The following is a 57,671-nucleotide window of genomic DNA, read 5'->3' as shown; positions in this document are numbered from 1 at the left end:
TCGGCGCTGTCGCAGGTCGGGCCAGCGATGACCACTTCTTCCATCTCGCCTTTCTTCTCGGTCCAGATCGGGAACTTGATGGCTTCGTCCATGGTTTCGATCAGGCCGGAGAACTTGCCCACATCCGTGTACACCCAGCGCTCGACGGCGGTACGGGACTTGCGCGCCACCAGCACCACTTCGCTGACCAGGATACCGGCGTTGGCGATCAACGAACGGCCTGGTTCCAGGATGATTTCCGGCAGGTCGTCCCCGAAGTCTTCCTTGAGGAAGCGGATGATTTCTTCAGCGTAGGTTTCCAGGCTGTTGGTGCGGGTGATGTAGTTGGCCGGGAAGCCGCCGCCCATGTTGATCAGCTTCAGGTGGATGCCGTCTTCTTCTTTGAGGCGTTCGAAGATCACCTTGACCTTGGCGATGGCCGCGTCCCACACGCTGATGTCGCGCTGTTGCGAGCCGACGTGGAACGAGATGCCGTAAGGCACCAGGCCCAGGTCGCGGGCGAGGATCAGCAGGTCCATGGCCATGTCGGTCTGGCAGCCGAATTTGCGCGACAACGGCCAGTCAGCAGTGGTCGAGCCTTCGGTGAGGATACGCACATACACTTTCGAACCCGGCGCGGCCTTGGCGATGTTGCGCAGGTCGGCTTCGGAGTCGGTAGAGAACAGGCGCACGCCCTTCTCATAGAAGTAGCGGATGTCCTTGGATTTCTTGATGGTGTTGCCGTAGCTGATACGGTCGGCGCTGACGCCGCGGTCCATGACCTTGTCCAGCTCGTAGATCGAAGCGATGTCGAAGCTCGAACCCTTGTCTTTCAACAGGTCGATGATCTCGACGGCCGGGTTGGCCTTGACCGCGTAATACACCTTGGCGAATTCGAAACCGGCGCGCAGGTCATCGTAGGCCTGGCTGATCATCGCGGTGTCGATCACCACGAACGGGGTTTCTTGCTTGTCGGCGAACGCCTTCATTTTGTCAAAAGTGGCGCGCGCGAAATAATCTTCGACGTTGATCGACATGCTGGGAACTCCTAAGGGCAAACTAATTTGATCAATGGGTGCAAATGAACGTCCTCCGTATCCCCACTTTGGTTCGCCTACTTCCCAAGGCATGTCGCCGAAAGCAAAAAGGCCATGGGATCAACCGCTTCCCTTGGCCTTGCTGTCTCGTCGTCAGTACTTGAGCCGGATGGATCGTTTCCAGCATGGACGTTCGGCGCGAACTTTAGGGCTTGGCGGGCGTGGGATCAACTAAAAATGTCGCGTTTTTGCACGCGTTCGTCGCGCGGCCGCGTGCAGCTACTTATGTAACCGACCGGTGTGACGGATTGATGTTCCCCGGATGGGGCCAATCAGGTGGATTTGCGGTGTATTCATCGCAGGCAAGCCAGCTCCCACAGGGGAATGCATTCCAACATAAGAATGCAGTTCAAATGTGGGAGCTGGCTTGCCTGCGATAGCGGCGGATCAGACCAGCGCGATCTCGGCTGGAGACACGATACTGGTCTTGCCCCCACGCGATTTGCCAGAGCTCAGGTACTCGGCAATCGACTCCTGGGTCACCTCACCCAAGAACACCCGCTCCGCATCCATCACCGGCAGCCACGAACGGTTGAACTCGTACATGCGCGACAGCAGGATGCGCAAATGCTCGTCATACGCTGCCGTGGCGTTGAACTCGCGCAGGTACTGGCCGCAGGTGCCGGCCTGGCGGTGCAGGTCGCGACGGCGTACGTAGCCCAGCGCCTTGTTCTCCGAACAGGTGACCACCACATAGCGGCGGTCGTGCTCGTCCATCAATTCCAGCGCATCGGCCACGGGTGTTTCCGGGCTCACCGACGGGGCGTTGTCCGCCGCGTCTTCGGCTTTTACCAGCAGCAGGCGCTTGAGGGTGCTGTCCTGGCCCACGAAATTGCTGACGAACTCGTCGGCCGGGTGCGCCAGCAGCGTGTCCGGGTGGTCGATCTGCAGCAGCTTGCCGGCGCGGAAGATGGCGATCTTGTCACCCAGCTTGATGGCTTCGTCGATGTCGTGGCTGACCATGATCACGGTCTTGTTCAGCGCGCGCTGCATCTCGAAGAATTCGTTCTGGATCATCTCGCGGTTGATCGGGTCGACCGCGCCGAACGGCTCGTCCATCAGTAGCAGCGGCGCATCCGCCGCCAGGGCGCGGATCACACCGATGCGCTGTTGCTGGCCACCGGACAGTTCACGCGGATAGCGATGCAGGTACTGCTTGGGCTCCAGCTTGATCATGCTCATCAACTCGCGGGCGCGGTCGTGGCATTTTTGCTTGTCCCACCCGAGCAGCTTGGGCACCACCACGATGTTCTCTTCGATGGTCATGTTGGGGAACAGGCCGATCTGCTGGATCACGTAGCCGATGTTGCGACGCAGGGTCACCTCGTCGAGGTCGGTGGTGTCTTCGCCGTTGATCAGGATCTTGCCCGAGGAGGGCTTGATCAGTCGGTTGATCATTTTCAGCGTGGTGCTCTTGCCGCAGCCCGAGGGCCCCAGGAACACGCAAATCTCGCCTTCGTTGACGGTCAGGCTCACATCGTTGACGGCGGTGACCGTCTTGCCGTTGCTTTGAAAAGTCTTGGACAGGTTTTGAAGTTCGATCATTTGAGCAATCCTTTTGGAGTCAGCGAGCGTTGCAGCCATTGCAGAAGCAGGTCGGCGAAGATGGCCAGGAGACTGACCAGCACGGCGCCGACGATCAGCATCGACATATCGCTGCGGCTGATGGAAGCCAGAATAAGTACACCCAGGCCACCGGCACCGATGGTGGCGGCGATGGTCATCACACCGATATTCATCACCACGGCGGTACGCACGCCAGCGAGAATCACCGGCACCGCAATCGGCAGTTCGACCATGCGCAGGCGCTGGCCGAAGGTCATGCCGATGCCGCGTGCGGCTTCGCGAATGCCTGGCTCAACGCCGGTGAGGGCCAGGTAGGTGTTACGCATGATTGGCAGCAGGGAGTAAAGGAACACGGCGGTGATCGCCGGCATTGGCCCCAGGCCCTGGCCGAACTTGGAGTAGAACGGCAGCAGCAGGCCGAACAGCGCGATGGATGGCACGGTCAGCAACACTGTGGCGCTGGCTTGCAACGGGCCGGCCAGGGGCGGGAAGCGCGTCATCAGAATGCCCAAGGGCACGCCGATGAAGATCGCGAGGATCACGGCGATGCCGACCAGGGTAATGTGCTGCCAGGTCAGGTGCAGGACCTGGGCCCAATCAAGATGGGAAAAGGCGTTCAAAAATTCCATGTCTTCTCCTTTTTAGTTGATTGGATGTTGGCGCAGGAAATCGGCGGCAACGGCGGACGGGCTTTCATGGTCGACGTCGACCCGTGCATTGAGCTGACGCATGGTTTCATCGTCGAACAGGTTGGCCAAAGGCTTGAGTTCGGCGGCCAGCTGCGGGTGTTTGTCGAGGTATTCCTGGCGGATCACCGGGGCTGCGGTGTAGTCGGGGAAGTAGTGCTTGTCGTCTTCGAGCAGCTTCAACTTGAACGCGTTCAGGCGGCCGTCGGTGGTATAGACCAGTCCGGCAAACACCTGGCCATTACGCAGGGCGGTGTAGACCAGGCCCGCGTCCATTTGCCGGGTGTTGTTGCGCGTCAGGTTCATGTCGTACAGCTTGACCATGCCCGCCAGGCCGTCGGAGCGGTTGGCGAACTCGGTGTCCAGGGCGACCAGGCGGTGCTCTTTGGTGTCTTCGGCCATGGCTTTGGTGAGATCGCTGATGCTGTTGATCTCGGGATGTTCCTCAGCAACTTTCTCCGGCAGCGCCAGTGCGTAGGTGTTGCTGAAACGCGACGGCGACAGCCAGACCAAGCCTTTTTTCGCATCGAGTTCTTTGACCCGAGCGTAGGACTGTTCGCTGTCGAGTTTCTCGTCGATATGGTTGTAGGCCACCAGCGACACGCCGGTGTATTCCCAGATCAGGTCCAGTTGCCCGCTTTCCTGGGCACTGCGCGCCAGGTTGCTGCCCAGGCCGCCGGTCACACGGGCGTCGTAGCCCTTGGTGCGCAGGTACTGGGAGGTGATTTCGGCGAGCAGGGTCTGCTCGGTGAACACCCGGGCGCCAATGCGGATCACGGGTTTTTCAGCGGCTTGCGCAATACCTGCAAACAGCAGGGCGCAGCCTAATATCAAGCTCAGTTTTTTCATGTGATTTCCTTTACCGGGCCTTAAGACGGGCGCAACCCGCGTTCCAGCCAGAGGCGGCTGGCCATGGTCACCAGGCCATCAAGCAGCAATGCCAGCAGCGCGGTACACGCGGCGCCGAGCAACAGTTGCGGCTGGTTGTTCAGGGCGATGCCAGGGAAAATCAGGCTGCCCAGGCTGTTGGCGCCAATCAGGAACGCCAGCGGTGCGGTACCGACGTTGATCGCCAGGGCCACGCGTACACCGCCGATGATGATCGGCACGGCGTTGGGCAGCTCCACGCGAAACAGTACCTGGCGCGGGGTCATGCCGATGCCGGTGGCGGCTTCCTTGAGGGAGCCCTGAACGTTTTTCAGGCCTTCGTAGGTGTTGCGCACGATGGGCAGGAGCGAGGCAAGGAACAGCGCGAAGATGGCCGGGCCGCTGCCGATGCCGAGGACGCCGAGGGCGATGGCCAGTACGGCCAGGGGAGGGACGGTGTTGCCGATGTTGAAGATCTGCATGAAACGTTCTGCGCGCCCGACCATGTTGGGTCGGCTGAGCAGGATACCGGCGGGGATGCCCACAATCAGGGCCGCCAGCATGGAGACTAAAACCAGAATCAGATGAGCTTGCAGGTAAAACAACAAATCGTCGCGGTACAGTTCGATCGTGTTGATGCCGATCCAGTGGACCAGCAGGGCCAGGAGAGCGACGACAACCACTGCTCCTATCAGCCCTTTGCCATAGCGAATAGCCACAGGCGGACTCCTTTTTTTCTTTTGTCGGCGAACACATTTCCGAGCGGCAATGCCATTCCTGGCTGCCTCTGATGAGTTCGCGAAAAGCAGCTCGCCGATACTGGCTATGCAGTATGCGATCGAGCCATAAGCGCAGCCTCGTCAGGCTAACTTGCTGATTTTTCAGCCCCTGTTCCGAGTGCGGTAGCAGGGGAGTGGACGTCTCGACCTTTTAAAAGGTTCCACACTTGGGCGCATTTAGCCACCCCCAATGGGCTCAACGGTGGTCCGTACCCTCGCGTTTGCGCTATACTCGCCGCCCTTTTTTGACTCACCTGCCAGGCGATTTCCCATGACCCACCAGGCCGCCGAAGTCGCGAAACGCCGCACTTTCGCCATTATTTCCCACCCCGATGCCGGTAAAACCACCATCACCGAAAAGCTGTTGCTGATGGGCAAGGCGATCGCGGTAGCCGGCACGGTGAAATCGCGCAAATCCGACCGCCATGCCACCTCCGACTGGATGGAAATGGAAAAGCAACGGGGTATTTCCATTACCACGTCGGTCATGCAGTTCCCCTATCGCGAGCACATGATCAACCTGCTCGACACCCCTGGGCACGAAGACTTCTCCGAAGATACCTACCGCACCCTCACCGCGGTGGACTCGGCGCTGATGGTCCTCGACGGCGGTAAAGGCGTCGAGCCACGTACCATCGCGCTGATGGACGTGTGCCGTCTGCGTGACACGCCGATTGTCAGTTTCATCAACAAACTCGACCGCGATATCCGCGACCCCATCGAGCTGCTGGATGAAATCGAAGCCGTCCTGAAGATCAAGGCCGCGCCGATCACCTGGCCGATTGGTTGCTACCGCGACTTCAAGGGCGTGTACCACCTGGCCGACGACTACATCATTGTCTACACCGCCGGCCACGGTCATGAACGCACCGAAACCAAGATCATTGAAAAGCTCGACTCCGACGAAGCCCGCGCCCACTTGGGTGACGAGTACGACCGTTTCGTCGACCAGCTGGAACTGGTGCAGGGCGCCTGCCATGAGTTCAACCAGCAAGAGTTCCTCGACGGTCAGTTGACCCCGGTGTTCTTCGGTACCGCCCTGGGCAACTTCGGCGTCGACCACGTACTGGACGCCGTCGTGGACTGGGCGCCGCGCCCGCTGGCCCGCGTCGCCAACGAGCGCACCGTGGAGCCGGTGGAAGAGAAGTTCACCGGCTTCGTGTTCAAGATCCAGGCGAACATGGACCCCAAGCACCGCGACCGTATCGCCTTCATGCGTATCTGCTCCGGCCGCTACGAAAAAGGCATGAAGATGCGCCATGTGCGCACCGGCAAGGACGTACGCATTGGCGATGCCCTGACGTTCTTCTCCTCCGAGCGTGAACAGCTCGAAGAAGCCTACGCCGGCGACATCATCGGTTTGCATAACCACGGCACCATCCAGATCGGCGACACCTTCACCGAAGGCGAAGCGCTGGGCTTCACCGGTATCCCGCACTTCGCCCCGGAATTGTTCCGCCGCGTGCGCCTGCGTGATCCGCTCAAATCCAAGCAACTGCGCCAGGGCTTGCAGCAATTGGCCGAAGAGGGCGCCACCCAGGTGTTCTTCCCCGAGCGCAGCAACGACATCATCCTCGGCGCGGTGGGTGTGCTGCAGTTCGACGTGGTCGCCAGCCGCTTGAAAGAGGAATACAAGGTGGAGTGCTCCTACGAGCCGATCACCGTGTATTCGGCGCGCTGGATCGATTGCAGCGATAAGAAGAAGTTGGAAGAGTTCTCCAACAAGGCCGTGGAAAACCTGGCGATCGACGGCGGTGGTCACCTGACTTACCTGGCCCCGACCCGGGTCAACCTGGCGCTGATGGAAGAGCGTTGGCCGGATGTGAAATTCCGCGCGACCCGCGAACACCACTAAGGTCTGGGCGGGTGAAAGAGGGGCGAAGCTGTGATGGCTTCGCCCCTTTTTATTGGCTTCAACTACCCTGGGTCTGGTCTCTATAAGGTTGGAAATTGGCGATAACCCTGCATTGGGTCTAGCTTTCACACAGTGACTGTGAAGGAGAGCACCGTGCGAAATGTTCGATTCGCCATCCATCTGGTGTTGCTGGCAAGCCTGGGAGCGACGACCTTTCCGACTTTTGCCGATACCGGCGCGCCCCAATGGAAAGACACCGGTCCGGTCAGCAAGAAAAAGGCCAATGAGGTCAACTCCGGCAGTTGGCAGCCCCAGGTCCAACCGGCGCCCAAGGAGGATCAGGAGAACCCCTATAACGAAGGGGAAGCCAGTGAAACCTATGACGACGGCGAGACCTGAAGCCTGGCGTAAATCCAGAATCGCGACTAGCGTCAACGCGGGTGGCGGCAAGTTATTGCCGGCAGAGTTCATCTATTGACTGGACGGAATCGACCATGGGTATTGTTCAACGCGTAGTGCTATTGATGAAGGTGCTGGTGCTGTTGTGGTTGGGGATGTCGACGGCCTGGGCGCACGCCCCGGTGCATGGCCCAGAGATGGTGGCGAGTAGCCAGATTTCGGACTTGCAGTTGGCCAAGTCCGAAGCGGAGCCAGGCGATCAAGGCCAGGGTGGCAGCGAAGACGATGACGACTCGACCACCGACGAGCCTGACAGCGACGACGCAGACGAAGGCGATAGCCAGACGTAGGCTCGCCAAGGGGAAGCGTTCCAAACAATCAATGCCTTGGAAGAAACCTCCAAGGCATTTTTATTGGCCGCCCTTTTCTTCAGAACGAAGTGGTCACCGACGCGAAGTAAGCACGGCCCGGCTCATTGTAAGTCTGCGCGCCCGCATCCTCGGCGTTGCCTTTGCGCGACAGGCGCTTGTCCAGCAGGTTGTTGATGCCCACCCGCACGCTCAGGTTTTTGCTGAACTCATAGCCGCTGCTCAGGCCCATCAACCCGTACGGGTCGACGTCCCGCTGGGCGCTGCGATCGTAACTGCTGGCGCTGCGTGAGTTGAGCGTCGGTGCTTCTTGTTTGCCGTAATAGGTGCCGCTGACCTGGAATGACAGCTTGTCAGTGGCTTGCCAGTCCAGCGTGGTGTTAACGGTGTACTTGGGGATGATGCTCAAGGGCTCGCCGGTGTCTTTGTCCTTGGAGTCGATCATATAGGTCAGGTTGGTGTTCAAGTCCAAATCATCGCGCAGGCTGACGAACAGGTTGCCTTCAACGCCCTGTACCAAGGCTGGGCCGCTGTTTTCCCACTCCAATACACGTCGGCCGTTGCCCAGACGGAACGCCGCCTCGTTACTGGCGTTGATCTTGTTCTTGTAGTCATTACGGAAATACGTCGCACTGGTGCGCCAGGTGCCCTTGTCGAAAGCCAGGCCGATTTCCTTGTTGACACTGATTTCCGGCTTCAGGTCCCGGTTGCCCACCAGGTAGCAACCGCCCGTGTTGGCTTCGCTGGCGTTGCAGCCATTACCACGGCTGTAGAGCAAATAGTTCGGGTTGGACTGGTACAGGTTAGGGGTTTTGTAGGCGCGGGCAATGCCGCCCTTGATGCTCAGTTCGTCGGTCAACTGGTGCGAGGCATTGAAGCTGGGGCTCCAGTTGCCGCCGTATTCCTCATGATCGTCGAAGCGCAAGCCAGGCGTGATCACGGTTTTGCTGCCCAACTCGATGTTGTTCTCGGCAAACAAGGCGTAGCTCGAGGCGGTGGTCTTGGTGCTGTTGCGGCTGACGCCCGGGATGGCGGGTACGCCGCCGGTGCCCGGGTCATAGCTTTGCGGGCGCAACGAGCCTGGGTCGTTCATCGACTCGTAGAGGTATTCGCTGCCCAGGGTCAGCACCTGTTCGGCACCGACGCTCAGGGGCAGGTTGACCTGCGCAGTGGCCCGGGTATTACGCAAGCGCGATTCGAAACGACCAGCGCTGGCGGAGGGCGCGCCTTCGCCGGAACCGGCCAGGCCTTCGTTTAGACGTTCGTTGCGATTCAGGTCGTGGGTCAACGAGGCCAGGGTCGAACCCCAATCGAATTCGCCGCGGTGCGTGGCTGAAAAGCTGCTGCGCTGAATCACACTGGTTTCCTTGCCCACCAGGCTTTCCACGAATGCGCCACCGCCGTTGAGCATGGTGTCGCCGGCGAAAATATTGCCCTGGCGGCTGTAGCTGGCCTCCAGGTCGAGGGTTTGCTCAGGAGTGAACTGCCAGCTCAGCAAGCCATTCACGTCTTTATTGCGCACGCCTTCGCGGCCGGCCACCAGCGAGTCCGAGGTCGCCTGCGCTGCGCGGTTGATGTCGGCGTCATCGGCATCGGTCTTGTTCAGGCCGCCATAGACGCGGAACGCCAGGGTGTCGGTCAACGGGCCGCTGAGGTTGAAGTTGGTGCGCTTGCTTGCCCCTTCGGCATCGTTTTCGGGGAAGGCGGTGTAGGCGGTCAGCGAGCCGTGCAGTTGGTCGGTGGGGCGTTTGGTGATGATGTTGATCACCCCGCCCATGGCGCCGGAGCCATAACGGGCAGCAGCCGGGCCGCGCAGGATTTCAATGCGTTCGACTTCTTCGGCCGGTACCCAGTTGGTTTCGCCACGGGTATCACGGTCGCCACTCCAGCCATAACGCACGGCATTGCGCGAGGTCGACGGTTTGCCATCGATCAGAATCAGGGTGTTTTCCGGGCCCATGCCCCGCAGGTCGATCTGACGGTTATTGCCACGGCTGCCGCTGGAACTGTTGCCGGTCAGGTTCACGCCCGGCTCGCGACGGATGATCTCAGACAGGTCGTTGGTGGGCGGGCGCTTCTTGATGTCTTCGGCAGTGATGATCGACACGCCGGGCGCTTGCTTGAGTTCTTCGGCGGCGGTGCCCAGCACGTGCGTCTCGCCCAGCACCAGGGCTTGGGGGGTGCCGTCCACAGGCAGGTCTGTCGCTTCGATCGGCACCTTGTCGCGTTCTTTTTCCACACTCTGCGCCAGCAGCGCGGGGGACGAAAGGGTAGCGATAAACGCCAACGATAGATGGCTGAGCCTGAATTGAGACGACATGTCCACAAAGTCCTTTAGGAGGGGCGATTGAACGAGAGTCGTCTGAATTTTTTCGTGCATCCAGCGCTCTCCATGCGCCGTAATGGTATTGATTCTCAAACAGAAGTAAATTGCATTTACAATCTATACACTTTCCTTAAGGCTCTGGCTCAATGTTTTCAAGGCTGTCGGCTGTGAAGGGCGAGGTTAAATCGGTATGTTCTTTGTTACAAACGCGCAAAAAAAAGCCCCTCCGGCCAGACTGATGCGCAATCTGGCGGGAAGGGCGATGGAACTCATTGAAACCGCGGCCCCTGTAGGAGCGAGCTTGCTCGCGAAGAACGTATGAACACCGCGTTAAACCAGACTACCCGCGTTATCGTTGACGTCTTTCGCGAGCAAGCTCGCTCCTACAGGAGGAGGTTGTGTTGCTTCAGGCCACGAATTGCTCCGCGTAGTGGCAAGCCACCTGCCGGTTATCCAAAGGACGCAACAGCGGCTCTTCACTGCTGCAACGCGCCGTCGCATACGGGCAACGCTTGTGGAACGCGCAGCCAGGCGGCGGGTTCAGTGGGTTGGGCAGTTCGCCGACGATCTTGATCTTCGGCTTGCTCGGGTCTGGGTGAATGGTCGGCGTGGCCGACAGCAGCGCCTGGGTGTAGGGGTGCAGCGGGCGGGCGTAGATGTCTTCCTTGGGGCCCACTTCCACTGGGCGGCCGAGGTACATCACCATCACATCGTCAGCCACGTGCTGCACCACCGCCAGGTTGTGGGAGATGAACACGTAGGCGGTGTTGAATTCCTGCTGCAAATCCATGAACAGGTTGAGCACCTGCGCCTGGATAGACACGTCCAGCGCCGAGGTCGGTTCGTCCGCCACCAGCACTTTGGGTTGCAGCATCATGGCGCGGGCCAACGCGATGCGCTGGCGCTGGCCGCCGGAGAACATGTGCGGGTAGCGCTGATAATGCTCAGGGCGCAGGCCCACTTGCTTCATCATCGCCTGCACTTTCTCGCGGCGTTCGGCGGCGGACAGGTTGGTGTTGATCAGCAGCGGTTCGGCCAGTTGATCACCGACTTTCTGGCGTGGGTTCAGCGAGGCATAGGGGCTCTGGAACACCATCTGCACGTCTTTGCGCAATTGCTTGCGCTGGGCCTTGTCGGCGCCGGCCACTTCTTGCCCGGCAATTTTCAACGAGCCCGACGAGGGCTCTTCAATCAGCGTGAGGGCGCGGGCCAGGGTGGATTTGCCACAGCCCGACTCGCCTACCACGGCGAGGGTTTTGCCGGCTTCCAGCTCAAAAGACACACCATTGAGGGCTCGCACGGTGGCATGACCCTTGAACAGGCCGCGGGACACTTCGTAGTGACGGGTGAGGTCGCGGGCGGTAAGTACGACGGCCATTACGCCACCTCCTGGTTCAGCGGGTAGAAGCAGCGGGCAAGGCTGTGGCTTTTCGGATCAAGGCCCGGCCGCTGGGCGCGGCAGGAGTCCTGCACGTACGGGCAGCGTGGCGACAGCAGGCAACCCTGCGGACGATCGTAGCGGCCGGGCACGATGCCCGGCAACGTGGCCAGGCGCGTTGCGCCGAGGCTGTGCTCGGGAATGGCCTTGAGCAACGCTTCGCTGTACGGGTGTGCCGGAATGTCGAACAGCTGCGGCACCTGGCCGACTTCCACCGCCTGGCCTGCGTACATCACGCACACGCGCTGGGCGGTTTCGGCAACCACCGCGAGGTCGTGAGTGATCAGCACCAGGCCCATGTTCTGCTCTTTTTGCAGGGCCAGCAGCAGTTCCATGATCTGCGCCTGGATGGTCACGTCCAACGCAGTGGTCGGTTCATCGGCGATCAGCAACTTGGGCTCACCGGCAATCGCCATGGCGATTGCCACGCGTTGGCTCATACCACCGGACAATTGATGCGGGTAGGCATCCATTCGGCTGGCAGCGCCTGGGATCTCGACCTTTTCCAGCAGCTCGATGGCGCGTTTGCGTGCTTGTTTGCCGGACATTTTCAAATGCAGGCGCAGCACTTCCTCGATCTGGAAACCCACGGTGTAGCTGGGGTTCAACGCGGTCATCGGGTCCTGGAACACCATCGCCAGGTCTTTGCCGACAATCTGGCGGCGCTGGCGGTTGCTCAACTTGAGCATGTCCTTGCCGTCGAAGTTCAGCGCATCGGCGGTGACGATGCCGGGATGCTCGATCAGGCCCATCAGCGCCATCATGGTCACGGATTTACCCGAACCCGACTCGCCAACGATCGCCAGGACTTCGCCTTTGTCGACGGAAATGTCGAGGCCATCGACCACCGGCACGGCGGTCTTGTCGCCGAAGCGCACGTTGAGATTCTTGATTTCTAACAGTGACATGGGAATCTCCTCAGGCGGCGTTCTTGAGTTTCGGGTCCAGCGCATCGCGCAGGCCGTCACCCATCAAGTTGATTGCCAGCACGCTGAGCAAAATGGTCAAGCCAGGCAGGCTCACGACCCACCAGGCGCGTTCGATGTAATCTCGGGCCGAAGCCAGCATGGTGCCCCACTCAGGGGTTGGCGGTTGTACGCCAAGGCCGAGGAAGCCCAGGGCCGCGGCATCGAGAATCGCCGAGGAAAAGCTCAAGGTCGCTTGTACGATCAGCGGCGCCATGCAGTTAGGCAGCACGGTGATGAACATCAGGCGTGGCAGGCCGGCGCCAGCGAGGCGGGCGGCAGTCACGTAGTCGCGGTTCAGTTCGCCCATCACGGCGGCGCGGGTCAGGCGCACATAGGATGGCAACGACACGATGGCGATGGCGATCACGGTGTTGATCAGGCCAGGGCCGAGGATGGCGACAATCGCCACGGCCAGCAGCAGCGATGGCAGGGCCAGCATGATGTCCATCAGACGCATGATGGTTGGGCCGAGCAAGCGCGGGAAGAACCCGGCGAACAGGCCCAGCAGGATACCCGGGATCAGCGACATCACCACCGACGACAAACCGATCAGCAACGATAGACGCGAGCCCTGGATCAGGCGCGAGAGCAAGTCACGGCCCAGTTCGTCGGTGCCCAGCAGAAATTGCATTTGCCCGCCCTCCAACCACGCCGGTGGTGTGAGCAGGAAGTCACGGTATTGCTCGCTGGGGTTATGCGGTGCAACCCACGGGGCGAAGATCGCGCAGAACACGATCAGCAACATGAACAGCAGGCCGGCGACCGCGCCTTTGTTCTTGGAGAAGGCTTGCCAGAATTCTTTGTACGGGGACGGGTACAGCAGGCTCTGATCGACTGCTGACACTTGAGTAGGTGTGGTCATGGTCATGATCTCAGCGCTGGTGACGGATGCGTGGGTTGGCGAAGCCGTAGAGGATATCCACCACGAAGTTCACCAGGATCACCAGGCAGGCGATCAGCAGAATGCCGTTCTGCACCACCGGGTAGTCCCGCGCGCCAATGGCTTCGATCAGCCATTTGCCGATGCCGGGCCACGAGAAGATGGTTTCGGTCAGTACCGCACCGGCCAGCAGCGTGCCGACTTGCAGGCCGACCACGGTGAGCACCGGGATCAGTGCGTTACGCAGGCCGTGCACGAACACCACGCGGGCTGGCGACAGGCCCTTGGCCTTGGCGGTACGGATGTAGTCCTCACGCAGCACTTCGAGCATCGACGAACGGGTCATGCGCGCGATCACCGCCAGCGGGATGGTGCCGAGCACGATGGCCGGCAGGATCAGGTGGTGCAATGCATCCCAGAACGCGTCCGGCTCGTCGGCCAGCAGGGTGTCGATCAGCATGAAGCCGGTGCGCGGCTCGATGTCATAGAGCAGGTCGATACGCCCGGATACCGGGGTCCAGCCCAGGCTTACCGAGAAGAACATGATCAGGATCAGGCCCCACCAGAAGATCGGCATCGAATACCCCGCCAGGGAGATGCCCATCACCCCATGGTCGAACAGGGATCCTCGCTTGAGTGCCGCGATCACCCCGGCCAACAGGCCCAGGATACCGGCGAACAACAGCGCGGCCATGGACAGCTCCAGGGTCGCGGGGAAGAGAGCGGTGAATTCGGTCCACACGCTGGTGCGTGTGCGCAGCGATTCGCCAAGGTCGCCCTGGGCGAGCTTGCCGACATAGTCCAGGTATTGCGCATACAGCGGCTTGTTAAGGCCAAGGCGCTCCATTGCCTGTGCGTGCATTTCGGGGTCAACCCGTCGCTCGCCCATCATGACTTCTACGGGGTCGCCTGGAATCATGCGAATCAACGCAAAGGTCAGCAACGTGATGCCGAAGAACGTGGGGATCAATAACCCCAGTCGGCGGGCAATAAAACTAAACATCTTGGTGTGTACCTCAATCAGCCGGTTAGGCAGGTCCGGCACCGTCAGTGTCGACGGTGCCGAGCGTTTTTCTTATTTACTTCACCTGGGTGGTGGCGAAGTTATTCGTACCCAGAGGGCTTTGGATGAAGCCTTCTACGTTCTTGCGCATGGCGGTGAACAGTTTCGGGTAAGCCATGGGAAGCCATGGCTGGTCCTTCTCGAAGACATCTTGTGCTTGTTCATAGAGCGCGGCCCGTAAGGCCGGTTCCTTTTCCGCACGAGCTTTGTCGATCAAGTCCTGAAACTCTTTGTTACACCAGCGCGCGTAGTTTTCGCCGTTTTTCGCCGCATCGCAACTCAGGTTCGGGGTGAGGAAGTTATCCGGGTCGCCGTTATCACCGACCCAGCCTGCCGACACCATGTCGTGCTCGCCGTTTTTAGCGCGTTTGAGCATTTCGCCCCATTCCATGACTTTGATATTGACCTTCAGGCCAACCTGCGCCAGATCCGCCTGCATACGCTGGGCGCCGAGCATCGGGTTAGGGTTTGTCGGGCCGCCGCCGTTACGGGTGAACAGCGTGAACTCGGTGCCTTCCGGCACGCCGGCTTCCTTGAGCAGGGCGCGCGCCTTATCCAGGTCGCGCGGTGGGTTTTTCAGCTTTTCACTGAAACCCAGCAAGGTCGGCGGATACGGGCCGGTGCCCACGACTGCATTGCCTTTGCCGAACAGCGCTTCGGTATAACCGGCCTTGTCGAACGCGATGTTGATCGCGTGACGTACTCGGGCATCGCTCATGTATTTGCGAGTGGTGTTCAATGCGGTGTAGCTGGTGGTCATCGCCGCCAGTTCATCGACCTTCAGGTTCGGGTCTTTCTTGATGCTTGGAATGTCATCCGGCTTGGGGAACAACGCGATCTGACATTCGTTGGCCTTGAGCTTTTGCAGGCGCACGTTGTTATCGGTGGTGATCGCCAGAATCAGCGGGTCGACCGCCGGCTTGCCGCGGAAGTAGTCCGGGTTGGCCTTGAAGCGCGCCTGGGCATCTTTCTGATAACGATTGAAGACGAATGGGCCAGTGCCGATAGGCTTGGCGTTGAGGTCTTCAGTTTTACCGGACTTGAGCAACTGGTCGGCGTATTCCTTCGAGTGGATTGAAGAGAATGCCATACCCAGGTCGGCCAGAAACGGAGCTTCCGGACGGGTCAAGGTAAAGACGACGGTGTGATCGTCGGTCTTTTCTACGCTCTTGAGCAGTTCCTTGAACCCCATGCTTTCGAAGTACGGGTAGCCCACGAGGGACTTGTTATGCCACGGGTGATTCGGGTCCAGCTGGCGCTGGAAGCTCCAAAGCACATCATCGGCATTCAGGTTGCGCGTGGGTTTGAAATAGTCGGTGGTGTGGAACTTGATGTCGTCACGCAGATGGAAGGTGTAGGTCAGGCCATCGGCGCTGATTTCCGGCAGGTCTTTGGCCAGGGCAGGGACCACTTCAGTGGTGCCGGGCTTGAAGTCCACCAGGCGGTTGAACATGGTTTCAGCGGCGGCGTCAGCAGTCACAGCAGTGGTGTACAGGACCGGGTCGAAACCTTCCGGGCTGGCTTCGGTGCAGACCACCAGCGGTTTGGCCGAAACGCCGATCGCCACGCTCAACAGCGCAGCGGCCATGGCGGCTTGTAGTGGGAGCATTTTCATTCAGAGCCCTCTGCAATCGATGGAGCCAGAAAAGCGTAGGCGGCGGGCTCGTCCTGAGCTCGCCGCCTGCCTGGCGCTAATTAAAGGATGTTGAACGGGATGGTGGTGACCAGACGGAACTCTTTGATGCTGCCGTCGGACTGGAACTCGCTGCCACGGTGCTCAACATAGGTTGCGCGCACGGTGGTGGCTTTGAGTGGGCCGCTCTGCAGCGCGTAAGAGGCGCCTACACCGTATTCCTGGTGCTTCTCGCCGTCCTGGGACTGGATGCCGTCATAAGCAAACTTGGCCCGGCCATTGTTGCCGGTGTAGTGGGTACCGTCGATGCCCCAGCCGCGTGCCGAGTAAGCGTTGAACTTCAGGCCGGGTACGCCGTATTCAGCCATGTTGATGGCATAGGCGATCTGGAAGGATTTCTCGTTCGGGCCGTTGAAGTCAGACGTCAGGGAGTTGGCCAGGTAGATACCGTTGGTTTCGTGCAGGTAGTCGAAGTACTCGTTACCGTTCACTTGCTGGTAGCCGAAGGTCAGGCTGTGTGCCTGGTGAGTCAGGCCCAGGGAGAGGGAGAAGGTATCGTTGTCGATTTCCCCCATTTCTTTTTTGCCTTCATCGACAGTCTTGTAGTAGTTGAAGCCGGTGGTCAGGCCCAACTGCTGCGCGTCACCCAGCTCGTGGGTGGCGCCGAAGTAGTACTGGTTCCAGAAGTCCTTCACGTTGGCGGCGAAGAAGCTGGTTTTCAGGCTTTTCAGCGGCTGGTAGTTCACACCCAGGGTCGACACTTTGTCGGTTTCTGCGCCATTGCCGTATTCGCTACGGAATTTCGACAGGCTCTGCTCGCTACGTGGCGAAACGCGGTCGAACACGCCGCCCTGGAACGACAGGTTGCTGAATTCTTCGCTGTTAAAGCTCACACCCTGGAAGCTCGAAGGCAGAGCACGGTTGCCGATGGTGTCGACGATGCCGCTGCTGAAGTTCTGGCGACCGGCGGTCAGTGTGGTGTTGGACACGCGGAATTGCACGTTGGCCAGGCCCAGTTTGCTCCACTGGTCTACGGCGTCACCGTTGGAGTCGGCCAGGGTACGGTTGGAGCCGCCTTTGATATCACGCTTGCTGCGATCCAGCACCAGGGCGTTGTACACCGCCACTTCAGTCTTGACCCCTACGGTGCCCTGGGTGAAACCCGAGCTGGCGTTGAGGATGGTGCCCTGCACCCAGTTGGTACGGTTGCGATCGGTCAGGGTCTGGCCGTGCTTCTGGTACGAGAAGGTGCCCCCACGGTATTTGCTTTCATGGGAGTACCAGTTACGCGTGGTGCCGCCCAGGCTGAAATCTTCGATAAAGCCTTTGGCCTCGCTTTGGGCGCTGGTGCCGGCCAGGGTGGTAGGAACGAAGTCCTGGCTTTGCGTTTCAGCGTAGGCGGTGGCCGTGATGCTGCTGATGGCCAAGGCCAGAAGCGCTTTGCTGCTCAGTTTCATGGGTGAAGCTCCTTTGGTTCTCTTTTTTAATGCCGGTCTTTTTGGGTGATCCGGCTATTGGGTGTGGAACTCGTTCAAGCTATTGCAAACGTTTGGCGTAGGAAATTTCCCAACAAAAGCCTGCACGTTTGCCGGGGAGCGTATTTCGCTCCCCGCCATCCGGTTATTTTCTTATGGGTTGATGCTGACGCCCGAGAACACGTTGCGGCCGAAGGGGCTTACCTTGAAGCCCTCGACTTTGGCGCTTAACGGCTGGTTGACCGTCGAGTGGGCGATGGGCGTGATCGGCACCTGCTGCTTGAGCAATTGCTGCGCCTGTTTGTACAGAACAGTCCTTTGTTCGCGGTCGGTCACGACCTTGGCTTGCTTGATCAGCTTGTCGTACGCCGGGTCGCACCACATGGAGTAGTTGTTCCCGCCGATGGCGTCGCAGCTGTAGAGGGTGCCGAGCCAGTTGTCCGGGTCACCGTTGTCGCCGGTCCAACCGATCAGGCTGACATCGTGCTCACCGTTCTTGGTGCGCTTGATGTACTCACCCCATTCATAGCTGACGATCTTGACCTTGAGGCCGATCTTGGCCCAGTCGTTCTGCAGCATTTCCGCCATCAGCTTGGCGTTGGGGTTGTACGGGCGTTGCACTGGCATGGCCCACAGGGTGATCTCGGTGCCTTCCTTGACCCCGGCGGCCTTGAGCAACTGCTTGGCTTTTTCCGGGTCGTAGGTGGCGTCCTTGATGCTGTCGTCGTAGGACCACTGCGTCGGCGGCATGGCGTTGACCGCCAGTTGCCCGGCGCCCTGGTACACAGCATTGAGGATGCTCTGCTTGTTCACCGCCATGTCCAGCGCCTGGCGTACTTCAAGCTGATCGAATGGCTTGTGGCGCACGTTGTAGGAGATATAGCCCAGGTTAAAGCCCGGCTTGGTCAGCAGTTGCAGGTTCGGGTCGGCCTTGAGGGCCTCGACATCGGCAGGGCGTGGATGCAAGGTCACCTGGCATTCGCCGGCCTTGAGCTTCTGTACGCGTACCGAGGCGTCGGTGTTGATGGCGAAGATCAGTTGGTCCAGCTTGACGCGGCTCGGGTCCCAGTACTGCTTGTTGCCCACGTAGCGGATCTGCGAGTCTTTCTGATAGCGCTGGAACACGAACGGGCCAGTGCCAATCGGCTTCTGGTTGATGTCGCTGGGCCGGCCTTGCTTGAGCAACTGCTCGGCGTATTCCGCCGAAAGGATCGCGGCAAAGCTCATGGCGATGTTCTGCACGAACGCGGCGTCGACCGTGTTCAGCGTCATCACCACGGTGTACGGGTCGGTTTTCTCGACCTTGGCGATGTTCTTGTTCAGGCTCATCCCGTTGAAGTACGGAAACTCGGTGGGGTAGGCCTTGCGGAACGGGTGTTCGGGGTCAAGCATGCGGTTGAAGGTGAACAGCACGTCGTCGGCGTTGAAGTCCCGTGTCGGCTTGAATTCCTTGTTGCTGTGGAACTTCACCCCTTCACGTAGGTGGAAGGTGTAGGTCAGGCCATCCGGGGAAATATCCCACTTGGTTGCAAGCCCAGGGACGACGTCGGTCGCGCCTTTTTCGAACTCCACCAAACGGTTATACAAAGGTTCCGCCGCATCGTTGTCGGTCGCGGTGGTGTATTGCGCAGTGTCAAACCCTGCCGGGCTGCCTTCGGAGCAGAACACCAGGCTCTTTTTCTCGGCGGCTTGGCCCATGGTGGCCATGGCCAGCAGGCTGGTGGCAAACAGAGCGGATACAACGGTGGTATGGCGCATGACGATCCCGGTCCTTGTTTGTAGTTATCAACAGCGAGCCTTCCTGCTGGCTTACAGCTAGGCAGACATCACTGATCCCACACACAGCAAGTGCCCTTCCCAGAGTGATGCCTCTGCTGTCCTACGACCTTATGGGGCGCTGACCTTGCAGTAAATGCGTCAATTCTGACTGACCTTGTAGGCAACGGAGGCACGGGTCGCAGTTCATTGCTGTAAGACGGCAACGCTCGCAAACGTAGTCTGTTTCCTAAGGTCCAGGCGGATGGAATAACGGCGACGTTATGAAACGTCGCCGTTATTGAACCTTACTTGCCGCTGACGCTAACGCCGTAGAAGGAGTTCAAGCCAAACGGGCTGATCTTGAAATCCTGCACGGTATTACGCATGGGTTGATACACCGTCGAGTGCGCGATAGGTGTCATCGGGACTGCATCTTTGAGGATATGTTGCGCCTGCTTATACAGCTCGGTGCGTTTGGCGACATCCGATGTGGCCTTGGCTTCTTTAACGATGCCGTCGAATTTCTTGTCGCACCATTTGGAGAAGTTGTTGCCCGACAGCGAGTCGCAGCCGAACAGCACGTTCAGCCAGTTGTCCGGGTCACCATTGTCGCCGCTCCAGCCAATGATCATGGCCTGGTTCTCGCCGCCTTTGGAGCGCTTGATGTACTCGCCCCACTCGTAGCTGACGATGTTGACCTTCAGGCCGATCTGTTTCCAGTCGTTCTGCAGCATCTCGGCCATCAATTTGGCGTTGGGGTTGTAGGGGCGCTGGACCGGCATGGCCCACAGGGTGATCTCGGTGCCTTCCTTGACGCCAGCGGCCTTGAGCAATTCCTTGGCCTTGGCAGGATCGTACTTGGCATCCTTGATGGTGGTGTCATAGGACCACTGGGTCGGCGGCATGGCGTTGACTGCCAGTTGGCCGGCACCCTGGTACACGGAGTCGATGATCTGCTGCTTGTTCACCGACATGTCCAGGGCTTCACGGACGCGCAGGTCAGCCAGCGGGTTCGCGGCGGTCTGGCCCTTGAGTACTGGCATGACGTTATAGGCGATGTAGCCCAGGTTGAAACCGGCCTGGTGCGGCAGTTTCAGGTCCTTGTCCTCACCCAGCGCCTTGAGGTCGGCCGGACGTGGGAACAGGGTGATCTGGCATTCGTTTTTCTTGAGCTTCTGGATACGCACCGACGGGTCGGTGGTGATAGCGAAGATCAGGTTATCGATCTTCACGTCTTCAGGTTTCCAGTAGTCCTTGTTGCCGGTGTAGCGAATGTTCGAGTCTTTCTGGTAGCTCTTGAACACGAACGGGCCAGTGCCGACCGGCTTCTGGTTGATGTCGGCAGGCTTGCCTTCCTTCAACAACTGCGCAGCGTATTCGGCGGACTGGATCGAGGCGAAGCTCATGGCCAGGTTCTGGATGAACGCGGCGTCCACGGTGCCAAGGGTGAACTTGACGGTGTGGTCATCGATTTTTTCGATGTTCTTGATGTTGGTGTCCATCCCCATGTCCGTGAAGTACGGGAACTCGGTGGGGTAGGCCTTACGGAATGGATCGTCTTTATTGATCATCCGGTTGAAGGTAAACAGTACGTCGTCAGCCGAAAATTCACGAGTTGGCTTGAAGTACGGGGTGGTATGGAACTTGACGCCTTCGCGAAGGTGGAAGGTGTACGTCAGGCCATCCGGGGACACGTCCCAGCTAGTGGCCAGGCCAGGAACGACGGCGGTGCCGCCACGTTCGAACTGGCTCAGGCGGTTGAACATGGTTTCGGCCGAGGCATCGAAGTCTGTTCCGGTGGTGTACTGGCCTGGATCAAAACCGGCCGGGCTCCCTTCGGAGCAGAACACCAGGTTAGTTGCCGCAAGGGCTACGGGGGCTGCGGCCATAAGGCCAGCGCTCACTAATAACGGAAGGACTGCGTGTTTAAGCATGTTGGCCTCATGATTTGTTGTCATTTTTGGTGGTGAGGGCGACCTCGTGAGTCGGCCTGCGGATACTAATGCAGGCGCCATACCCAATGCAAGATGTAGAGCGGTTGCAAAGGGAAAACTGTGGTACGAACGTACAGGAATGTCGCAATTATGAAAGTTTCGACACAAAAGTGCCTGTTTGGAGGGTTTTTTCGGTGCAAATGGCGCACCAAAAAAGCCCAGCCGAGGCGTCTAGCGCACTCGGTTGGGGCGCGGCTGTTACTTATCTAGACCCACACCGTAGAACGGCGTTAGCCCAAACGGGCTGATCTTGAAGTCACGCACTTGCTTGCGCATAGGCTGGAAAACCGTCGAGTTCGCAATAGGCGTTATAGGTACTTGTTCCTTAAGGATTTTCTGTGCCTGCTGATACCACTTGATGCGCTGCTCGCGGTCGCTGCTGACCTTGGCTTGCTGCACCAGCTTGTCATACGCCGGGTTACACCATTTGGCGTAGTTGCTGCCCTTGACCGCAGCACAACTGTAGAGCACGCCCAGCCAGTTATCGGGGTCGCCGTTGTCGCCGGTCCAGCCATAAATCATTGCATCGTGTTCGCCATTTTTGGCGCGCTTGATGTATTCGCCCCACTCATAGCTGACGATGTTGGCCTTGATGCCGACCTTGGCCCAATCCTGTTGAATCATTTGTGCAGACATCCGCGCATTCGGATTTGAGGCGCGTTGTACGGTCATTGCCCACAGGTTGATGGTGGTACCTGGTGCAACCCCTGCTTCTTTTAGTAGCAACCTTGCCTTGGTCGGGTCGTAGGGGGCGTCCTGGATTTTCGGGTCATAAGACCACTGCGCGGGAGGTAGTGCGTTCTGCGCCAATTGCCCGGCGCCCTGGTACACGGCCTTGATGATTGCGGGCTTGTCGATGGCCATGTCCAGTGCCTGGCGAACCTTGAGTTGATCCAGCGGCGGGTGAGTCACGTTATAGGCCAGGAAGCCCAGGTTGAAGCCCGCTTGTTGCAGTACGCGCAGGTTGGGGTCTTGCTTCATCACCTCGATATCGGCGGGGCGCGGGTAACCGCTGACCTGGCATTCGCCCGCCTTGAGTTTCTGCAGGCGCGCGGCGGCGTCCGGGGTGATGGCGAACACCAGGTTATCGAGCTTCACGTCCTCGGGATTCCAATACTGTTTATTGGCCACATAACGGATCTGCGAGTCTTTCTGGTAGCGCTTGAACACAAACGGCCCGGTGCCGACCGGTTGCTGGTTGATCTGCTCCGCCTTGCCTTGTTTCAACAACTGGGTGGCGTATTCGGCCGATTGCACAGAGGCGAAGCTCATGGCCAGGTTTTGCACGAACGAAGCATCGACCGTGTTCAGGTTGAACCGCACGCTGCGCTCGTCGAGTTTTTCGACGTTCTTGATCGTGGTGTTCAAGCCCATGTCGGTGAAGTAGGGCGACTCTGAGGGGTAGGCCTTGCGAAACGGGCTGTCGGCATCGAGCAGGCGATTAAAAGTGAACAGCACGTCATCGGCGTTGAAGTCACGAGTCGGGGTGAAGAAGTCGGTGGTATGGAACTTGACGCCTTCACGCAGGTGAAAGGTGTAGGTCAGGCCATCCTTGGAAACATCCCAACTGGTGGCCAGGCCAGGTTCGACTTCGGTACCGCCGCGCTTGAACTGGGTCAGGCGGTTGAACACGGTTTCGGCGGACGCATCGAAATCGGTGCCGCTGGTGTATTGGCTGGGGTCGAAGCCGGCGGGGCTGGCTTCGGAGCAGTAGACCAGGGTGGTGGCTGCCTGGGTCATTGGTATAAAGGCCAATAGGCCGGCAGCAAGGAGGAGCGGTTTCAAGGCGATTCTTTCCATGGGTACCCCAGGAGTGGCACAAGACGGCGGTTACCGAGGTTACCGCCGCCGTGGTTTTTCTGGTAGTCACGACCTATTTCAGGTTTGCAGTCACCGTTGTGCTTAAGGTAAAGGGCGCATTTTTATCGATGATGTAAGGGTTTGCACTCTCCTCCAGTTGGTTGCTTTCTTCAATCCGCAAGGTTCTCTTGGCACTGATCTCGACATTCGGAATTTGCGCAGCCTCTTTATCCAAGTCGAGCAGCATCATTTTTGCCTCAAATTTGACTTGGGTTTGACTCATCGCCGGGTCGTAAATGATTGTGTAGTGTGTGTCCTTGCCTTTGAAGCCGATATGACCCTGCAGTTGGTTATACAGCTCCACTGACGTCGGGGCGACACTACCCTGGTGAGCGATTTCGGATATTCGCGAGCGTAGGGCCGAGTCGGGGATCGCTTCCTCAAATTGCTTCAGGCGCTTGTTTAATGTTTCATCATTCGCGCTTCCCGTTGCATCCAACTCGACAGTGGTGTAACTGCCGTCAGGTTGCTTTATTTGGACGGTGTAGCGGTCACGGTTCAGGTCTTTTAGAAAGATTGGCGAGTAGTCCGTCGAACTGTATTCATTGGGCTGTGCTCTTTCGTCCGGGAAAACCTCAAAGTTCTTCTCTTCGGTCGTCGAGGTCACCGTAAGCTTTCGTTTAATGACGCCCTGCTCTTCAACGTTATTGATCGATTGCTCATAGTGAGCAGTACTATCGCTTTTGAAGATTTCGTCAAATTTGTCAGCGCCAGTTGTTTTTGGGTTACCCAGAACTTCGAAACCATCTGAAATTTTGGGAGGTGTTTTCAGGTCGTTAGTTGGCGTGGGCAACGGCGTACGGTCCCATGGCCACTTGCCGCCGACGGTACCGCGTCGGCTCCATACTCCCGCTTCATCAGGGTTTGCAATAATTGCGCTACTTACTAGCTTCGATGGATCCTTGGGGTCCCGCACACGTAACACGTAGTTTATCCCGTCGCCAGCATCAGGCTTTTCGGCCACGAAATATTTCCGCCCGTTGAACTCAATGTCTCGCATTCCCGGAAAGGATGAAATCTCTGGAACTGCTAACACTTGCGGTATGGTTTTGGGCGCGACGGAGGGCGTATCAGGATTGCTTGTCGGCTTGGGAAGGCGCGGCAGTTCTTTTTCTGCGGGCAGTGCAAAAGGGTCTTCCGGCACAGCACTGGCACCGTAGGAAAACACTGTATTGAGTAAGCCATCGAACGCTTTGGAGGCGCCCTCATCCCGCTCTGTCACGGTGTCGCCAGACGAGGTTTTTTCTGCCCCTAGCACCACCTCGGTCAACCCGGCCGCCACCGCTGCGGCGGCTACGGGCGCGGCGATGGGCGCGAGTTTGACCAGCAGGCCGGCGGCTACGGTGATGTCGTTCAGCCACGTATCGCGAATCACCTCGCTGTCGGACTTGATGACTACATCGGCGTCACTGTTCATCCGTTCTTTGGCGGCCGTCGCCAATGTGGAAAAAACGTCGTCTTTAATGGCAGCGTGGCTGCGGTCAATCGCTGACCCCTTCAACTCACCACTGGCCATTTTCGCCAAGAGGGTGTCCAGGCCATCCTTCTTTTCGCCCACATGGGTGAACCACAGAATGGGCATCAGTACTTTTGCCGCGCGCTCAGCAAAGCTCTTGGTCTGGTCCTGGCGATAGATCATCGGGAAGTGAGCCGCCAGTGCTTCGCGTTTTGCAGGGTCCTTGGCTTGCTCGAGCAGCCACTGATCCAGCTTCTCAATAGAATCAAAGCGCAAGAATGCGGGTTCGGCGCCCGGTATATAGAGCACTTGCCGGCCACCGTCCGCAGCGCTGAATCTCACTATATCGCTGGACGTAACCCCGTGGAGGCTCAGGGCATGCGCTTGAACGTTGCCGTTTGCCGGTGCTTTGGCCTTGAGTTGTTCCACGGTGATCGGGGCGTTTTCATCGAGCGTAAGGTTGGACACAGCACCCATCACCAAACGGTAGTCGTCACGGGTGAACTGGTGCTCGGGCGCTTGCAAGGAACGTTCAAGAGGGGGTCTGCTCTCGGCGCTTTTCAATTGCTTGCGGGCCTGGAAGATGAATTCACCTTTGATCGTCGTCTCATACTCGTCGTTATGCGTGCTCCAGAAGTGGTCAATCTTCTGGGTCATTTGGGTCTGAAAGTCGGTTTTCCAGCTTTCATGCATCACTTGGGACGGCTTGAGGTCGATTTGATTGTGTTTGCCGTAGCCGCCTTTTTCGCTTTGCCCAGCAGGCTGGGTATACAGCCCCGCTTCCAGGTCCAGGTTGCCGGGCACCCAGTCGTGCTCGGAGAAGTTCTTCAGCAAGGCGTCGGGCAAGCGCAGCGAAGACCAGGGTTCTTGAAAGGTGTGTTCCCAGCCGGTCGCAGTGTCTGCGCTTTCGCCACCTTTGAAACGGTTCAAGTACACGGTGTCGGAGTCGATAGGTTTGCCCGTGAGTTTGAGCAGCAGGTCATCCGCCCACTTTTTGGCCTCTGCCCGCGTATTGGGCAGGTTGTCGGCGACGTCAACGGCCAGGCGCTTGTAAGCCAAGGCTTGTGGTGCGGTGCTGTAGTAGTTGGCGGCGTTGTGTTTTTGCACCTGCAGCGCCTGTGGCGAGCGGCTGCTGGCAGGGCGCAGGCGGTCATCGGCGGGGATAGGATCGAAGGTGTCTTTGTGTTCCAGGTGCCTTATTTGTGTTCGAGCCTGTGACAGCTTTTGGGGAAGGGGCACACCTTCAAAGTTGGCCACCACTTTTGCGCTGACCTTGATGGAGTCCTTGCCCAGCCTCACACGTAAATCACCGTTATTTCCAGGGGCGATAACTTTTGCGGCGTCCTGCAATGGTCCTGAAATTTGTCCCCAGCCTGATGAATCCGAGAGATGGAAGGTTTTAGCTTTGCCCTCGACCATGGCGGACAAGGTACCTGTAGACGGGTTGATTGAAAGCAAGGTGTCCGGGGCGAAGTGTTGTTCCTGCAGCCAGCCTTGTACCACGGCGTTTTCCAAATGCATGCGATACAGCCCAAGCCACTGGCCCAGAGTGCTCTGGGGCGGCACGGTTATAAGCCCGGCATTGCCGTGTAACACCTTACGTTGTGCGGCCTCGAGATAGGCCTTGAGCAGTGCTGTTTCGTCGGGGTGGGCGGTTTTTGCAGCGGGCGGTGTCGCCTGCGCTTGAATGGCCGACGTCGGTTTGGCGACTACGAGTGGCAGCGATAACCTGTGGGTTGAGTTGAGTGACAGGGACATAAATTCGGCTCTCATTGTATGAATAAATGCCAGCACATCCCTCCCTGGTAGCTATGGCAGTAATGAGTCGTGGAAGCCGGGCACTTGATTCCTGCGAGATGTACTGCTGGATATGACGTGGCGCTAACGCGCAAAAAAAAGGCGCAAGCCCCGTGGGGTTGCGCCGTTGTCCTGTCTAAAAAAGTTACTGTAAAACTTCGATCACGCCGTCGGCGCTCATGTTGACCTGGCTGGTGCCGGCTTCCACTTCAGGCGTCGGTGCTGAATCGGCCATGGCGGCTTTCATCATCATGCCGCCATTGCGGGCGTAGGGCATCGGGTAGCCATTAGTGTTGAAGTTCAGGTTGACGATCTTGTAGCCCTTGCCACCGAGTGCATCGGTAGCCAGTTGCGCACGCGCCTTGAATGCAGCCACGGCATCTTTGAGCAGCGCATCTTCGCTGGCCTTGCGCGTGGCATCGGCGATGGCGAAGTCCATGCTGTCCATCTTCAGAGTGTTGAGCAGCTCGCCGGTAAGTTTGGACAGTGCCGGGAAGTCCGCGCTTTCCATACGCAGTTCTGCACGTTCACGCCAGCCAGTGATCTTCTGGTTCTTGCTGTCGTAGATCGGGTAGCTGTTGCGGCTGCCCTGGCGCAAGGTCACGCCTTTGACTTCGCGAGCCTGGCCCAGCGCCTGGTTCAGGGTGGTGGTGATTTCGGCCGCGAGCTTGGCCGGGTCGGCGTTTTGCGATTCGGTGTAAAGGGTGACGATCATCTTGTCGCGGGCCACTTCCTGGCTGACTTCGGCGCGCAGGGAGATCTGGTTGTAATTCAGTGCATCGGCGGCCATAGCCGGCAGGCTGGCCAGGGCGCTGGCGCTGAGGGTGAGAACAACTGCACTGCGAGTGAAACGAGACATGGAAGCTCCTGGGGATATTCGTGTTCGGTAAGACTGTAGACGTAGCCTTGGGGTTCGTCGGGTTTACCCAATACAAATAAATTTCAGCGTGGCGTGCGCTACCCTCACGCCACGCGAGGACCCTGTTACAGGGTGGCCCCTTTTGGAGTAAACGTCACAGGCTTGTAGCTGAAATTCCACCATTTGAACGGGTGATCGAAAATCGAATACGGGTTGGTCTTCACCGGCTTGAATTCTTTACCCGAAACGCCATCGTCGGGACTGGGATGATCGAAGGTTACAGGGGGTTTGCCACTTTCGTAGATTGTCTGGTTATCTCCCAGGATCTCTTCGGGCGAGTACCTGGCAGTCAGTTCACCTACATAGCCTTTCACTGGGCGTCCGGTGAGTCGCTGAAATTGAGCGGCGAAGGAGTTCTCGCCCTGCGCCCCGGAGTAACAGCTCAGAATGCGAATATTGTCATAGCTCTCCGGGAAGATGCCATTGCGCTTGAGCGTGTTGTACAACCCCTGCGGGGTGTGTTTGCCGCCTTTGTAATAAATATGGGTGCCATCGCCGTGGCCAATGATGTTGAGGCGATGCTCCAGGCCATTTTTATTCATGTCGGTGAAAATGTGCAGGTTGTCTTCGACTTTGACCAGGTTATCCTTGGTGCCCGTGAGGGTGACCAACTTACCGTCCGTCGACAGTGTTTCGGAGACCGGCGCCACAGGTTCCGATTCGGGGAGTAAGGAGGCAAAGTTATTGTCGACGTTAAGGTCGACCGAGGGCTTGCCCAGATGGGCATCAGTCACTGGCTGCCCAACAGGGCGTTGCGAACTGGCCGAGGCCCCTTCTTCCACCACTGTACCGGCCTGGGACACCAGGCGTGTGGCTACAGGCAGCGCGGCATTGAGCACTCCAAAAATTAAATGACCGACGCCGCCGGGTTTGCCTTTGGCCAAATCGTCGGCGCCAATGCCTGCTTCGGTGATACCCGAGGCGATGTACAGCCCATCCAACGCCAAAGCCACTTCGGGCACGGCGATGGCCACCGGGGCAAAGAGCATCGCGATCATGGCTGCCTTGCTGAGGCCCGACAGGATATTGGCTTTGGTGACGTCGGCATCGGAGGTGATCTGCGACTTGGCGTCGTCGAACGACCGATCGTATTGGCGTTGGCCGATCTGTTGAAAGACATCGGCGGTGGCGTCGATATCAGGCCCGGTGTTTGAACGCCCGGTGGCGTTGAAGCGCTGGAGGCTCAAGGTCGTTGCAGGAGGCCAGGTACGGTGGTGCGCATATTTGGGCCACACGGCCATCCCTTTGAGCATTTCACGCACGCCGCTTTTGAACGGGCCGCTGTTCAAGTCCTTGAAGGTGAAGTGTCCTTCCAGTGCCTTGAGTTTTTCCGGGTCTGCGGCCTGGCTCGCCAACCACTGCTTCATTTGCTCTACGCTGTCAAAAGCGTGGATTGGCGAAGAGTTGCCCGGGATGACCAGCAGTGTGCGGTTGATCGGTTTGCCATCGGCACCCTGGCGGGTGTTTTTGTCGGTGATCACCATCAGGTCGGTGGATTTGTATTGCCCTACGCTCAACAGGCCTACGTCTAGTCCAGGATCGGGCCGCGTCGGGCGTGTGAGGTCGTTGAACAGCGTATCGGCCCAGGCCAGGGTGTTGCCAGGCAGCCCCGCTGCGCGCAGGACCAGTTGTTTGTCTTCCTGCGTCAGGCTGCCCTCCTGATGTTGCGAGTGTGCAGCTTTGACGAGTGCCGCCTTGGCCACAATAGGGTATTGACGGTCGTGCTTGTCCCAGAAGTCGTTAAGGAACTCGATGTAGGGGCGCTGGAAGTCGGTGGCCCAGACTTGCTCCTTGAAGTCCTTTGGCGACACTGACAGCTGGGTTGAAGGCGCATAGACCTGCGGGGTGCCGGGCGTGGAGGCGGTATAAATGCCTTGGTAGGTGTGGGTAATGTGGGCCGACTCGCGATTGGGGTTGAATCGGTCGGCGACGTCGAATACGCCTGGTGCAATATGGGGCAGGTCATCGACCAGCCTCACTGCTGGGCCGCCGACATAATGAGGAACCAGCGCCCCTCTTCCTTCGGGCGTGGTCTGGCTGTTTTTTACCAGGGCGTCCGTCAGCGTAATCTGTTCGACCAGCTTGGCTGGGTAGGGCGGCTTGCCGGTAGTGTTGTAGTTGAACGTCGTCAGATACGTTCTGTCCGGGTCGATGTCCAGGTTCCACTTGTCCTTGAACAGTTGCTTGACCGTCTGCGCGGCATCTTGCGTTACCGACTTGAAGGCCAAGGCCAGGTTCTCGGCATTGCTGGCGCTGTCGATATTGATCCCCACATCCACGGGTACAATTGTTTTGTCATGGGCTCCCACCGTCTTGCCGGGATCGTGGTTCACGCTGACGAGTTCGTAACCGTCACCACCGTTATTGGATAAATCCCTGCGCACGCTTTCCACGAGGTATTGCTCGTTGTTTGGGCTCTGGTCTATCGCACGTCGCTGGCGGCTAAGAGTGGCACCTGATGGCGGTTCAGCGGTGTAGGGCCTTTGAGTGGGGAGTGCGTTATTCATCTGCATGAAAGCGTTCCTGAGTGGCGAGGCATGATGATGCCCATCGGTGGGCGGTAGGCCTCTGGGTGGTCCGATGCTCACCTTGGTTCCTGTAAGTAATGCGCCAAATTATGTGGGCAGGAGAAGGTCGCGCTGTGGCGGTTTGCCGCATAAGCCCTGCCGTCCTCGTGTCTTGGTTATACTCGGTGCGATATACCTGCAGCGCTCATCAGGAGAGCTCATGCTCGCCGCCGTAAAACTGACTTCCGCCACCCGCCAGAACCTTTGGCGCCTGACGTTCATTCGCACCCTGGTATTGGCCGCACAGGCCGGTTCCGTCGGGCTTGCCTATTGGTTCGACCTGTTGCCGCTGCCCTGGCTGCAATTGGCCGTGACCCTGGGGTTCTCCACCGTATTGTGTGTGTTCACCGCCATTCGACTGCGCACCACTTGGCCTGTGACCGAGCTGGAATACGCCCTGCAACTGGCCTGCGACCTGTTTATCCACAGCGTGTTGCTGTACTTCTCCGGTGGTTCTACCAACCCCTTCGTCTCCTACTATCTGGTGCCTTTGACCATCGCTGCCGTCACCCTGCCGTGGCGCTATTCGGTGGTGCTGTCGGGCATTGCGCTGACGCTGTACACCCTGCTGTTGGCGCAGTTCTACCCCTTGCAGACATTCCCCATCGCCCGGGAAAACCTGCAGATCTACGGGATGTGGTTGAGCTTCGCCCTGTCTGCGGCAGTCATTACCTTCTTTGCCGCGCGCATGGCCGAAGAATTGCGCCGCCAGGAAGAACTGCGCGCCATTCGCCGTGAAGAGGGCCTGCGTGACCAGCAACTGCTGGCCGTTGCCACCCAGGCCGCTGGCGCCGCCCATGAGTTGGGCACGCCGCTGGCGACCATGAGCGTGCTGCTCAAGGAAATGACCCAGGACCATCACGACCCGGCCCTGCAAGATGATTTGAGCGTACTGCAGGAGCAGGTCAAGCAGTGCAAGTTGACACTCCAGCAACTGGTGCGCGCCGCCGAAGCCAACCGCCGTCTGGCGGTCGAAATGCAAGACGTCACCCAGTGGCTCGATGAGGCGCTCAACCGCTGGCACCTGATGCGCCCCGAAGCCAGTTACCGTTTCAACCTGTTGGGCCAAGGCAGCGTACCGCGCATGGCGCCACCGCCGGACTTGACCCAGGCGCTGCTCAACTTGCTGAACAATGCAGCCGACGCCTGCCCTGAAGGCCTCGGGGTGCAGTTGGACTGGGACGCGGAAAACGTCACCATCAGCATTCGTGACCACGGCGCGGGCGTGCCACTGGCCATTGCCGAGCAAATCGGCAAACCCTTCTTTACCACCAAGGGCAAAGGCTTCGGCCTGGGCCTGTTTTTGAGCAAGGCCAGCGTGACCCGCGCGGGCGGCTCAGTGAAGCTCTATAGTCATGAGGAAGGTGGCACGCTCACCGAGCTGCGCCTGCCCCGTGTCGCACGAGGAGATATCGATGAGTGACGAGATCCAAGTCGAAGGCGAAGAACTGCCGCACCTGTTGCTGGTAGATGACGACGCGACCTTTACCCGCGTGATGGCGCGCGCTATGAGCCGGCGCGGTTTTCGCGTCAGCACCGCAGGTTCTGCCGAAGAGGGACTGACCATCGCCCAGGCCGACCTGCCGGACTACGCCGCCCTCGACCTTAAAATGGACGGCGACTCGGGCCTGGTGCTGCTGCCAAAGCTGCTGGAACTCGACCCGGAAATGCGCGTGGTGATCCTCACCGGTTACTCCAGCATCGCCACCGCCGTCGAGGCGATCAAGCGCGGCGCCTGCAATTACCTGTGCAAACCCGCGGATGCCGACGACGTGCTGGCCGCCTTGCTGTCTGAGCATGCCGACCTCGACACCCTGGTGCCGGAAAATCCGATGTCGGTGGACCGCCTGCAGTGGGAACACATCCAGCGCGTGTTGACCGAACACGAAGGCAACATCTCCGCCACCGCCCGCGCCCTGGGCATGCACCGCCGCACGCTGCAACGCAAGTTGCAGAAGCGCCCGGTACGACGCTGAACGGCGACTGAACAACTCGCTTCAGGCTGCACGGACGCACGAACCGATCACCTATGATCGGTTCAAACGCCTGTGACTTTTTCCTACCGAGCCTGAACGATGAATCAGAATGCTGAATATCGCGCGGTCAACGACGCGGTGCGTGGGCAATTCTTCCGCCGAACCTGGGCGATGATCACACCCTATTGGCGCAGTGAAGAGAAGGGCAGGGCCTGGCTGCTGCTGGCCGCAGTGATTGGCCTGTCGCTGTTCAGCGTGGCGATCTCCGTGTGGATCAACCACTGGTACAAAGACTTCTACAACGCCCTGGAGAAGAAAGACACCGCGGCCTTCTGGCAACTGATCGGCTATTTCGGCGGGATCGCGGCGGTGGCGATACTCGGCGCGGTGTACCGCCTTTACCTGACCCAGATGCTGACAATCCGCTGGCGCGCCTGGCTCACCGAAAAACACTTCAGCCGTTGGCTGGCCCACAAGAATTATTACCAGCTGGAGCAGGGCGGCTACACCGATAACCCGGACCAGCGGATTTCCGAAGACCTTAACAACTTCACCTCCGGTACCTTGAGCCTGGGCCTTGGGTTGCTGCGTAACGTGGTCAGCCTGGTGTCATTCTCGATCATCCTGTGGGGCGTCTCGGGTAGCATCGAAGTGTTCGGCGTCACGATCCCCGGTTACATGTTCTGGTGTGCACTGCTGTACGCCGCTGTGGGCAGTTGGCTGACGCACTTGATCGGCCGGCGCTTGATCGGCCTGAGCAACCAACAGCAACGCTTCGAAGCGGACCTGCGTTTTTCCATGGTGCGGGTGCGTGAGAATGCCGAAAGTATTGCCCTGTACAACGGCGAGCCGAATGAAAGGCAACGCCTGAGTTCGCGCTTCGGCAAAGTCTGGCAGAACTTCTGGGACATCATGAAAGTGTCCAAGCGCCTGACCTTTTTCACCGCTGGCTACAGCCAGATCGCGATCATCTTCCCCTTTATCGTCGCCGCGCCGCGCTACTTCACTGGCAAGATCGAGCTGGGGGAGCTGATGCAAATCAACTCGGCGTTCGGCAACGTGCAAGAGAACTTCAGTTGGTTTATCAACGCCTATTCGGAACTGGCGACATGGCGCGCCACCAGCGACCGTCTGCTGAGTTTCCAGCAGGCCATGAGCGACAACGAGCAACGCACGCCGGCGATCGACGTGCGCCCTGAAGGCGAGCGCCTGGTGATCAAGGACCTGGGCATGGACCTGGCCGACGGCCGCCATTTGCTCACCGACGCCGACATGACCGTGGAGCCTGGTCAGCGCGTCATGCTCAGCGGGCGTTCCGGCAGCGGCAAGAGCACTTTGCTGCGGGCGATGGGGCATCTGTGGCCCGCCGGTCATGGCAGCATTCGCTTGCCGGCGACGCGCTACCTGTTCCTGCCGCAAAAGCCTTACCTGCCGATTGGTACACTCAAGGCCGTGTTGAGTTATCCACAGGACGACAGCGTCTATTCACCAGAACGTTATGCACAGGTGCTGGAAACCTGTCGCCTGCCCCATTTGGTCAGCCGCCTGGATGAAGCCAACCACTGGCAACGCATGCTCTCGCCCGGCGAGCAACAGCGCCTGGCCTTTGCCCGTGCGCTGTTGTTTGCACCGCGATGGCTGTACATGGATGAGGCAACCTCGGCCATGGATGAAGAAGACGAGGCAACCTTGTACCAGGCGTTGATCGATGAGTTACCGGGGCTGAGCATCGTCAGCGTCGGCCACCGCAGCAGCCTCAAGCGTTTCCATGGGCGGCATGTGCGCATCGACGGTGGGCGGTTGCAGGAACAACAACTCACTTGAGTGCCTGCTCGCTCAATGTGGGAGCCGGGCTTGCCCGCGATGGCGGAGTGCCTGAGGCAGGTGTGTCAACGGGCACACCGCTATCGCAGGCAAGCCAGCTCCCACAGGGGCATGGTGTTGTCTGATGGTTCAGGCACCCAACAAAAAGCCCGGCTGATCATCGATCAGCCGGGCTTTTTGTTGCTAGAAGATGACTTACTTCTTCAAGCCGTAATGCTCATCCAACATGCCTGGAGCGTTCGGCGTCTTTGGCGCGTAGTCCCGTGGTGGCTCCTGGTTTTCCCGAGGCGGGGTCAGGCGTTCCCGTGGGGTTTGCGGTGCATCGGAATGCAGCGCGGCCAGCAGGCGCTGGCGGGTGATGTCGTCGAGGGCCAGGCGGTTAGCGCCATCGGCGAGGTGATCCTGTACTTCCTGGTAGCTCTGGGTGAGCTTCTTGACCAGGGTCGCGGTGCTGTTGAAGTGGGTAACAACCTCGTTCTGATAACTGTCAAAACGTTCCTGAATGTCATCCAGCTGACGCTGCGTGCGGTTAGGCGCGGCATTCGGCAGCAGGCGGGCAACCAGGAAACCAATGGCGACACCGGCAACCAGGGCAAGAGTCGGCAACAACCAAACTAAGAGCGAGTGTTCCACGAGTCCTTCCTCTATAAACGGCTTTGCTTTACGTTAACGGCTCAAACCTGCGCTGTATACCGCGATTAAGCTCGCAATGATGCCATGCACAGACTTTTAGCTAGACGAGTCGACCCCTTGAGAGGTCACGGAGTTCATCCTTGCTCATGCGTGAAACCCCCGTTTTGATCGATGGCCCGGTAGGCCAATTGGAAGCCTTGTACCTGGATCACCCCGAACCACGTGGCCTGGCGCTGGTTTGCCACCCTAACCCGGTGCAGGGGGGGACCATGCTCAATAAGGTCGTCTCGACCCTGCAACGCACTGCCCGCGATGCGGGTTTGATTACTTTGCGCTTCAATTACCGTGGCGTGGGTGCCAGTGCCGGTACTCACGATATGGCCACCGGTGAGGTCGACGATGCTGAAGCGGCCGCCGCCTGGCTGCGTGAAAAGCACCCGGACCTGCCAATCACCTTGCTCGGTTTTTCTTTCGGTGGATATGTGGCCGCCAGCCTTGGCGGCCGCCTGGAAGCCAAAGGTGAAAAGCTCGCGCACCTGTTCATGATTGCGGCTGCGGTGATGCGCCTGCGCGATACCGACGCGTTACCGCTGGGCTGCCCGTTGACCCTGATCCAACCGGAAAGCGACGAAGTGGTTGACCCGCAGCTGGTCTACGACTGGTCCGCCGCCCTCAAACGCCCCCATGAGTTGCTGAAAGTGGCAGAATGCGGACACTTTTTTCACGGCAAGCTGACCGATCTCAAGGATCTGGTGCTGCCACGCCTTTCGAATTGATGACAAGCGATCACCCATGACGACCCGTACCCGTATCCTCACCGGCATCACCACCACCGGCACGCCGCACCTGGGCAACTACGCCGGTGCGATTCGCCCGGCGATCCTCGCCAGCGAAGACGCGAATGCCGATTCCTTCTACTTCCTGGCCGACTACCATGCCCTGATCAAATGCGATGACCCGCAGCGCATCCAGCGCTCGCGTATGGAAATCGCCGCGACCTGGCTGGCCGGTGGCCTGGATGTGAACCGGGTGACTTTCTACCGCCAGTCGGACATCCCGGAAATCCCCGAGCTGACCTGGCTGCTGACCTGCGTTGCCGCCAAGGGCCTGCTCAACCGCGCCCATGCCTACAAGGCCTCGGTGGACAAGAACGTGGAAAACGGTGAAGACCCGGATGCGGGCATCAGCATGGGCCTGTACAGCTACCCGGTGCTGATGGCAGCGGACATCCTGATGTTCAACGCGCACAAGGTGCCGGTGGGCCGCGACCAGATCCAGCACGTGGAAATGGCCCGCGACATCGGCCAGCGCTTCAACCACCTGTTCGGCAACGGTAAAGAATTCTTCACCATGCCCGAGGCGCTGATCGAAGAAAGCGTCGCCACCTTGCCGGGCCTGGATGGTCGCAAGATGTCCAAGAGCTACGACAACACCATCCCGTTGTTCACCAGCGCCAAGGACATGAAGGACGCGATCTCGCGGATCGTCACCGACTCGCGCGCGCCAGGCGAAGCCAAGGATCCGGACAATTCGCACCTGTTCACCCTGTACCAGGCGTTCGCGACCAAGGCCCAGGAAGCCCAATTCCGTGGTGAGCTGCTAGAAGGCCTGAGCTGGGGCGAGGCGAAGAACCGTCTGTTCCAACTGCTCGACGGCCAGCTCGGCGAAGCGCGCGAGCGTTACCATCAACTGATGGCGCGCCCATCGGACATGGAAGACCTGCTGCAGGTCGGCGCCAAGAAGGCCCGCGCTGTGGCGGCACCGTTCCTGGCCGAGCTGCGTGAAGCGGTGGGCCTGCGTTCGTTCGTCAACCAGGCGGCGGCGCCGGTCGCCACCAAGAAAAAAGCAGCGAAGGCTGCACGGTTTGTGAGCTTCCGTGAAGACGATGGCAGCTTCCGCTTCCGCCTGTTGGCCGCCGACGGCGAGCAATTGCTGTTGTCGCGCAACTTTACCGATGGCAAAGCAGCCGGCGCGGTGACCAAGCAACTGCAAAGTGGCGATGCGCTGGACGTACGCGCCGAGGCTTTGGGCTTCAGCGTATGGCTGGACGGCGCCGCAGTAGCTGACAGTGCCGAGTACGCCAATGAAGCATCGCGTGACGCGGCCATCGAAGCCTTGCGCGCTGCGTTAGCCCCAATCGAGGATTAACCCGACCAAGGGTTGATTGCCATTATCCAGGGCCGTCGTTACAGTGTCGGCCCGTTTTTGTTGCCTTGCTAACGAAATTATGACGCCCCTAGAACGATATCAAGCTGATCTGAAACGCCCCGAGTTCTTCCACGACGCGGCCCAGGAAAATGCCGTGCGTCATTTGCAGCGCCTGTACGAGGACCTCGTGGCCGCGTCGCAAAGCAAGCCAGGGATGTTCAGCAAGCTGTTTGGCAAGAAAGACCACACGCCTGTCAAGGGCCTGTATTTCTGGGGCGGCGTGGGCCGTGGCAAGACTTACCTGGTAGACACCTTCTTTGAAGCGCTGCCGTTCAAGGAAAAGGTGCGTACGCACTTCCACCGCTTCATGAAGCGCGTGCACGAAGAGATGAAGACCCTGCCGGGCGAGAAAAACCCGCTGACCATCATCGCCAAGCGTTTCTCCCAAGAGGCCCGGGTGATCTGCTTCGATGAATTCTTCGTCTCCGACATCACCGACGCCATGATCCTTGGCACGCTGATGGAAGAACTGTTCAAGAACGGTGTGACCCTGGTGGCCACGTCGAACATCGTGCCCGATGGCCTGTACAAGGATGGCTTGCAACGTGCGCGCTTCCTGCCGGCCATTGCGCTGATCAAGCAGAACACCGATATCGTCAACGTCGACAGCGGCGTCGACTACCGCTTGCGTCACCTGGAGCAAGCCGAGCTGTTCCACTTCCCGCTCAACGAAGCGGCGCACGAAAGCCTGAAGAAAAGCTTCCGTGCGCTGACGCCGGAATGCACCCAGGCGGTGGAAAACGACAAGCTGATGATCGAGAACCGCGAAATCATCGCGCTGCGCACCTGCGATGACGTGGCCTGGTTCGAGTTCCGCCAACTGTGCGATGGGCCACGCAGCCAGAACGATTACATCGAGCTGGGCAAGATCTTCCACGCCGTGATCTTGAGTGGTGTGGAACAGATGGGCGTGACCACCGACGATATCGCCCGACGGTTCATCAACATGGTCGATGAGTTCTACGACCGTAACGTCAAGCTGATCATCTCGGCGGAAGTCGAACTCAAGGATCTCTATACCGGTGGTCGCTTGAACTTCGAATTCCAGCGCACCTTGAGTCGCCTGCTGGAAATGCAGTCCCACGAGTTCCTGTCGCGCGGCCACAAGCCTTAATCAATCTCCGGCTCAATGGAGATCTAATGTGGGAGCCGGGCTTGCCCGCGATGGGGGTGTATCAGTCAACTATAGGCTGGCTGATACACCGTCATCGCAGGCAAGCCAGCTCCCACAATGGTTTGTGTTGGCCTGGAGTCAGGCGGCCTGCTGAAATTGCTGGCGATACTGGTTGGGCGACAACTCCGTGTGCTGCCTGAACAACCGCGCAAAGAAACTCGCATCGTCGTAACCCACCTCGTAGCTGATGGTCTTGATGCTCTTGCGGCTGCCCGAGAGCAGGCCCTTGGCGGTCTCGATGCGCAGGCGTTGCAGGTAATGCAGCGGCTTGTCACCGGTCGCGGTCTGGAAGCGGCGCATGAAGTTGCGGATGCTCATGCCGTGTTCCCGGGCGACGTCTTCAAAGCGGAATTTGTCGGCAAAGTGCTCTTCAAGCCAATGCTGGATCTGCAGGATGATCACGTCCTGATGCAGCTTCTGCCCGCCAAACCCGATCCGCCCCGGTGAATAGTTGCGCTGCACCTCATAGAGAATGTCGCGGGCCACCGCCTGGGCGATGTTGGCGCCGCAGAAGCGTTCGATCAGGTAGATATAAAGGTCGCAGGCCGACGTGGTGCCACCGGCGCAATACAGGTTATCGGCATCCGTGAGGTGCTTGTCCTGATTGAGCTGCACCTTGGGGAAACGCTCGCTGAAGGCATTGAAGAAGCGCCAGTAGGTGGTCGCCTCCTTGCCATCGAGCAGCCCGGCTTCGGCCAGCCAGAACACCCCGGTGGCCTCGCCGCAGAGTACGGCGCCGCGGGCGTGCTGTTCGCGCAGCCACGGCAGCACTTGCGGGTAGCGCGAGCACAGGGCATCGAAGTCGTCCCAGAAAGCTGGCAGCACAATGATGTCGGCGTCTTCGAGGCCGCCGTCCACCGGCATGATCACATCGCTGAAGCTGCGCACGGACTGGCCGTCGGGGCTGACCAGGCGCGTTTCGAACCCTGGGGTCAGGCCCAGGCCTTGCTGTTTGCCATGGCGCAGGCTGGCGAGATGGAAGAAATCCTTGGCTTGCATGAGGGTTGAAGCGAATACCCGATCAATGGCCAAAATGCTGACGCGCCGCAACGGCGTGGAGATTTGGTTAGACATAATTTCATTTATTCTTATAGGGGAAAGTGGTCACCAGACGGCTGGATCGTCTTATTTTTTGTCGCATGTGTCCAGTGTCCCGTGACGCCTTCGGGGCATAGGCTCTATGGGCTCGTCCTTGTCCGACAATCCACGCAGGTGACCCATGATCCCCAGAACCTTGTTCAGCTCGGAGCACGAACTCTTCCGTGAGAGCGTGCGCACCTTTCTCGAAAAGCACGCCGTGCCCTTCCATGGGCAATGGGAAAAGCAGGGCTATATCGAACGTAACCTGTGGAACCAGGCGGGGGAGGCGGGCATGTTGTGTTCCCACCTGCCAGAGGAATATGGCGGGCTGGGCGCGGATTTTCTCTACAGCGCGGTGGTGATCGAAGAAGTCAGCCGCCTGGGTTTGACCGGCATCGGCTTTTCCCTGCACTCGGATATCGTCGCGCCTTACATCCTGCATTACGGCAGTGAAGCACTGAAGCACAAGTACCTGCCCAAGTTGATCTCCGGGGAGATGGTCACGGCCATTGCCATGACCGAGCCGGGCGCTGGTTCCGACCTGCAGGGCGTCAAGACCACAGCGGTTTTGGAGGGTGATGAGTACGTGATCAACGGCTCCAAGACCTTTATCACCAACGGCTACCTGGCCGATCTGGTGATTGTCGTCGCCAAGACCGACCCCAAGGCTGGCGCCAAGGGCACCAGTCTGTTCCTGGTGGAAGCCGACACGCCGGGCTTCGACAAGGGCAAGCGCCTGGAGAAAGTCGGCATGAAGGCGCAGGACACCTCGGAACTGTTCTTCCAGGATGTGCGCGTGCCCAAGGAAAACCTGCTGGGCCAGGCGGGCATGGGCTTTGCCTACCTGATGCAGGAGCTGCCACAAGAACGCCTGACCGTGGCGATTGGCGCGCTGTCTTCAGCCGAAGCGGCGTTGCAATGGACCCTCGAGTACACGCGAGAGCGCAAGGCGTTCGGCAAGGCGATTGCCGATTTCCAGAACACCCGGTTCAAGCTGGCGGAGATGGCCACCGAGATTCAGATTGGCCGCGTGTTTGTCGATCAGTGCATGGCCTTGCATCTGGAAGGCAAGCTGGACGTGCCCACGGCGGCGATGGCCAAGTACTGGGCCACCGACCTGCAGTGCAAGGTGCTCGATGAGTGCGTGCAGTTGCATGGCGGCTACGGCTTCATGTGGGAATACCCGATTGCCCGGGCCTGGGCGGATGCGCGGGTGCAGCGCATTTATGCGGGGACCAATGAGATCATGAAGGAGATCATTGCGCGGGCACTTTGATTGTTAGGTGCTCTTGATTGACCGTTCCCACGCTCCGCGTGGGAACGCCTCATATGACGCTCCGCGTCACGACTCTGAAAGCGGACGCAGAGCGTCCAAGGCGGCATTCCCACGCAGAGCGTGGGAACGATCAGTGCGGATCAATCAAGGTGCTGGATTCGGATGATCCTTCTGAATCGCCTCAATCCCTTCCAGCACCTCTTTCGACAATTTCAGTTCGGCACTGGCGATGTTGCTGTCCAGTTGTTCCAGTGATGTGGCCCCAATGATATTGCTGGTCACAAACGGCTGCTGTGTCACAAACGCCAGCGCCATCTGCGCCGGGTCCAGGCCATGCTTGCGCGCCAACGCCACATATCGGCTGCACGCCGCTTCCGATTGCGGGTTGAAGTAGCGGCTGAAACGGCTGTACTCGGTCAGGCGCGCCTTGGCCGGACGTGCGCCGTCTTCATACTTGCCACTGAGCATGCCGAACGCCAAAGGCGAATAGGCCAGCAAGCCGCACTGCTCACGAATGGCAACCTCTGCCAAGCCCACTTCAAAGCTGCGGTTGAGCAGGTTGTAGGGGTTCTGGATCGACACTGCACGTGGCCAGCCGCGGGCTTCGGCCAGGGCGAGGAACTTCATGGTGCCCCACGGCGTTTCGTTGGACAGGCCAATGTGGCGGATCTTGCCGGCCTTCACCTGTTCATCCAGGGCTTCGAGCGTTTCCTCCAGTGGCGTGAGGTCGTCTTCGTCCTTGTGCTTGTAGCTCAACTGGCCGAAGAAGTTGGTGCTGCGCTCCGGCCAATGCAGTTGGTAGAGGTCGATCCAGTCGGTCTGCAGGCGCTTGAGGCTGGCGTCGAGGGCTGCGCCGATGTGCTTGCGGTTGTGGCGCAGGTGGCCATCGCGGATGTAGTCGATGGTGTTGCCGGGGCCGGCGATTTTGCTGGCAAGGATCCAGTCGGCGCGGTCACCACGGCTTTTGAAGTAGTTGCCGATGTAGCGCTCGGTGGTGGCGTAGGTGTCGGCCTTGGGCGGCACCGGGTACATTTCTGCAGTGTCGAGGAAGTTGATCCCCGCGGCCTTGGCCCGTTCGATCTGCGCGAAGGCCTCTGCCTCGCTGTTCTGCTCGCCCCAGGTCATGGTGCCCAACGCGATCGCGCTGACATTCAGATCGGTGCGGCCCAGCTGTCGATAATCCATCGAGTACTCCTTCGGGGGAAAACAATCATAAAAGCAGGTTGAATTTTTTTTCGCAATCTGCATAATTGCCCACCTCTTTCTGCAGTGGAAGTGATGCGCCGCCTGCCGAAGAATCTTGCCGTTGAACGGACGCGCCGACCCGAGCCCCCGATAGCGTCTGTATCCGGCTGCCTTTGACCTTGTCAAAGTACGCACTATTCAGTAAGATCCGCCGTCTAAATTTACAGGCGGCCCCTGAGGCTATTAAAGAATGACAACTTTTACTGCAAAACCGGAAACAGTTCAGCGCGACTGGTTTGTCGTCGACGCCGCTGGTCAGACCCTGGGTCGTCTGGCCACTGAAGTCGCCAGCCGTCTGCGTGGCAAGCACAAGCCTGAATACACCCCGCACGTTGATACCGGCGACTACATCGTCATCATCAATGCTGAGCAGGTTCGTGTAACCGGCAACAAAGCAAGCGACAAAATGTACTACCGTCACTCCGGTTTCCCAGGCGGTATCAAGTCTTCCAACTTCGAAGGCCTGATTGCCAAGAAGCCTGAAGCCCCGATCGAAATCGCGGTCAAAGGCATGCTGCCTAAGGGCCCACTGGGTCGCGATATGTTTCGCAAGCTGAAAGTCTATGCGGGCGCTGTACACCCTCATGCTGCTCAGCAGCCCCAAGAACTGAAGTTTTAACGGAATAGTTCATTATGTCGGCGACTCAAAATTACGGCACTGGCCGTCGCAAAACCGCAACCGCACGCGTTTTCCTGCGTCCGGGTACTGGTAACATCTCGATCAACAACCGCTCCCTGGACAACTTCTTCGGTCGCGAAACTGCCCGCATGGTAGTTCGTCAGCCGCTGGAATTGACCGAGACCGTTGAAAAGTTCGACATCTACGTCACCGTTATCGGTGGCGGTGTAAGTGGTCAAGCTGGCGCAATCCGCCACGGTATCACTCGCGCTCTGATGCAGTACGACGAAACCCTGCGTGGCGCTCTGCGCAAAGCTGGCTTCGTGACTCGCGATGCTCGTGAAGTTGAACGTAAGAAAGTCGGTCTGCGTAAAGCGCGTAAGCGTCCGCAGTACTCGAAGCGTTAATTCGCTTTACGTTCCACAAAAACGCCCAGCCTCCTCACGGAGCTGGGCGTTTTTTATTGCCTGTGATTTATGCACATTTTTCGCCGTGACAACTTGCCACATCCGTAGACCCCCTATACTACAAGGCCTGGAGACGGAGCCCCGGGCAATTCCCTTGTCATACGTGGGGCTTTTCATTACCATCCGTCAAAATTTTTATAAGTAAAGATTCAACACTTAGTAGACGCCTGATTTAACAGGCCAAAAAGCTGATGGGAGAGGACTGAATGAGCAATGACGGCGTGAATGCAGGCCGGCGTCGCTTCTTGGTAGCAGCCACATCCGTGGTGGGTGCTGCAGGAGCGGTGGGGGCTGCGGTCCCGTTCGTGGGGTCATGGTTTCCCAGTGCCAAGGCGAAAGCCGCAGGTGCACCGGTGAAGGTGAATGTCAGCAAGATCGAGCCAGGCCAGCAGATGATTGCTGAGTGGCGCGGCCAGCCGGTTTTCATTGTTCGTCGTACCGAGGAAATCCTGGGGAATCTGAAGAAGATCGAAGGCCAGCTGTCTGACCCGACATCCGAAAAGTCCGACCAGCCCGCCTACGCCAAGAACGAAGCACGTTCGATCAAGCCAGAGATTCTGCTGCTGGTTGGTCTTTGTACCCATCTGGGTTGCTCACCTACCTTCCGCCCGGAAGTGGCGCCTGTCGATTTGGGCAAAGACTGGGTCGGCGGTTATTTCTGCCCGTGCCACGGTTCCCACTATGACCTTGCGGGCCGCGTCTACAAATCCCAGCCCGCCCCCCTGAACCTGCCGGTTCCTCCTCACAATTACGAATCTGACGACATCATTGTCATTGGCCTCGACAAGGAGAACGCGTGATGAGCAAGTTCATGGATTGGGTGGATGCGCGCTTCCCCGCCACTAAAATGTGGGAAGACCATCTCAGCAAATATTACGCGCCGAAAAACTTCAACTTCTTCTACTTCTTCGGCTCCCTGGCCCTGTTGGTGCTGGTCAACCAGATCGTCACCGGCGTGTGGTTGACGATGAGCTACACGCCGTCGGCGGAAGAGGCGTTTGCCTCTGTCGAATACATCATGCGTGATGTCGAGTACGGCTCGATCCTGCGCCTGCTGCACTCCACCGGCGCGTCGGCGTTCTTTATCGTCGTCTACCTGCACATGTTCCGCGGCCTGCTCTACGGCTCGTACCAGAAGCCCCGTGAGCTGGTGTGGGTCTTCGGCATGTTGATCTATCTGGCGCTGATGGCCGAAGCCTTCATGGGCTACCTGCTACCTTGGGGCCAGATGTCTTACTGGGGCGCCCAGGTGATCATCTCGCTGTTCGGCGCAATCCCGGTGATCGGCAACGACCTGACCCAGTGGATTCGTGGTGACTACCTGATCTCCGGCATCACCCTGAACCGCTTCTTCGCCTTGCACGTGGTGGCCTTGCCGATCGTGATCCTGGGCCTGGTGGTATTGCATATCCTGGCGCTGCACGAAGTGGGTTCCAACAACCCGGATGGCGTGGATATCAAGAAGCACAAGGACGAAAACGGCATCCCGCTGGATGGCATTCCGTTCCACCCGTACTACACCGTGAAAGACATTGTCGGCGTGGTCGTGTTCCTGTTTGTGTTCTGCTCGATCGTGTTCTTTTTCCCGGAGATGGGTGGTTATTTCCTGGAGAAGCCTAACTTCGAACAGGCCAACGCCTTCAAGACACCTGAGCACATTGCCCCGGTCTGGTACTTCACGCCGTTCTACGCGATCTTGCGTGCGATCCCCGACAAACTCATGGGCGTGATCGCCATGGGCGCGGCCATCGCGGTGTTGTTCGTGCTGCCGTGGCTCGACCGTAGCCCGGTCAAGTCAATGCGCTACAAAGGCTGGCTGAGCAAGATCTGGCTGTGGGTGTTCTGCATTTCGTTCGTGATCCTGGGTGTGTTGGGTGTATTGGCGCCCACCCCTGAACGGACGTTGCTGTCGCAGGTCTGCACCTTCCTGTACTTCGCCTACTTTATTCTGATGCCGTTCTATACCCGGCTCGAGAAGACCAAACCGGTTCCGGAAAGGGTGACTGGCTGATGAAAAAATTACTCGTTGCATTCGTGCTTGCGGCGCTGCCGCTACTGTCCTTCGCTGCCGAACATGGTGCGCAGCTGGAAAAAGTCGATATCGATGTGTCTGACAAAGCCGCCATGCAGGATGGGCTGCGTACATTCACCAACTACTGCATGGGGTGCCACAGCGCCAAGTTCCAACGGTACGAGCGCGTTGCCGATGACCTGGGAATTCCCCATGAGGTGATGCTCAGCCATGCGGTGTTCACAGGCGCCAAGATCGGCGACCACATGAACATCGGCATGCAGCCGGCCGACGCCAAGACCTGGTTCGGCGCCGCGCCGCCCGACCTCACCCTGGTGGCTCGTGTACGCGGTACCGACTGGCTCTACGGTTACCTCAAATCCTTCTACGAAGACCCTGCACGCCCCTATGGAGTGAACAACAAAGTCTTCCCGAACGTCGGCATGCCGAACGTTCTGGTCGGCCTGCAGGGGCGCCAGGTGGTAGGATGCAAACAGGTTCAGGTCGTTGAAGACGGCAAGAAGCAATATGATCCGTTGACCGGCACGCCGCTCACCCATGAAGCGTGCGATCAACTGACCATCGTGCCCAAGACCGGTACGCTGAACGAAGAGCAGTTCGACGAGAAGGTCAAGAACCTGGTGACCTTCCTGGCCTACTCGGCCAACCCGGTCAAACTGCAGCATCAGCGCATCGGTACCTACGTCTTGCTGTACCTGGCTTTCTTCTTTGTATTCGCTTATTTGCTCAAGCGTGAATACTGGAAGGATGTGCATTGATCCAACCGTAAGCAATTGCTGTTAATCTTGCGCGCCCAGCGGCATCTCTGAACACGTAGCGTCGGTTTGAACCGGACGTTACAGGGATGCTTTCTGGGCGCGCTCGTTTTTGAGCTTTCGATAATTTCAACAAGCGAGGAGGACCGCCATGGGCGTGACCAACCGGTTGGCCTGTTACTCCGACCCCGCCGACCACTATTCCCACCGAGTACGCATCGTGCTCGCAGAGAAGGGTGTCAGCGCCGAGATCATCAGTGTGGAGGCGGGCCGTCAGCCGCCGAAGCTGATCGAAGTGAACCCTTACGGCAGCTTGCCCACCCTGGTCGATCGTGACCTGGCGTTGTGGGAGTCGACCGTGGTGATGGAATACTTGGATGAGCGTTACCCTCATCCGCCTTTGCTGCCGGTGTACCCGGTGGCGCGTGCCAACAGCCGCCTGCTGATCCATCGGATCCAGCGTGACTGGTGCGGGTTGGTGGATGTGATCCTGGATTCGCGTTCCAAAGAAGCCGCTCGTGTGCAGGCGCGCAAGGAATTGCGCGAGAGCCTCACCGGCGTTTCGCCGTTGTTCGCCGATAAACCTTTTTTCCTCAGTGAGGAACAAAGCTTGGTGGATTGCTGCCTATTACCCATACTCTGGCGCTTGCCGATTCTGGGCATTGAACTGCCACGGCCGGCCAAGCCGTTGCTTGATTACATGGAGCGCCAGTTTGCGCGTGAGGCTTTCCAGGCAAGTCTGTCTGGTGCCGAACGTGATATGCGCTAAGGCTTAAGGAGCCGTTGATGAACTCCAGTCGACCTTACCTGGTCCGCGCGCTCTATGAGTGGATTGTGGACAACGATTGCACCCCGCACATGCTGGTCAATTCCGAATTTCCTGCGGTTCAGGTACCCCAGGGTTTTGCCAGTGACGGACAGATTGTGCTGAACGTATCGCCCAGTGCCGTGCGCCACCTGCACATGGACAACGAAGCGGTGAGCTTCGAAGGGCGTTTCGGCGGTGTGCCCCATACGCTGTTCGTGCCCATCGGTGCCATCCTCGGGATCTACGCCCGGGAAAATGGCCAGGGCATGGTGTTCGATCTGGAGTCGCCTTTGGAGGATGACGAAACGATCGAAGGCGAAGACGGTGATGATGTACCGCCACCGGATACCGAGCCGCCGCGCCCTAGCGGTCGGCCAAGCCTGAAAGTGGTGAAGTAGGCGGATTTCGCTTACACACCCGTCTGAAAAATGCCCCGACGTCGGTCGGGGCATTTTTTTTGCGTGAAGGATATGGATGAAAGTCGCGCCAGAACGGTGATCGTACAACCACCATGGGCTATGATGCGGTCTTTAGTTCGTCGAGAAAGATGGTTCATCATGGAAAACGCCAGCGCCGCCCCACGTCTTCCCCGCAAGCGCCGCAGCCTTGCCCAGGAATTGGTCACGGTGTTGTCCGAGCAGATCCGCGATGGCCAGCTCAAACGCGGCGACAAGCTGCCGACCGAGTCGGCGATCATGGACGCCCATGGCGTCAGCCGGACGGTGGTGCGTGAAGCCATCTCGCGCCTGCAGGCGGCGGGGCAGGTCGAGACTCGCCACGGTATCGGCACCTTCGTGCTGGACACGCCAAGCCCCAGCGGTTTTCGCATAGACCCGGCCACTGTGGTGACCTTGCGCGATGTGCTGGCGATTCTGGAGCTGCGTATCAGCCTGGAAGTGGAGTCTGCGGGCCTCGCGGCGCTGCGTCGCAGTGAGGAGCAACTGGCGGCCATGCGTGCGGCCCTTGATGCCTTGAATGAAAGTGCGGCCCACGCCGGCGATGCGGTGGCGTCGGACTTTGCCTTCCACCTGGAAATTGCACTGTCTACCGGCAACCGCTACTTCACCGACATCATGACCCACCTGGGCACCAGCATCATTCCGCGTACCCGCCTGAATTCGGCGCGCCTGGCCCATGATGATCAACAGCACTACATGAGCCGCTTGAGCCGCGAACACGAAGAGATCTACGAGGCGATAGCCCGCCAGGATTCGGATGCGGCGCGTGCGGCGATGCGCTTGCATTTGACCAACAGTCGCGAACGACTGCGCCATGCCCATGAAGAGGCAGAGGCGCAGCGGGTCTGATCGTTCCCACGCTCTGCGTGGTAACGCCTCTATGGACGCTCCGCGTCCCGATGCGCGTGAATTTCTCAAGCCCTCGCAGGGTGACGCGGAGCGTCATAGGCTGTATTCCCACGCAGAGCGTGGGAACGATCATGCCAGCCGTTAGTTGACGGGTTGGTTTGGCTTGTAGTCTTTAAGCAGCAAGTACGTACTCCACCCCCACCAATCATTGGTCCAGTGCTTGTCGTTCAAATCGTTGACGTCCTTGCGCCGCAGCACCTTGTCCCCCTCCATCTTGAACAGCGGCGAGAAGTTATTCGCCGGGTTTTGCGCGGCGTTCAGGTCGGGCACATACAGCGGTGCCTTGAACTCAGCCGGGGAGGGCGCGATACCGCTGATGAAGGTTTCGAAGATTTCATCTGCCGAGGCCTGTACCGCCCGTTTGACCTGCACGCGATTGTCGGCGTCGATGCTGTCGAAGTAGCGCTTGTCGCCGTAGGCATGCCACTGAGCGCCCATGGCATTGCGCACCTTGAGCCCGAATTTGCTGTCTTCATCGTGCATGAAGCGGCTGATCAGCGAGCCGAGTTCTCCAGGCGTCACGACCGCTGCCAGTTGTTTGCGCGGTACCCGCAGGTGGCCGGCGGAAAACAGGTCGGTCAAAAAATGATCGGCAAAGCTGTTCATGGCGTAGGCCAATTCCAGGGCCTGGTCGGTGCCGGTCTGATGGGCCACTACTGCCTGTTGCAAGGCTGCCGTATGGCCGGCCAAGTAGGCGGACAGGGCCCATTCACCGAAGTGGTCGGCGTTGTCCGCTGCCAGCTTCAGGTAGCGCCCCAGTGGGACGAGGGCCGAAACAGCGCTGCCGCCGCCGGTTATGCGATTCCACTCCTCCGACAACGTATCTCCCAAGGCGTCATAGGCTTCATGAGGCTGTTTGCCGTCCTTGATCGCCTGGTTGACGGCGTTGATCTCCTTTTGCATCACCGCCAGGATCTTCTGCGCTTCTTCCCGTGAAGCAGGCAACAGGGCAAGAGAATTGAAGGCCGCGGTGAAGCGTTGCACGCGCTCGGCCGGAGAATTGCCATCGCTGATCGGTTGGCCGGGGATGCCATAGAAGTCGCCGCCCAGGGCGATCACTTGGCCATAGGTCAGCGCAAGCCCGTTGGGCAGGTGCAGTTCGACTTGGCGCGCAGGAATGGCGGGGGCGTCCTTGACGAAGCGAAGCAGGGTGTCATCGCCGATGGCGGTGTGTTCACCGCCTTCGAAGCGCAGGGTAGGTGGTGTTTTTTCGGGTGCTGCGAGTTCAAGACCTGACATGTTAGCTCCTTGCTATGTCGTAGGAATCTTCCGTGATAACTGTATATGCATACAGTTATCTGAATCATAGGTGAGAAATTTCCTACGTCAAGAACTACGTCTTAAGCCGTCAAAGGATTACGCCGGATGAATTGCAGTTGACGAATTTATTTATAGTTGTACGATGACGTACGACATCATCAAAACCAACAACAACCTTTCGTTAGAAAGTCTTCGCCCAGGGTGTTCGAATAATGAATCCACAAGAACTGAAGTCCATCCTCTCCCACGGTCTGCTGTCTTTCCCGGTGACCGATTTCAACGCCCAGGGTGATTTCCACCAGGCGGGTTACATCAAGCGCCTGGAATGGCTGGCCCCTTATGGCGCCAGCGCCTTGTTCGCCGCAGGTGGCACAGGTGAGTTTTTCTCCCTGGCGGCCAGCGAATATTCCCAAGTAGTGAAAACCGCCGTGGATACCTGTGCGTCCAGCGTGCCGATCCTGGCCGGTGTAGGCGGTGCCACCCGCCAGGCCATCGAGTATGCCCAAGAGGCCGAACGCCTCGGCGCCAAAGGTTTGTTGCTGCTGCCGCACTACCTCACCGAAGCCAGCCAGGACGGGGTTGCCGCCCACGTTGAAGCCGTGTGCAAGTCGGTCAAGATCGGCGTGGTGGTGTACAACCGCAACGTCTGCCGCCTGACCGCACCGCTGTTGGAGCGCCTGGCCGAGCGTTGCCCGAACCTGATCGGCTACAAGGATGGCCTGGGTGATATCGAGCTGATGGTGTCGATCCGCCGTCGCCTGGGCGACCGTTTCAGCTACCTCGGTGGCTTGCCGACCGCAGAGGTTTACGCCGCGGCCTACAAGGCCCTGGGCGTGCCGGTGTACTCCTCGGCGGTGTTCAATTTCATCCCCAAGACTGCGATGGATTTCTACCACGCCATTGCCCGCGAAGATCACGCCACCGTTGGCAAGATCATTGACGACTTCTTCCTGCCATACCTGGATATCCGTAACCGCAAGGCCGGTTACGCGGTGAGCATCGTCAAGGCCGGTGCGAAAATCGTCGGTTATGACGCAGGCCCGGTGCGCACGCCACTGACCGACCTGCTGCCGGAAGAGTACGAAGCCCTCGCCGCGCTGATCGACAAGCAAGGCGCGCAATAAATTATCCACAAGGCCGCTGAGCAATCAGCGGCCTTTTGCGTCAGGAGAAGATTCGTGTCCCAGGCAAAGCGTTTTGAGAACTACATCAATGGCGAATGGGTAACCGGCGCCGACTACTGCACCAACATCAACCCGTCGGATGTGTCCGACGCCATTGGCGAATACGCCAAAGCCGACGTGGCCCAAGTCAACGCGGCCATCGACGCTGCCCGCGCCGCGTTCCCGGCGTGGTCCACCTCCGGTATCCAGGCGCGTCACGATGCGCTGGATAAAGTCGGCAGCGAGATCCTCGCCCGTCGTGAAGAACTCGGCACCCTGCTGGCCCGGGAAGAGGGCAAGACCCTGCCCGAAGCCATTGGCGAGGTGACCCGCGCCGGCAATATCTTCAAATTCTTCGCCGGTGAATGCTTGCGCCTGTCGGGCGATTACGTGCCGTCGGTGCGCCCGGGCGTCAACGTTGAAGTGACCCGCGAAGCCCTCGGTGTGGTGGGTCTGATCACCCCGTGGAATTTCCCGATCGCCATCCCCGCGTGGAAAATCGCCCCGGCCCTGGCCTACGGCAACTGCGTGGTGATCAAGCCTGCCGAGCTGGTGCCGGGCTGCGCCTGGGCCTTGGCCGAAATCATCTCCCGCGCCGGTTTCCCCGCCGGTGTGTTCAACCTGGTGATGGGCAGTGGCCGTGTGGTCGGCGACGTGTTGGTCAACAGCCCGAAAGTCGATGGCATCAGTTTCACCGGGTCGGTGGGCGTTGGGCGTCAGATCGCGGTCAGTTGTGTATCGCGCCAGGCCAAGGTGCAGTTGGAGATGGGTGGCAAGAACCCGCAAATCATTCTCGACGATGCCGACCTCAAGCAGGCTGTCGAGCTGTCGGTACAGAGTGCGTTCTACTCTACCGGCCAGCGTTGCACGGCCTCGAGCCGCTTGATTGTCACCGCGGGGATCCACGACCAGTTTGTCGCCGCCATGGCCGAGCGCATGAAGTCGATCAAGGTGGGCCACGCTTTGAATAGCGGCACCGACATTGGCCCGGTGGTATCCCAGGCCCAGTTGGATCAGGACCTGAAATACATCGACATCGGCCAGAGCGAAGGTGCCCGGCTGGTGAGTGGTGGCGGCCTGGTCACCTGTGACACCGAAGGCTATTACCTGGCGCCCACACTGTTTGCCGACAGTGAAGCGGCGATGCGCATCAGCCGTGAAGAGATCTTCGGCCCGGTGGCCAACGTGGTGCGCGTGGCGGACTACGAGGCGGCGCTGGCCATGGCCAATGACACCGAGTTCGGCTTGTCGGCCGGTATTGCCACCACCTCGCTCAAATATGCCAACCACTTCAAGCGCCACTCCCAGGCTGGGATGGTGATGGTCAACCTGCCGACGGCGGGGGTGGATTACCACGTTCCATTTGGTGGCCGTAAGGGTTCATCCTACGGTTCGCGTGAGCAGGGTCGCTATGCGCAAGAGTTCTACACCGTGGTGAAAACCAGCTACATCGGTTCGTAACACGCAGCACCCTCTCTGTAGGAGCGAGCTTGCTCGCGAAAAACTCAAATTCACCGCGTGCATCCTGAATGCCCGCGTAATCGTTGAAGTTCTTCGCGAGCAAGCTCGCTCCTACAGGGAGGCGCAACCAGGCAATACAAAATCATTACCCGCAAAAAAAATAATTAGTGGGAGTACTTCTACATGCAAGCGACCAAGCCGACCCACGTCCGCTATTTGATCCTGCTCATGCTGTTCCTGGTGACCACGATCAACTACGCCGACCGGGCCACCATCGCTATCGCCGGCTCCAGCCTGCAAAAAGACCTCGGTATCGACGCGGTCACCCTCGGTTATATCTTCTCTGCATTCGGTTGGGCCTACGTGGCCGGGCAAATTCCCGGTGGCTGGCTGCTCGACCGTTTCGGCTCGAAAAAAGTCTATGCCCTGAGCATTTTCACCTGGTCGCTGTTCACCGTGCTGCAAGGCTATGTCGGTGAGTTTGGCGTCTCCACTGCGGTGGTCGCGCTGTTTATGCTGCGCTTCATGGTGGGCTTGGCCGAGGCGCCGTCGTTTCCTGGAAATGCCCGTATTGTTGCGGCGTGGTTTCCTACGGCTGAACGCGGCACTGCGTCGGCGATCTTCAACTCGGCCCAGTACTTCGCCACGGTGTTGTTCGCGCCGTTGATGGGCTGGATCGTCTATCGCTTCGGCTGGCAGCACGTGTTTATCGTGATGGGGGTGATCGGCATTGTTTTCTCGCTGATCTGGCTGAAAGTTATCCACAGCCCGCGCCAGCATCCGATGATCAACGAGGCCGAGTTCAATCACATCGCCGCCAATGGCGCGATGGTCGATATGGATCAGGACAAGGGCAAGGGTAAGAAAACCGACGGGCCGAAGTGGGATTACATCCGCCAGCTCCTGACCAACCGCATGATGCTCGGCGTCTACCTGGGCCAGTACTGCATCAACGGCATCACCTACTTCTTCCTGACCTGGTTTCCGGTGTACCTGGTGCAGGAGCGTGGCATGACCATCCTCAAGGCCGGCTTCATTGCCTCGTTACCGGCGATCTGCGGCTTTATCGGCGGAGTGCTCGGCGGGGTGATTTCCGACTACCTGCTGCGCAAAGGCCATTCGCTGACCTTCGCACGCAAGGCGCCGATCATCGGTGGCCTGCTGATTTCCAGCAGCATCGTGGCGTGCAATTACGTAGACATCGAATGGATGGTGGTGGGCTTCATGGCCTTGGCCTTCTTCGGCAAAGGCGTGGGCGCATTGGGTTGGGCGGTGGTATCCGACACTTCGCCTAAACAAATCGCCGGCCTCAGTGGCGGCTTGTTCAACACCTTCGGTAACCTGGCCTCGATCACCACGCCGATTGTGATTGGCTACATCATCAGCACCACCGGCTCGTTCAAATGGGCGCTGGTGTTCGTGGGCGCCAACGCGCTGGTGGCGGTGTTCAGTTACTTGGTGATTGTCGGCCCGATCAAGCGCGTGGTGCTCAAGGAGCCGCCTACCCAGGGCCCTGAGTTGACCAACCTTTCTCAAGCGCATTCCTGAGGTTCGTGTGATGCAGTTGATTGAACATGCCGACTCGCCGCGCTCGATCCGTTTGCACGAGCGCGACAATGTGGTGATCGTGGTGAACGATCAAGGGGTACCCGCCGGTACCGAGTTTCCCGACGGCCTGGTCACCGTGGATTTCATCCCGCAGAGCCACAAGGTGACGCTGGAAGACATCCCCGAGGGCGGCCAGATTATTCGCTACGGCCAGACCATCGGTTATGCCCTGGCGCCGATTCCGCGTGGCAGTTGGGTGCAGGAGGACCAGTTGCGCATGCCCACCGCACCGCCGCTGGACAGCTTGCCGCTGTCCACCGAGGTGCCTGAAACCCAGGCGCCCCTGGAGGGGTTTACCTTCGAGGGCTATCGCAATGCGGACGGCACCGTGGGAACGCGCAACATCCTCGGCATTACCACCACCGTGCAATGCGTTACCGGCGTGCTGGACCATGCGGTCAAGCGCATCAAGGACGAGTTGCTGCCCCAGTACCCGCATGTCGATGACGTGGTGGCGCTGACCCACAGCTACGGCTGCGGCGTGGCGATTACGGCGACGGATGCCTACATCCCCATCCGCACCGTGCGCAACCTGGCGCGCAACCCCAACCTGGGCGGCGAAGCCTTGGTGATCAGCCTGGGCTGTGAAAAGCTCCAGGCCGGCCAGGTGATGCACGACAACGACAGCTCCGTGGACCTGAGCGAGCCGTGGCTGTATCGCTTGCAGGATTCCAGCCATGGCTTTACCGAAATGATCGAGCAGATCATGGCCCTGGCCGACGTGCGCTTGAAGAAACTCAACCAGCGTCGCCGCGAAACCGTGCCGGCCTCCGAGTTGATCCTGGGCATGCAGTGCGGCGGCAGCGATGCGTTCTCCGGCATCACCGCCAACCCGGCGCTGGGGTATGCCTCGGACCTGTTACTGCGCGCCGGCGCGACGGTGATGTTTTCCGAAGTGACTGAAGTGCGCGATGCGATTTACCTGCTGACCTCACGCGCGAAGAACCCGGACGTTGCCCGCGAGCTGGTCCGGGAAATGGACTGGTATGACCGTTACCTGGCCAAGGGCGAGGCAGACCGCAGCGCCAATACCACGCCGGGTAACAAGAAGGGCGGGCTGTCGAATATTGTCGAGAAGTCGTTGGGTTCCATCGTCAAATCCGGCAGCAGCGCCATCAACGGCGTACTTGGCCCTGGCGAGCGCTTCAAGGAAAAGGGCCTGATCTTCTGCGCCACACCGGCCAGTGATTTTGTCTGCGGCACCTTGCAACTGGCAGCGGGGATGAACCTGCACGTGTTCACCACCGGGCGCGGCACGCCGTATGGGTTGGCGATGGCGCCGGTGGTGAAGGTCTCCACCCGCACCGAACTGGCCCAGCGTTGGCCGGACCTGATCGATATCGACGCCGGGCGCATTGCGACGGGGCGGGCGAGTATCGAGGAGCTGGGTTGGGAGCTGTTCCACTTCTATCTGGATGTGGCCAGCGGCAAGAAGCAGACCTGGGCAGAGCGGCATAAGCTGCATAACGACATCACGCTGTTCAACCCGGCGCCGATTACCTGAAACCAGGCGCTAACCCTGTAGGAGCGAGCTTGCTCGCGAAAGACGCCAACGATAACGCGTGTTAACTGAATGAACGCGGCGCCTGGGAGTTTCTCGCGAGCAAGCTCGCTCCTACGACGGCAAGCCAGCTCCCACATTTGAATGGCGTTGCCCACACGAACCCGCTCGTACTGGCTTATCATTAGCCAACTAACGACGCCCACCAAGGTTCTCCCCGGCATGCTGGCAATCTTCCTCACCACCCTCACCATCACCGCGCCGGTGTTTGCCATGCTGTTCCTGGGCGTGTTTCTAAAGCGCATCAATTGGATCAACGACAACTTTATCCACACCGCATCGTCCCTGGTGTTCAACGTCGCCATGCCGGCGCTGCTGTTCCTTGGCATTCTGCATGCCGACCTGCACTCGGCGCTCAAGCCGGGCCTGCTCATCTACTTCTGCGTCGCCACTCTGGTGAGCTTTGCCGTGGCCTGGGGTTGGGCGATCTTTCGCTGCAAGCGCGAAGACCGAGGCATCTACGCCCAAGGCGCGTTTCGTGGCAATAACGGGGTCATCGGCCTGGCACTGGCGGCCAGTATGTACGGCGATTACGGCATATCCCTGGGCGCGATCCTCGCCGCGCTGGTGATCCTCTTTTACAACACGCTGTCGACCATTGTGCTGGCGGTCTATAGCCCGGTGATCAAGTCCGACCCGTGGAGCATCTTCAAAAGCGTATTGGCCAATCCGCTGATTATCAGCGTGATCGTCGCTACGCCGTTCGCGTACTTCCAGATCGGCGTGCCCGGTTGGCTTGAGAAATCCTTGCAGTACCTGTCCGATACCACGCTGCCGCTGGCGCTGATTTGCATCGGTGGCACCTTGTCCATGGCCGCGCTGCGCAAGAGCGGCAACATGGCGTTGAGCGCGAGCCTGATGAAGATGATCTGGCTACCGGTGATCGCCACCCTGGGCGCGTGGTTGCTGGGGTTCCGAGGGCCGGAGTTGGGGATTCTGTTCCTGTATTTCGGCGCGCCGACCGCCGCCGCAAGCTTTGTGATGGCCCGAGCGGCGCAGGGTAATCATGAGCTGGCGGCCGCGATTATCGTGATCACCACGCTGATGGCGGCGGTGACCACGAATATCGGGATTTTTGTGTTGCAGGCGGGTGGTTGGATCTGAAATCGGCGGGCAGCTTGAGGCCCCATCGCAGCGATGCGGCGACCCGACAAGCCAGCTCCCACATGTGGGCGTGTGAATACCCTCAAGTGTGGGAGCTGGCTTGCCTGCGATAGCTACAGGACAGTCACTGCTGATCGGCCTGATACGCCTCAATCACTTCCTGCGCCGCCCGAAACGCATCAATCGCCGCCGGCACCCCTGCATACACCGCGCAATGCAGCAGCGCTTCGCGGATCTCCTCCACCGTACAGCCATTATTCAGCGCACCGCGCACATGGCCCTTGAGTTCCTGCGGGCACTTGAGGGCGGTGAGGGCGGCGAGGGTGATCAGGCTGCGGGTCTTGAGCGGTAACCCTTCGCGGTTCCAGACGCTGCCCCACGCGTGCTCATTGACGAAGTCCTGCAGCGGTTGGGTGAACGCCGTGGCATTACCCAGGGCGCGGTCGACGAACGCATCGCCCATGACCTGGCGACGTACTTCAACCCCGGGTTTTTTCTGTTCGGTCATTGCGATTCCCTCTTGTGTTGGCGGTGCCAGGCGCGCAGTGAGGTGAACAACAGCAGAGCCCCTAACGCTGGCAGGACGTAATACAGCATCAATTGTTCAAGCTTGTTGGCCAGCGGCATGCCAGTGGTGAAGGCCATGACATGCAGCCCGTACGCCAGGTACAGCCCCAGCAGCACCAGCCCTTCGATACGTGTTACCCGATAGCCGGTATAGAACACCGGCAGGCACAGGATGATGGCGCCGAGCATCACCGGTAAATCGAAGTCCAGGGCGTTGGGCGAGACCGACAGCGGCGTCGGCGCCACCAGTGCGGTGAAGCCCAGCACGCCGAGCAGGTTGAACAGGTTGCTGCCGATCACGTTGCCCACGGCGATCTCCCGTTCGCCACGCAACGCGGCGATCAGCGACGTGGCAAGGCACGGCAGCGAGGTGCCGACGCCGATCAACGTGAGGCCGATGACGCGCTCCGACAATCCGAGATCGCCCGCTACATCCACCGCTGCGCCGAGCAACAAATGCCCGGCCAGCACCAGCACCAGCAAACCGCCGAGCATCAGCAGCACACTGCTCAGCCATGGCGCCTTCGCCACGGTGTCCAGAGTGCGCGGGCGGCGGGAATGACGCGTCTGGTAGTGCAATACGCCTAGGTAGGCCACCAGCGCCACCAGCAGCACGGCGCCATCGAAGGGCGTCAGCATTTCGTTAGCCGCCAGGATAAATACCAGCAGGCCGGCGACGATCATCACCGGGATATCTACGCGCACCAGTTGCCGCGAGACCCGCAACGGAATGATCAGTGCGGACAAGCCCAGGGTCACGAGGATGTTGAAGATACTGCTGCCGATGACACTGCCCACAGCGATATCCGTGTTGCCGGCCAGCGTGGCCTGAAGGCTGACGGTCATCTGCGGCGCACTGCTGCCGAAGGCGACGATGCTCAAGCCGATGATCAGTGGCCGCACCTTGAGGCTCGCCGCCAGGCGTACTGCGGCGCGTACCAGGATTTCAGCGCCGATGATCAGCAAGATCAGGCCGCCCACCAGTTCGAGCAGGCTCCAGGGTGAGAGGGCGTTCAATCCGAAAATGCTCAAGGCTGCCTCGATCAGTTGTTCAGGGCTTGCACGCGTACCCGTGCGGTACCGCTGCGCAGCATGCGCAACTGCTCGGCAGCCCTGCGTGAAACGTCGATCAGGCGGCCACGGGTATGCGGGCCGCGATCAGTGATACGCACCACGACAGAACGGTTGTTGTCGAGGTTGGTCACCTTGACCTGCGTACCGAAGGGCAGGCGCCGATGGGCGGCGGTCAAGGCGTTCTGGTTGAAAGGTTCACCGCTGGCGGTTTTCTTGCCATGGTGCTTGGCGCCGTAATAGGACGCGGTGCCGGTTTCGTCGTAGCCGTTGGGGTCGATGAGGCCGCTGGCGCAACCGGCCAGCAGGGAGGACAGGGCCAGGAGGCCGAGTAGACGCTTCATTTCAAGATGTCCCCGTTGGATCGTTCCCACGCTCTGCGTGGGAATGCAGCTGGTGACGCTACGCGTCACAAAAGCGGACGCGGAGCGTCCCGTGAGGCGTTCCCACGCAGAGCGTGGGAACGATCATGGATCAGCCTTCGAGCTTGCTTTTGAGCAGTTCGTTCACCTGTTGCGGGTTGGCTTTGCCCTTGGAGGCTTTCATCGCCTGGCCGACAAAGAAGCCGAACATCTTGCCGCGCTTGGCTTCGTCTGCGGCGCGGTATTGCTCGACCTGTTCGGCATTGGCCGCGAGCATTTCATCGAGCACGGCCGAGATGGCGCCGCTGTCGGTGACTTGT

The 57,671-nt window shown here is 59.3% G+C and carries 49 protein-coding genes (2 of these 49 cut by a window edge); 23 read left to right on the top strand and 26 right to left on the bottom strand.

Translation table 11 applies throughout. From position 1 onward, the window contains the following. From HU730_RS08510 to HU730_RS08490, 5 genes are all read right to left on the bottom strand, one after another. A protein-coding gene (locus HU730_RS08510; protein ID WP_014716890.1) for a type III PLP-dependent enzyme crosses the window boundary here: on the bottom strand, positions 1 to 1,016 show its 5' portion. The gene continues 148 nt to the left of window position 1, outside the view; the window shows 1,016 of its 1,164 coding nt (coding positions 1-1,016); it begins with the start codon at positions 1,014 to 1,016; the stop codon falls past the left edge of the window. 447 nt (positions 1,017 to 1,463) lie between these two features. Beyond that, positions 1,464 to 2,621, bottom strand: a complete 1,158-nt coding sequence (locus HU730_RS08505; protein ID WP_060763527.1) for an ABC transporter ATP-binding protein — start codon at positions 2,619 to 2,621, stop codon at positions 1,464 to 1,466. Next, complete coding sequence (locus HU730_RS08500; protein WP_054919358.1) at positions 2,618 to 3,271, bottom strand: ABC transporter permease; 654 nt, start codon at positions 3,269 to 3,271, stop codon at positions 2,618 to 2,620. The genes HU730_RS08505 and HU730_RS08500 overlap by 4 nt, the downstream gene beginning before the upstream one ends. Positions 3,272 to 3,283: 12 nt before the next feature. Continuing rightward, entirely contained in the window at positions 3,284 to 4,177 is an 894-nt protein-coding gene (locus tag HU730_RS08495) for a glycine betaine ABC transporter substrate-binding protein (RefSeq protein ID WP_034126274.1), read from the bottom strand. 20 nt (positions 4,178 to 4,197) lie between these two features. After that, complete coding sequence (locus HU730_RS08490; RefSeq protein ID WP_003188475.1) at positions 4,198 to 4,914, bottom strand: ABC transporter permease; 717 nt, start codon at positions 4,912 to 4,914, stop codon at positions 4,198 to 4,200. A gap of 331 nt (positions 4,915 to 5,245) precedes the next feature. Here HU730_RS08490 and HU730_RS08485 point away from each other — a divergent pair, with 331 nt between their 5' ends. The 3 genes from HU730_RS08485 to HU730_RS08475 all read left to right on the top strand — a co-directional run bounded on the left by HU730_RS08485 (position 5,246) and on the right by HU730_RS08475 (position 7,578). After that, positions 5,246 to 6,829 (top strand): peptide chain release factor 3, encoded by a 1,584-nt coding sequence (locus HU730_RS08485; protein ID WP_034126275.1) that lies wholly within the window; start codon positions 5,246 to 5,248, stop codon positions 6,827 to 6,829. Between the two features lie 153 nt (positions 6,830 to 6,982). Further along, positions 6,983 to 7,228, top strand: coding sequence for a hypothetical protein (locus HU730_RS08480; protein WP_072447037.1), 246 nt, complete (start codon positions 6,983 to 6,985; stop codon positions 7,226 to 7,228). Between the two features lie 95 nt (positions 7,229 to 7,323). Continuing rightward, positions 7,324 to 7,578 carry a hypothetical protein gene (locus HU730_RS08475; RefSeq protein WP_089041383.1) on the top strand — a complete coding sequence of 85 codons (255 nt, stop codon included), beginning with the start codon at positions 7,324 to 7,326 and terminating at the stop codon, positions 7,576 to 7,578. A gap of 79 nt (positions 7,579 to 7,657) precedes the next feature. Here HU730_RS08475 and HU730_RS08470 read toward each other — a convergent pair whose 3' ends face one another. The 13 genes from HU730_RS08470 to HU730_RS08410 all read right to left on the bottom strand — a co-directional run bounded on the left by HU730_RS08470 (position 7,658) and on the right by HU730_RS08410 (position 29,556). After that, positions 7,658 to 9,916: a TonB-dependent siderophore receptor gene (locus HU730_RS08470; RefSeq protein WP_186527583.1), complete on the bottom strand. Its 2,259-nt coding sequence runs from the start codon at positions 9,914 to 9,916 to the stop codon at positions 7,658 to 7,660. 412 nt (positions 9,917 to 10,328) lie between these two features. Further along, entirely contained in the window at positions 10,329 to 11,300 is a 972-nt protein-coding gene (locus HU730_RS08465) for a peptide ABC transporter ATP-binding protein (protein WP_003188483.1), read from the bottom strand. After that, the gene (locus HU730_RS08460) at positions 11,300 to 12,268 is read right to left on the bottom strand and encodes an ABC transporter ATP-binding protein (RefSeq protein WP_034126279.1); all 969 of its coding nucleotides are present in this window, start codon (positions 12,266 to 12,268) and stop codon (positions 11,300 to 11,302) included. The genes HU730_RS08465 and HU730_RS08460 overlap by 1 nt, the downstream gene beginning before the upstream one ends. Positions 12,269 to 12,278: 10 nt before the next feature. Further along, on the bottom strand, positions 12,279 to 13,190 hold the full coding sequence (locus HU730_RS08455; RefSeq protein WP_003188486.1) for an ABC transporter permease subunit: 912 nt from the start codon (positions 13,188 to 13,190) through the stop codon (positions 12,279 to 12,281). A gap of 10 nt (positions 13,191 to 13,200) precedes the next feature. Further along, positions 13,201 to 14,211 carry an ABC transporter permease subunit gene (locus HU730_RS08450; protein ID WP_003171721.1) on the bottom strand — a complete coding sequence of 337 codons (1,011 nt, stop codon included), beginning with the start codon at positions 14,209 to 14,211 and terminating at the stop codon, positions 13,201 to 13,203. A 76-nt stretch (positions 14,212 to 14,287) separates the two neighbouring features. Continuing rightward, positions 14,288 to 15,886, bottom strand: coding sequence for an ABC transporter substrate-binding protein (locus HU730_RS08445; protein ID WP_034126280.1), 1,599 nt, complete (start codon positions 15,884 to 15,886; stop codon positions 14,288 to 14,290). A gap of 80 nt (positions 15,887 to 15,966) precedes the next feature. Then, positions 15,967 to 17,361 (bottom strand): OprD family outer membrane porin, encoded by a 1,395-nt coding sequence (locus tag HU730_RS08440; RefSeq protein WP_003188488.1) that lies wholly within the window; start codon positions 17,359 to 17,361, stop codon positions 15,967 to 15,969. Positions 17,362 to 17,532: 171 nt separating this feature from the next. Next, complete coding sequence (locus tag HU730_RS08435; RefSeq protein WP_034126281.1) at positions 17,533 to 19,137, bottom strand: ABC transporter substrate-binding protein; 1,605 nt, start codon at positions 19,135 to 19,137, stop codon at positions 17,533 to 17,535. Between the two features lie 305 nt (positions 19,138 to 19,442). Further along, positions 19,443 to 21,071, bottom strand: a complete 1,629-nt coding sequence (locus HU730_RS08430; protein ID WP_034126282.1) for an ABC transporter substrate-binding protein — start codon at positions 21,069 to 21,071, stop codon at positions 19,443 to 19,445. A gap of 258 nt (positions 21,072 to 21,329) precedes the next feature. Next, positions 21,330 to 22,931: an ABC transporter substrate-binding protein gene (locus HU730_RS08425; RefSeq protein WP_186527582.1), complete on the bottom strand. Its 1,602-nt coding sequence runs from the start codon at positions 22,929 to 22,931 to the stop codon at positions 21,330 to 21,332. 73 nt (positions 22,932 to 23,004) lie between these two features. Then, positions 23,005 to 26,205, bottom strand: coding sequence for a DUF6543 domain-containing protein (locus HU730_RS08420; RefSeq protein WP_186527581.1), 3,201 nt, complete (start codon positions 26,203 to 26,205; stop codon positions 23,005 to 23,007). 184 nt (positions 26,206 to 26,389) lie between these two features. Beyond that, positions 26,390 to 27,103 (bottom strand): SIMPL domain-containing protein, encoded by a 714-nt coding sequence (locus HU730_RS08415; protein ID WP_034126285.1) that lies wholly within the window; start codon positions 27,101 to 27,103, stop codon positions 26,390 to 26,392. 125 nt (positions 27,104 to 27,228) lie between these two features. Then, positions 27,229 to 29,556 carry a DUF6543 domain-containing protein gene (locus HU730_RS08410; RefSeq protein WP_186527580.1) on the bottom strand — a complete coding sequence of 776 codons (2,328 nt, stop codon included), beginning with the start codon at positions 29,554 to 29,556 and terminating at the stop codon, positions 27,229 to 27,231. A 334-nt stretch (positions 29,557 to 29,890) separates the two neighbouring features. Between HU730_RS08410 and HU730_RS08405 the strand changes: the two genes are divergently transcribed. From HU730_RS08405 to HU730_RS08395, 3 genes are all read left to right on the top strand, one after another. Then, on the top strand, positions 29,891 to 31,153 hold the full coding sequence (locus HU730_RS08405) for an ATP-binding protein (RefSeq protein WP_003188495.1): 1,263 nt from the start codon (positions 29,891 to 29,893) through the stop codon (positions 31,151 to 31,153). After that, on the top strand, positions 31,146 to 31,706 hold the full coding sequence (locus HU730_RS08400) for a response regulator transcription factor (RefSeq protein WP_003171731.1): 561 nt from the start codon (positions 31,146 to 31,148) through the stop codon (positions 31,704 to 31,706). The genes HU730_RS08405 and HU730_RS08400 overlap by 8 nt, the downstream gene beginning before the upstream one ends. 99 nt (positions 31,707 to 31,805) lie before the next feature. Next, positions 31,806 to 33,530, top strand: coding sequence for an ABC transporter ATP-binding protein/permease (locus HU730_RS08395; RefSeq protein WP_034126286.1), 1,725 nt, complete (start codon positions 31,806 to 31,808; stop codon positions 33,528 to 33,530). A gap of 195 nt (positions 33,531 to 33,725) precedes the next feature. Here HU730_RS08395 and HU730_RS08390 read toward each other — a convergent pair whose 3' ends face one another. Then, the gene (locus HU730_RS08390; protein WP_003171734.1) at positions 33,726 to 34,163 is read right to left on the bottom strand and encodes a DUF1043 family protein; all 438 of its coding nucleotides are present in this window, start codon (positions 34,161 to 34,163) and stop codon (positions 33,726 to 33,728) included. A gap of 146 nt (positions 34,164 to 34,309) precedes the next feature. Between HU730_RS08390 and HU730_RS08385 the strand changes: the two genes are divergently transcribed. From HU730_RS08385 to zapE, 3 genes are all read left to right on the top strand, one after another. Next, positions 34,310 to 34,939 (top strand): alpha/beta fold hydrolase, encoded by a 630-nt coding sequence (locus tag HU730_RS08385; protein ID WP_034126287.1) that lies wholly within the window; start codon positions 34,310 to 34,312, stop codon positions 34,937 to 34,939. A gap of 16 nt (positions 34,940 to 34,955) precedes the next feature. Next, positions 34,956 to 36,311 (top strand): tryptophan--tRNA ligase, encoded by a 1,356-nt coding sequence (locus HU730_RS08380; RefSeq protein WP_057976847.1) that lies wholly within the window; start codon positions 34,956 to 34,958, stop codon positions 36,309 to 36,311. A 79-nt stretch (positions 36,312 to 36,390) separates the two neighbouring features. Beyond that, positions 36,391 to 37,485 (top strand): cell division protein ZapE, encoded by a 1,095-nt coding sequence (gene zapE / locus HU730_RS08375; protein ID WP_003188500.1) that lies wholly within the window; start codon positions 36,391 to 36,393, stop codon positions 37,483 to 37,485. A gap of 138 nt (positions 37,486 to 37,623) precedes the next feature. On the opposite strand, the gene HU730_RS08370 is transcribed toward zapE, so the two are convergent. Further along, complete coding sequence (locus HU730_RS08370) at positions 37,624 to 38,544, bottom strand: GlxA family transcriptional regulator (RefSeq protein WP_169918830.1); 921 nt, start codon at positions 38,542 to 38,544, stop codon at positions 37,624 to 37,626. Positions 38,545 to 38,764: 220 nt separating this feature from the next. Here HU730_RS08370 and HU730_RS08365 point away from each other — a divergent pair, with 220 nt between their 5' ends. Then, positions 38,765 to 39,901 (top strand): acyl-CoA dehydrogenase family protein, encoded by a 1,137-nt coding sequence (locus HU730_RS08365; protein WP_057976851.1) that lies wholly within the window; start codon positions 38,765 to 38,767, stop codon positions 39,899 to 39,901. Between the two features lie 144 nt (positions 39,902 to 40,045). Here the strand turns inward: HU730_RS08365 and HU730_RS08360 are convergent, their stop codons facing one another. Then, positions 40,046 to 41,086, bottom strand: a complete 1,041-nt coding sequence (locus tag HU730_RS08360; RefSeq protein ID WP_072447065.1) for an NADP(H)-dependent aldo-keto reductase — start codon at positions 41,084 to 41,086, stop codon at positions 40,046 to 40,048. Between the two features lie 250 nt (positions 41,087 to 41,336). Here HU730_RS08360 and rplM point away from each other — a divergent pair, with 250 nt between their 5' ends. The 8 genes from rplM (at position 41,337) to HU730_RS08320 (ending at position 47,134) form a co-directional block, all read left to right on the top strand. Then, positions 41,337 to 41,765 carry a 50S ribosomal protein L13 gene (gene rplM / locus HU730_RS08355; protein ID WP_003188508.1) on the top strand — a complete coding sequence of 143 codons (429 nt, stop codon included), beginning with the start codon at positions 41,337 to 41,339 and terminating at the stop codon, positions 41,763 to 41,765. A gap of 14 nt (positions 41,766 to 41,779) precedes the next feature. Continuing rightward, positions 41,780 to 42,172, top strand: a complete 393-nt coding sequence (rpsI, locus tag HU730_RS08350) for a 30S ribosomal protein S9 (RefSeq protein ID WP_002555064.1) — start codon at positions 41,780 to 41,782, stop codon at positions 42,170 to 42,172. Positions 42,173 to 42,438: 266 nt separating this feature from the next. After that, positions 42,439 to 43,032: a ubiquinol-cytochrome c reductase iron-sulfur subunit gene (gene petA / locus HU730_RS08345; RefSeq protein ID WP_003188524.1), complete on the top strand. Its 594-nt coding sequence runs from the start codon at positions 42,439 to 42,441 to the stop codon at positions 43,030 to 43,032. Then, on the top strand, positions 43,032 to 44,243 hold the full coding sequence (locus HU730_RS08340; RefSeq protein ID WP_003188526.1) for a cytochrome bc complex cytochrome b subunit: 1,212 nt from the start codon (positions 43,032 to 43,034) through the stop codon (positions 44,241 to 44,243). The genes petA and HU730_RS08340 overlap by 1 nt, the downstream gene beginning before the upstream one ends. Next, the gene (locus HU730_RS08335) at positions 44,243 to 45,022 is read left to right on the top strand and encodes a cytochrome c1 (protein WP_014716911.1); all 780 of its coding nucleotides are present in this window, start codon (positions 44,243 to 44,245) and stop codon (positions 45,020 to 45,022) included. Before HU730_RS08340 ends, HU730_RS08335 begins: the two co-directional genes overlap by 1 nt. 148 nt (positions 45,023 to 45,170) lie before the next feature. Continuing rightward, the gene (locus HU730_RS08330) at positions 45,171 to 45,788 is read left to right on the top strand and encodes a glutathione S-transferase N-terminal domain-containing protein (protein WP_003188529.1); all 618 of its coding nucleotides are present in this window, start codon (positions 45,171 to 45,173) and stop codon (positions 45,786 to 45,788) included. A gap of 17 nt (positions 45,789 to 45,805) precedes the next feature. Continuing rightward, on the top strand, positions 45,806 to 46,225 hold the full coding sequence (locus tag HU730_RS08325) for a ClpXP protease specificity-enhancing factor (RefSeq protein ID WP_014716912.1): 420 nt from the start codon (positions 45,806 to 45,808) through the stop codon (positions 46,223 to 46,225). 159 nt (positions 46,226 to 46,384) lie between these two features. Beyond that, entirely contained in the window at positions 46,385 to 47,134 is a 750-nt protein-coding gene (locus HU730_RS08320) for a FadR/GntR family transcriptional regulator (protein ID WP_186527579.1), read from the top strand. 141 nt (positions 47,135 to 47,275) lie between these two features. On the opposite strand, the gene HU730_RS08315 is transcribed toward HU730_RS08320, so the two are convergent. Further along, complete coding sequence (locus tag HU730_RS08315; RefSeq protein WP_186527578.1) at positions 47,276 to 48,433, bottom strand: phospholipase; 1,158 nt, start codon at positions 48,431 to 48,433, stop codon at positions 47,276 to 47,278. A gap of 233 nt (positions 48,434 to 48,666) precedes the next feature. Between HU730_RS08315 and kdgD the strand changes: the two genes are divergently transcribed. The 5 genes from kdgD to HU730_RS08290 all read left to right on the top strand — a co-directional run bounded on the left by kdgD (position 48,667) and on the right by HU730_RS08290 (position 55,351). Next, positions 48,667 to 49,578: a 5-dehydro-4-deoxyglucarate dehydratase gene (gene kdgD / locus HU730_RS08310; protein ID WP_003188537.1), complete on the top strand. Its 912-nt coding sequence runs from the start codon at positions 48,667 to 48,669 to the stop codon at positions 49,576 to 49,578. A 54-nt stretch (positions 49,579 to 49,632) separates the two neighbouring features. Further along, complete coding sequence (locus tag HU730_RS08305; RefSeq protein ID WP_047712588.1) at positions 49,633 to 51,078, top strand: aldehyde dehydrogenase family protein; 1,446 nt, start codon at positions 49,633 to 49,635, stop codon at positions 51,076 to 51,078. 183 nt (positions 51,079 to 51,261) lie between these two features. Next, positions 51,262 to 52,626, top strand: coding sequence for an MFS transporter (locus tag HU730_RS08300; RefSeq protein ID WP_003188541.1), 1,365 nt, complete (start codon positions 51,262 to 51,264; stop codon positions 52,624 to 52,626). A gap of 10 nt (positions 52,627 to 52,636) precedes the next feature. Next, complete coding sequence (gene garD, locus HU730_RS08295) at positions 52,637 to 54,190, top strand: galactarate dehydratase (RefSeq protein WP_032903376.1); 1,554 nt, start codon at positions 52,637 to 52,639, stop codon at positions 54,188 to 54,190. Between the two features lie 219 nt (positions 54,191 to 54,409). Then, entirely contained in the window at positions 54,410 to 55,351 is a 942-nt protein-coding gene (locus tag HU730_RS08290) for an AEC family transporter (protein WP_034126295.1), read from the top strand. 124 nt (positions 55,352 to 55,475) lie between these two features. Here the strand turns inward: HU730_RS08290 and HU730_RS08285 are convergent, their stop codons facing one another. The 4 genes from HU730_RS08285 to gatB all read right to left on the bottom strand — a co-directional run. Continuing rightward, positions 55,476 to 55,859, bottom strand: a complete 384-nt coding sequence (locus HU730_RS08285) for a carboxymuconolactone decarboxylase family protein (protein ID WP_034126296.1) — start codon at positions 55,857 to 55,859, stop codon at positions 55,476 to 55,478. Then, positions 55,856 to 56,935 (bottom strand): calcium/sodium antiporter, encoded by a 1,080-nt coding sequence (locus HU730_RS08280; RefSeq protein WP_054897025.1) that lies wholly within the window; start codon positions 56,933 to 56,935, stop codon positions 55,856 to 55,858. The genes HU730_RS08285 and HU730_RS08280 overlap by 4 nt, the downstream gene beginning before the upstream one ends. 26 nt (positions 56,936 to 56,961) lie before the next feature. Continuing rightward, positions 56,962 to 57,333 carry a septal ring lytic transglycosylase RlpA family protein gene (locus tag HU730_RS08275; protein WP_060764722.1) on the bottom strand — a complete coding sequence of 124 codons (372 nt, stop codon included), beginning with the start codon at positions 57,331 to 57,333 and terminating at the stop codon, positions 56,962 to 56,964. Between the two features lie 130 nt (positions 57,334 to 57,463). Beyond that, positions 57,464 to 57,671, bottom strand: partial view of an Asp-tRNA(Asn)/Glu-tRNA(Gln) amidotransferase subunit GatB gene (gene gatB / locus HU730_RS08270; protein WP_054897023.1) — the end only. Its footprint extends 1,238 nt past the window's final position; only the last 208 of its 1,446 coding nucleotides appear in the window; its start codon lies beyond the right edge, outside the window; its stop codon occupies positions 57,464 to 57,466.

Source organism: Pseudomonas sp. SWRI22 (genome assembly GCF_014268395.2).
Lineage (GTDB): Bacteria > Pseudomonadota > Gammaproteobacteria > Pseudomonadales > Pseudomonadaceae > Aquipseudomonas > Aquipseudomonas paracarnis.
Note: the sequence above shows the minus strand (reverse complement) of the source record. Positions and strands in the feature narration are given on the sequence as shown.

Bases quoted from the DNA above. Each gene is read 5' to 3' on its own strand.
- HU730_RS08505 (WP_060763527.1), bottom strand. From the start codon at position 2,621: ATGATCGAACTTCAAAACCTGTCCAAGACTTTTCAAAGCAACGGCAAG.
- HU730_RS08500 (WP_054919358.1), bottom strand. From the start codon at position 3,271: ATGGAATTTTTGAACGCCTTTTCCCATCTTGATTGGGCCCAGGTCCTG.
- HU730_RS08495 (WP_034126274.1), bottom strand. From the start codon at position 4,177: ATGAAAAAACTGAGCTTGATATTAGGCTGCGCCCTGCTGTTTGCAGGT.
- HU730_RS08485 (WP_034126275.1), top strand. From the start codon at position 5,246: ATGACCCACCAGGCCGCCGAAGTCGCGAAACGCCGCACTTTCGCCATT.
- HU730_RS08475 (WP_089041383.1), top strand. From the start codon at position 7,324: ATGGGTATTGTTCAACGCGTAGTGCTATTGATGAAGGTGCTGGTGCTG.
- HU730_RS08470 (WP_186527583.1), bottom strand. From the start codon at position 9,916: ATGTCGTCTCAATTCAGGCTCAGCCATCTATCGTTGGCGTTTATCGCT.
- HU730_RS08465 (WP_003188483.1), bottom strand. From the start codon at position 11,300: ATGGCCGTCGTACTTACCGCCCGCGACCTCACCCGTCACTACGAAGTG.
- HU730_RS08460 (WP_034126279.1), bottom strand. From the start codon at position 12,268: ATGTCACTGTTAGAAATCAAGAATCTCAACGTGCGCTTCGGCGACAAG.
- HU730_RS08455 (WP_003188486.1), bottom strand. From the start codon at position 13,190: ATGACCACACCTACTCAAGTGTCAGCAGTCGATCAGAGCCTGCTGTAC.
- HU730_RS08450 (WP_003171721.1), bottom strand. From the start codon at position 14,211: ATGTTTAGTTTTATTGCCCGCCGACTGGGGTTATTGATCCCCACGTTC.
- HU730_RS08445 (WP_034126280.1), bottom strand. From the start codon at position 15,886: ATGAAAATGCTCCCACTACAAGCCGCCATGGCCGCTGCGCTGTTGAGC.
- HU730_RS08440 (WP_003188488.1), bottom strand. From the start codon at position 17,361: ATGAAACTGAGCAGCAAAGCGCTTCTGGCCTTGGCCATCAGCAGCATC.
- HU730_RS08435 (WP_034126281.1), bottom strand. From the start codon at position 19,137: ATGCGCCATACCACCGTTGTATCCGCTCTGTTTGCCACCAGCCTGCTG.
- HU730_RS08430 (WP_034126282.1), bottom strand. From the start codon at position 21,071: ATGCTTAAACACGCAGTCCTTCCGTTATTAGTGAGCGCTGGCCTTATG.
- HU730_RS08425 (WP_186527582.1), bottom strand. From the start codon at position 22,931: ATGGAAAGAATCGCCTTGAAACCGCTCCTCCTTGCTGCCGGCCTATTG.
- HU730_RS08420 (WP_186527581.1), bottom strand. From the start codon at position 26,205: ATGTCCCTGTCACTCAACTCAACCCACAGGTTATCGCTGCCACTCGTA.
- HU730_RS08415 (WP_034126285.1), bottom strand. From the start codon at position 27,103: ATGTCTCGTTTCACTCGCAGTGCAGTTGTTCTCACCCTCAGCGCCAGC.
- HU730_RS08405 (WP_003188495.1), top strand. From the start codon at position 29,891: ATGCTCGCCGCCGTAAAACTGACTTCCGCCACCCGCCAGAACCTTTGG.
- HU730_RS08400 (WP_003171731.1), top strand. From the start codon at position 31,146: ATGAGTGACGAGATCCAAGTCGAAGGCGAAGAACTGCCGCACCTGTTG.
- HU730_RS08395 (WP_034126286.1), top strand. From the start codon at position 31,806: ATGAATCAGAATGCTGAATATCGCGCGGTCAACGACGCGGTGCGTGGG.
- HU730_RS08385 (WP_034126287.1), top strand. From the start codon at position 34,310: ATGCGTGAAACCCCCGTTTTGATCGATGGCCCGGTAGGCCAATTGGAA.
- HU730_RS08380 (WP_057976847.1), top strand. From the start codon at position 34,956: ATGACGACCCGTACCCGTATCCTCACCGGCATCACCACCACCGGCACG.
- zapE (WP_003188500.1), top strand. From the start codon at position 36,391: ATGACGCCCCTAGAACGATATCAAGCTGATCTGAAACGCCCCGAGTTC.
- HU730_RS08370 (WP_169918830.1), bottom strand. From the start codon at position 38,544: ATGCAAGCCAAGGATTTCTTCCATCTCGCCAGCCTGCGCCATGGCAAA.
- HU730_RS08365 (WP_057976851.1), top strand. From the start codon at position 38,765: ATGATCCCCAGAACCTTGTTCAGCTCGGAGCACGAACTCTTCCGTGAG.
- HU730_RS08360 (WP_072447065.1), bottom strand. From the start codon at position 41,086: ATGGATTATCGACAGCTGGGCCGCACCGATCTGAATGTCAGCGCGATC.
- rplM (WP_003188508.1), top strand. From the start codon at position 41,337: ATGACAACTTTTACTGCAAAACCGGAAACAGTTCAGCGCGACTGGTTT.
- rpsI (WP_002555064.1), top strand. From the start codon at position 41,780: ATGTCGGCGACTCAAAATTACGGCACTGGCCGTCGCAAAACCGCAACC.
- petA (WP_003188524.1), top strand. From the start codon at position 42,439: ATGAGCAATGACGGCGTGAATGCAGGCCGGCGTCGCTTCTTGGTAGCA.
- HU730_RS08340 (WP_003188526.1), top strand. From the start codon at position 43,032: ATGAGCAAGTTCATGGATTGGGTGGATGCGCGCTTCCCCGCCACTAAA.
- HU730_RS08335 (WP_014716911.1), top strand. From the start codon at position 44,243: ATGAAAAAATTACTCGTTGCATTCGTGCTTGCGGCGCTGCCGCTACTG.
- HU730_RS08330 (WP_003188529.1), top strand. From the start codon at position 45,171: ATGGGCGTGACCAACCGGTTGGCCTGTTACTCCGACCCCGCCGACCAC.
- HU730_RS08325 (WP_014716912.1), top strand. From the start codon at position 45,806: ATGAACTCCAGTCGACCTTACCTGGTCCGCGCGCTCTATGAGTGGATT.
- HU730_RS08320 (WP_186527579.1), top strand. From the start codon at position 46,385: ATGGAAAACGCCAGCGCCGCCCCACGTCTTCCCCGCAAGCGCCGCAGC.
- HU730_RS08315 (WP_186527578.1), bottom strand. From the start codon at position 48,433: ATGTCAGGTCTTGAACTCGCAGCACCCGAAAAAACACCACCTACCCTG.
- kdgD (WP_003188537.1), top strand. From the start codon at position 48,667: ATGAATCCACAAGAACTGAAGTCCATCCTCTCCCACGGTCTGCTGTCT.
- HU730_RS08300 (WP_003188541.1), top strand. From the start codon at position 51,262: ATGCAAGCGACCAAGCCGACCCACGTCCGCTATTTGATCCTGCTCATG.
- garD (WP_032903376.1), top strand. From the start codon at position 52,637: ATGCAGTTGATTGAACATGCCGACTCGCCGCGCTCGATCCGTTTGCAC.
- HU730_RS08290 (WP_034126295.1), top strand. From the start codon at position 54,410: ATGCTGGCAATCTTCCTCACCACCCTCACCATCACCGCGCCGGTGTTT.
- HU730_RS08285 (WP_034126296.1), bottom strand. From the start codon at position 55,859: ATGACCGAACAGAAAAAACCCGGGGTTGAAGTACGTCGCCAGGTCATG.
- HU730_RS08275 (WP_060764722.1), bottom strand. From the start codon at position 57,333: ATGAAGCGTCTACTCGGCCTCCTGGCCCTGTCCTCCCTGCTGGCCGGT.